Below are 57,671 nucleotides of genomic sequence, written 5' to 3' on the forward strand. Positions count from 1 at the left end.
GTGGCATTCGCCATGCGAGAGTAGGACACTGCCAGGCACCCAATACAAGAAACCCCGCTCGATGAGCGGGGTTTTTTATTGACTGCAATTTAGCAAGTAGTCTGATAATTGACCTGTTTTACCCCTGTTTTACCCCTGTTTTACCCCTGTTTTACCCCTGTTTCCCCTGAACTCTTTATCTTCCCTTCTGTTTTACTCATAAAAATCGGCGTTAACGGCGTAAAATGACGCTTTATTTCGTCGGAGATAACCCATGTTTTGCCCAAAATGCGGCGGTCAAACTCTGCTGAGCGTCAGTCAGAAAGAGTTTCGCTGTGGCTGCGGTTTTCATTTTTTCCAGAATGTGGCGACTGCTGTGATGGTGGCGCTTTGCTGGCAGGACGAGGTGCTGGTTGCGGTGCGTGACCGCAATCCGGGCAAGGGGTTGCTGGATCTGCCGGGGGGATTCGTCGATCCCTGCGAGTCGCTGGAGGGGGCATTGGTGCGCGAGTTGCAGGAGGAGCTGGGGCTCGATGTCAGCGGTCAACCTTGCACCTATCTTGGTTCATTCCCCAATATCTATCCCTACGATGGCATCACCTATCACACCTGTGACACCTTTTTCACAATTACGCTGACAGAGAAACCGGTTATCCAGCCCGCCGATGACGTGGCTGATTGTCACTGGATGAAGCTCGATTCGCTCTGCTTTTCCCGTTTCGCTTTCACCTCGACCCGCTCTGCCGTGGCGCTATTGCAGCAGTCTGCTCATTCCTGAACTTGAGGGCCTTCGGGGCCTCTGTTGAGCGCGGATGCCAGAGTTCGCGACTATCCCTGTCCGGTGCTCTCGCCCTTTTTGCCGCCATGCCCCCTCTGCATTGCCCCGGGTGATATAGTCACGGTCAGGATCCCTATTCAAGGAGTTCATCGTGAAGAAGATCATCTACATCTTGCTGGGTCTGGCCGTGGCGGCAGTGGTGGCCATTGTGGCGCTGGTCAGCCTTATCGACCCCAATCAATTCAAGCCCCAACTGGCTGAACAGGTGCGCAAGAGCACGGGCCGCGAACTGGTGATGGCGGGGGAGATTGACTGGCGTTTCTGGCCGAGTCTCGGTCTCTCGCTGGAGCAGGTCGCCCTGCGCAATCCGGACGGTTTTGCCGAGCCTGATCTTGTTCGTTTCGAGCAGGGGGAGGCCTCGGTAGCCCTGTTGCCGCTGTTCTCCCATCGTCTGGAGATCGGCAAGGTGACCCTGAGTGGTGCCCATCTCTTTATCCAGACCAAAGTGGATGGCAGCTCCAATCTGAGCGGCCTGATCAATGACTCAGCGGCTTCAACGGCGACAACAACGAGTGAGCCAGCTAAGCCTGCTGCCGAACCGGTGTCGGCTGGCGAGAGTCAGCCCTGGCAAATCAGCCTGCAGGGTGTCGCGCTCTCCCAAGCCAGTGCGCTGGTACAAGATGATCGCAGTGGTACCTCGTTGCGGCTGGATCGTCTCGATCTCGATATGGGGCAGCTGGCCACCGGCCAGTGGGTGCCCGTGACGTTGGCTGCCAAGGGGAGTGCAGACAAGCTCGCTTTCGATATCAAGGGACAGACCCAGATCAAGCTGGCGCAGGAGACCATGGCCAGCGAACTGAAAGATCTGAGCCTCAGTGGCAGCCTGAGTGACCCGTCCCTGCGACTCGACAGTTTCTCCATCAAGGGGGATCGACTTGCTCTGGGTGAGTGGAGCAATCTCACGCTGGCGCTGAAAGGAGCCAAGGGGGAGGGGCAACAAGCTTCACTGGCTGGCTCGCTGGAGGGTACGTTCAAGGGGCGGCTCGATAAAGAGATGAAGCTGGCCGAGCTCTCCGATGTGCTGCTGACAGCCGCGCTGGAAGGTGATGCGCTGCCGCGCCCGCAAATGAAGCTGAAACTGGCCGGTTTTGCCCGTGCCGAGCTCGACAAGCAGTTGATTACCCTGAGCAAGCTGGTGATGAGTGCTGATGAGGCGCTGCTGAGTGGTGATGGAACCGTGCAGCTTGGTGCTGTTCCCGCGCTCACTTTCGATCTCAAGGGGGAGAAGCTGGATCTCGACAGCTGGCTCGCCAAATCGGCACCTACCACGACAGCACAGGCGAAAGAGAGCAAACCGGTGGCCGGTGCCTCCAATGCCGCGGCAAGTGGCAATAAAGCAGTAAGCGGCAAGAGCGAAGCCCTCTCCGCGGTTGAACCGGAGCTGGGCGTGCTCAAGGGGGGGGATCTGGATGGTCGGCTGCAACTCGGCAGCTTGCGCCTGAAAGGGCTGGATCTCGGTGCTGTCGATCTGCAGGTGGCTCTGGCCAAGGGACTGCTGACGCTCAAACAGTTCAGCGCGACCGTGGCTGGCGGTCAGGTAAACGCGAACGGGGTTCTCGACGCGCGCCAGCAGCCTGCTACCTACAAGGTGCACAAGCAGGTGGCCGGAGTGAACATTCGTCCCTTGCTGCAGACTCTGGCCCAGAGTGATCTGCTGGAGGGCAAGGGCGATCTCGATGTGCAGGTGCAAGGCCGTGGTCTCTCCGCGCTGGCTCTGCGCAACGGGATGCAGGGCAAAGTCACATTGAAGCTGAGCGATGGCGCCCTGCACGGCATCAACCTGCCGGAGATGATCCGCGAGGCGCGGGCCACCCTCACCGGCAAGGGGGCCGAGCAGGTGAAGGAGGCACGCAAGACCGATTTCAGCGCCCTCACCGCCAGTTTCCAGATTGCCGACGGCATCGCCCGCAGCAACGACATCCAGCTCTTTGCCCCGGCCTTGCGGGTCAAGGGGGAGGGGCAGACTGCGCTGGTGCCGGAGAGCCTCGACTTCCTGTTCCTCACCTCCATCGTCGAGAGCAGCAAGGGGCAGGGGGGCAAGGATGTGGACGAGCTGAAGGAGATCACCATTCCGGTGCGGATCGGCGGCCACTGGCAAGCCCCCAGCTACCAGCTCGACGTGAAGGCGCTGCTCAGCAACAACAAGTTGCTGGAGGATAAGGCGCGCAAGGAGGCCGAACGCGGCCTCAAGAAGCTGCTGGGTGACAAGGCCGAAAACGATGCCGTCAAAGGGGTGGCTGACCAGCTGCTCAAGGGACTGTTCAAATAGGTGACGGTTCATATGGGCTGGCGCGAGCCGCGCCAATGCCGTTAGCGGTTGACCGGATGTCAGCGCCATTGAAAAATGGCGCTGACATTTTTTATGGCGCAGTAATCTGTTGCGCCTCCATTCGGAGTCATCTCGAGTTGAACTTATGCGCCTGATCCTGCTGCTCTGCTCACTGATCTGCTACGGCATGGCCTATCCCGTGCTGGCCGGGCCGCTGGCGGATCGTCTGGCTGGCGAGCTGGCCAAGCAGGCTCCCGAACAGGCGCTGCCTCTTGACGAGGTGCAGCGGCTCGACCGTCGCCTGATTGCTCCCGACTCCCTCTATCCCGCCTGGCAGCGTTATCCGCTGCGCCAGTTGCAGGCTATCTATCGCTATCAGCAGGAGTGCGGGACAGAGAATGACTTGCCTGCCGAGTGGCTGCCGCTGCTGCGGGCGCTTTGCGGCCAAGGGGCTGCGCCCTCGACCCGCTGGTTTGCCGCTAACCCCGTCTATCCGCTGGGGGGAAGTAGCGCTGCCCGCTGGTTGGCTCGCCATCCGTCGGCCGGGCTCGACGAGCTGCTCCATGTGCGGGAGCGGCGCGACCGGTTGGGGCAGCTTGGCGAGCTTGATGATGACAACCTCGACGCCCTGCTGCGGGGCGAGCGCTGGCTGCTGCAATCCGGCCAGCTCTGGCTGCTTGCCGATGGGCAGTGGCGTCGCTATGGCACCGGGCAGTGGCAACCGCTGGCCGAGTGGCTCGGGGTGACGCTGGATGGCCGAGTCGATGGCCCCTGTCAGGAGCGGGTCGGCACGCTTTGCATCAACGAGCGCCCAACGCTCCATTGGCAGTGGCTGGCGCTGGCCAGCTATCTTGGTTTCATCCTGCTGCTGGGGTGGGCCAGCTGGCAGCGCTGGCGCCTGCTGCGGGAGCGGCGTGTCGCATTGCAGATGCTGACCCACGAGCTGCGTACTCCCATCATGGCGCTCTCCGGCATCAGCGAGGAGCTGCGCCACGATTTCGACCGGCTGCCCCCTTCCGCCCAGCAGAGCGTGGGGCAACTGCTGGGCAGTGTCGCCCGCCTGCATCAGCTGGCGCAGGCGAGTCGCCACTATCTGGCGGCAGAGACCCTCAAAGATGAGCGGGTGGCAGTCAGTCTGGCCGAGTGGCTCACCCTGGCCTGCGAGCGGCATGGTGCCGCCTTCTGCCTTGAGCGGGAGATGACTCTGGCGCTCCCCTTCTACTGGCTCGACCTTGCCCTCGACAACCTGCTGCGCAACGCCAGCCAGCATGGCCGCGCGCCGGTTCGGATCTGTGTCAGCTGGCAGGCAGGGCGTCTGATCCTCGCGGTCAGCGATGGTGGCGAGTTGCCGGGTTACCGGCTCGCTACCCTGCTGCGCCGCGGTGCCCGTGCCGATGGTTTGGGACTGGGGCTTGCCATCGTGCGCCATCTGCTGCGCCGTCTTGGCGGGCGCCTCACCCTTTCCGGCCCGCCCACCACCTTCACCCTGACGCTGCCCTGCCAACTCTGGAGCGACCCCGAATCATGAAGACCATCCTGCTTGTCGAAGACGAGGCGCTGCTGGCGGAGAACCTGCAACGCTATCTGACCCGCGAGGGGTATCGTTGCCTCTGTTGCGACACCCTGACTGCGGCGGAGCAGCAGTGGCTGGCGGCGGATCTGGTGCTGCTGGATCGCACCATGCCAGAGGGGGATGCCCTCGACTGGCTGCCCCAGTGGCTGGCGCGCAAGGCACTGCCGGTGATCGTGCTGACCGCAAGGGTAGAGGTGAGCGATCGGGTGGCCGGGCTCGATGCGGGGGCGCGCGACTACCTGACCAAGCCCTTCTCCCACGACGAGCTGCTGGCGCGGATCCGTGCTCAGCTGCGCCAGTTGGGGGATGGCACTCAGGCGGTGGGCGGTTTGCAGCTTCATCCCGCCCGGATGCAGGCGAGCTGGCAGGATGCGGAGGTGAGCTTTACCCCTACCGAGTTTGCCCTGCTTACCCTGCTGGTGCGAATGGCGGGGCGGGTGCTCAGCCGGGAGGAGATCCTCAATCGGGTGTGGGGCTATCAGGCGTTCCCCTCCACCCGCACGGTTGATACCCATATTCTGCAACTGCGCCAGAAGCTGCCTGGGCTGGCCATCGAGACGGTGCGCGGCATCGGCTACCGGCTGGAGGTGACAGCGTGAAGCGCGCAACGCTGGCTGGGCTGCGGTTGGCTCTAAGCGTCGGCCTTCTGAACATTGCCCTTCTGAACGTAAGCGGCGTGATGGCAACCGAGCGCCTCTTGGAAACCGAACGCACTGACCCGCTGCAACCGGCTACCCTGGCGCTGTTGCAGGGGGATAACCGGCACGCCTGGCAATCACTGCAGCAGGCATGGTCTGCGCTTAACAGCGATGCCGAGCGCCGTAGCTTGCAGGGGATGCTGGCAGCGCTGAGTGCCCAGCACTGCGGCAAGGATTTCCCGCTGACCTTGCCTGATGGGGTGAGCGAGCTGCGCCTTGAGCTGATCCAGCGCGATGCGCCGCTGCTGCGGGACTATCGGGTGCAGCTGACCGGGGAGGGGCCCATCACAGCCGCTGAACTTATCGATCCCGCTGGCCGCAACCGTTTGGAAGGTGCCCAGTGGGAGGCGGAAGAGAATAAAGGGGTCAGGGTTGTCGGGGCCGATCTGCCGATGCCTTTGCCAGCTGGGCTCTATCAGCTGCGGCTGACGGTGGCGGGCCAGCGCTGGCAGGTGGCGCTGCCGCTGCCTGCGGTGCAGGATCTGGACTGGCTCTCTCGCTCGCCGCAAGCGGTGGCCAATCCCCCCGTCAATCCCGCTTCGTGCACTCCGATCTGGCTTGAGCAGACGGTGCTGGCCCGCCCGCAATACTCCCTGCTCTGGTGGCACCGGATTGCGACTGATGAGCCGGTGAACTGGCCAACCGCTACGCCCGACAGCTGGCGTACCCTCTCGCTGGTGCAGACCAGCCAGCGCGGCCAGCTGGTGTTGCAGCTGAGCCACAGTCAGGCGGGGCCGGTGGACTAATGGATGTCGTGATGGTCAGGTCACCGCAATCCTGACATTGGCCTGACAATCGCAGGCGGCCGATCTGCTGAAATGGCGATTCCCGAGTGTTATCAGGAATCACAAACCATGACCCTTCTTCCCGAATTAGCGAGCCGGATCCGCCCGCTGCTGCTGTTGGCGCCGCTGCTATCTTTGCTCTCACTGCCTGCCGAGGCGCTGACCCTGGCCAACGATCAGTGGCGCATCGAGCTGGATCCCGCCACCCTGGCAGCCGAGGCTGTGCTGCCATCGGGCAAGCACCTTGTCATCTCTGCCCCCGGCCCGCGTCAGCCGGTCACTGCATTGCAGCAGGAGGGGGAGCGTGCCAGCTGGCGCACCCGTGCCGATGGCGAGGTGCGAGCCTCGGCTCGCCTCGAGGGCAACCGGCTGATCCTCACCCTGAACCGCGCGACCTCCGGCGAGCTGGTATGGCCGCGGGTGCCGGCAGGGGCACAGGCGCTGATGCTGCCGATCCACGAGGGTTTTCGCATCCCGGCGACTCATCCCGTGTGGCGCAAGGCGCTGGCGCAGGAGTATCAGGGGATCAACACCACCGAGGATCTCACCCTGCCGCTGGTCGGGCTGGATCACGGCGATCAACAGCTGGCGATCCTCTTTGCCAACCCCTTCAACAACCGGCTCACCTTTGCGCCTAGGAAAGATGGCATTGCCCTGACGGCGACCCATAGCGTCAATCGCCTTAATCAGGCGGCCCCCTATGAGGTCGAGGTGTCGTTGCAGCCGGGCAGTGACTGGCTGGCGGCGGCCAAGGCCTATCGCAGCTGGTTGCAGGAGCGGGGCGAGCTGGTCTCGCTCGAGAGCAAGCTGGCGGCAGTAAAGGATGGCAAGCGGCTGATTGGCGCCTCTCACCTCTACCTCTGGGGCGAGCGACTGCTGGTGCCACAGGATGTGAAGAGCTGGCCCGCGCTGCGCCGCCTGATCCCCGCCGACTGGCTCAAGGGGGAGAGTAAGAGTGCGCTGCAAACGCCCGATCTGGCCCGCAACCGCTATCTGCAAAATCTGGTGCTGGCCGGGGTAGAGCAGGCGCTTGCGCTGCGCCATCCGGGTCAGCAACCGGCTGATTTTGCTGCCCGGCGCACGCTGGCTGCCACGCAACTGGGGGCTGCGCTCAACGAGCCGCAGAGTTGGGGTGATGGCAGCTCGGCCAAGATGATTGATGCTCTCAAGCAGGCTGGACTACCCAGACTCTGGCTGGGTCTGCCCCAGTGGACTGCCGGTTTTGCTGCGCCGCAGGGGATAGCGCTTGCCAAAGAGGCGGGCTATCTCATCGCTCCTTACGACTCTTACGATACCGCGCTGCCTGAGAGGAATAGCCAACAGAGCTGGCTCACCGCCCAGATGGGGCAGGATATCTATCTGCGCTGCGGCATCATGCAGGAGAACGGTCAGCGCAAGAGCGGCTTTCAAAACAGCGGCGTCTACACCAATCAGGCCTGTGCGCGCCCGGTGATGGAGCAGCGCGTGTCCTGGTTGCAGCAGGCGAGCCACTACAACAGCTGGTTCCTCGATGTGGCGGCGACCGGCATGGTGTTTGACGACTTCGACCCGGCCAAACCGACCACTCAGGCACAGGATGCGCAAAACCGCATGGCGGGGATGGCGTGGATTGTCAAGAGTCAGGGTGTGCTGGTGGGCTCTGAGGAGGGCGGCGCGGTAGCCAACCGCACCGCGGCCTTTGCCCACGGCCCCCAGACCAGCAGCTTTGGCTGGCAGGATCCCGATATGCGCCGTAACAAGCGCTCTCCCTACTATCTGGGAGCCTGGTATCCCGACTATCAGCCCGCGTTCTTCTTTCGCCAGAGCCACCTCAAGCCCGGGTATCAGGGGCTCTACTTCGATCCGGCGCTGCGGTTGCCGCTGTTCCAGAGCGTCTTTCACGACAGCATAGTGACCACCCACCACTGGACGATGGATAGCCTCAAGTTCAGGGAGCGCCGTCAGGTGACCGAACTGTTGCAGCAGCTCTACAACGTGCCGCCGCTGCTCAATCTCAGTCTGGATAGCGCCAGCGCGCGCATTCCCTATCTCAAGGGGCTCGATGCCTTCTTCCGCCCACTGCATGAGCGGCTCTACAACCAGCCCCTCACCGGTTTTCGCTGGCTCGACAAACGAGGAGTAGTGCAGCAGAGCGAGTTTGCCGATGGCACTCGACTGATAGCCAACTTCGGCCCGGCCACCGAGCTGGCAGGGATAAAACTGGCCGCTCAAAGCGTGCTGGCGCTGCTGCCCGATGGCAGCCAGCAGCAGTTTGTCTCGCAACCGGATGGGGTGCGTTGACACAGGTTTCGGTTAGTTTGCCGCTTACAGAAGTGAATGGGGGCAGAGTGATTCCGCCCCCCTTTAACCAGCCTTACTCGTAGACTGAATTGGCTGCCAGTAGCTGATCTGCAAAGGTGAAAATCTCATCTATCGAGGAGATAGGATGTCGGGTCTCTTTCTTGTCAGCGTCAAATAAACCGATATATTTCTGCTTTGCATTGAAATGCAAACGGCATAACGGCTTGCGATTATTATCGTCGAGGAGAATACCAAAATAGCTTTGGGTATCTCTTGCCGAGATTCTTGTTACATCAAATCGCTGTCTCAGAATTGCCTTGACGACATTAAAGCCTTCCATTTCTTCAATCGTTGTATCGACCTTTGATTTTTCCTCGCTACTGCCTTCGGTATTATTGTTGTCACTTGATGGATTACTATCAAATGCCGGTTGGATCGTTGAGGAGCTGACACTGCCACCAATCGCAGACTTCAATCTGGCATTGATGCTGTCATTCAGGAATTGGCTGAGTGCCTTCTTGGTGATGTCGGTAAAGGACTGTTTGACCTTTGCAGTCAGTACACCGTCATAGATTCTGGATGCAAAGAACTTAACAAAGTCTTCTTCCGGTGAGGCAAATTGTTCGGCTAGCAACTTTTTGATCTGGCTGAGGTACTTCAGTTCACCAGCCGCATCGACCACAGAATCAACATCGAAAGAGGTTTTGGTTAGTTTCAATACCTCAGGCACTATGTGTTCATCAATGTCTTCCAGATCGAGCGTCAAAAATGGTTTTTCGTCCATTTTGTTTGGTGCATCAAGATCTGTGTAGAACTCATATTGTGCCCCATTGGTCAGAATGCCGATTCGAGCGTTGGTAACTGAAAAATAGCGAAAGAGTTGACCAGAGTGCTTGGCCGAGAGTTTTTCACTGTATTTTTTGCACTCAACCAGAATTTGCACTTGGCCATCTTTGAGAATGGCGTAGTCAACCTTTTCCCCTTTTTTGATGCCTGTATCTGCGGTGAATTCCGGAATCACCTCCGTAGGATCAAACACATCATAACCAAGCACACGATTGAGAAATGGCATGACAAATGCGTTTTTGGTTGCTTCTTCAGTGGTGATCATCGATGACTGTTGAGCAATCTTTTTGGCGAGACTCTGTAGCTGCTCTGAAAAATCCATTGTTTCCTCTCTGCGCTGGGACTGGAATTGTTTGGTTGATATTCACCCGTCATATCTGGCCAAAATCAGGTGAAGTCATAGACACGGCTTATCTCTGCGTATATTCGGCAAAGTGCCATACGATTCCAAGGTTGGTATGCCTGAAACAGGATCCAGCTCACCGCTATTGAGTTTCATATGAAGAAAATATGAGCTTGTAGCTGATGTTTATATTAGAAAGGGGTGCCAAAGCGCCCCTTTCTCGTTGATCCTGCGGTATTTTATTTCACTCCCCCAGCAGGGTTTGCCAGACGGCGAGCACATGGCTGCGCTCAGTCTGCAGCTGATCGTCGCTCACCTTGCGGGAGATCTCCGAGAGGTTGAGGCGATGGCCGAGGTTGCGGATCTCCAGATAGGCGTGCTTCAGCCCCTCCGCCTGCTCCAGCGTCAGTACCCCTGCCATGACGCACTCATCGAAGATACGCACGTTATCGGACCAGCGGGTGAGGGCATCGGGTTCGCCACAGGCGTGGGCCAGCACCAGATACTGGGCGATAAACTCGATATCCACCATGCCGCCGGGTGACTGCTTGAGGTCGAACTCGCCAGCCCCCGCCTTGAGCAGGTGATCCCGCATCTTGTGGCGCATCTCGCGCACCTCGCGGGCCAGGGTCGGCAGATCCCGCTCCTTAGCCAGCACATCGCGGCGGATGCGGGCAAACTCGGCAACAATGGCATCATCGCCATAGATGGGGCGAGCCCGCACCAGCGCCTGATGCTCCCAGGTCCACGCCTCGTTTTGCTGATACTGCTCATAGGCCGACAGCGACGAGACCAGCAGGCCGGAGTCGCCGGAGGGGCGCAGCCGCATATCGATCTCGTAGAGGATGCCGGAGGGAGTGCGGGTGCTGAACAGGTGCAGGATCCGCTGGGCCAGACGCAGGTAGAACTGGCGGCTGTCGATGGGTTTGCGCCCGTCGGTATAGCTGTTGGGGTCGCCACCGTGCAGGAACACCAGATCGAGATCCGAGCCGTAACCGAGCTCGATGCCGCCCAGCTTGCCGTAGGCCACCACCGCAAAGCCGCGCTGGCCGCTCACCGCTACCTCGGGCGGTACCCCGTAGCGTTCACTCATCTGGGCCCAGGCTTGATTGACCACCTCTTCGGTGATCGCCTCCGCCAGCCAGGTGAGGTGGTCGCTCACCTTCATCAGCGGCAGGGCGCCGGCGATGTCGGCCGCCACGATGCGCAGCAGCTGCACCTGTTTGAATTGGCGCAGCGCCTCCATTTGCTGCTCCACGTCCTCTTCGGGGATGCGCAGCAGGAACTGGCGCAGCTGGGGTTTGTACTGATCGAGCGGGGTGGGGTGATAGAGGTGCTGGGGATCGAGCAGCTCGTCCAGCAGGATTGGGTAGCGAGCCAGCTGCTCGCTCACCAGATGGCTGGCGTCGCACAGCCGCACCAGCTGGCGCAGGGCGCCCGGGTTTTCCGCCAGCAGTTGCAGATAGGCGCTGCGGGTGAAGATGCGGGTCAGCAGCTCACAGACCCGCTCGAACAGGCGGGCGGGCGGCTCGCTGGCGATCACCAGTCGCAGCAGCTCCGGCATTAGCCAGTCCAGCGCGATGCGCCCCTGCGGCCCTACCTGACGGCGCTTGTACTCCTCCTTGAAACGCAGCAGGGCGGTGCAGAGCGGGGCGGGCTCGGCCACCCCCTGCGCGCTCAGCAGTTTTTCCAGCTCGGCGGCGTCGAGCTCGGTGCGCCAGAGATCGAGCCAGAGCTGTTCCAGATGGGCGGGTGCCTCTTTTTCTTCCCCCACCACGGCGGCGAACTCCTGATGGACGGCGGCCATCTCCTCATCGAGATGGGCCATGAAGGCGCCCCAGTCAGCAAAACCGAGGGCAGCGATCAGCCGCTGGCGATCCCGCTCCTCGGTGGGCAGGGTCTGGGTCTGCTGATCGCCGATCTCCTGCAAGATGTTTTCGACCCGGCGCAGGAAGCGATAGGCATTCAGCAAGCGGTCGCAATGGGCGGATTCGAGGGCGCCACATTGGGCGATGGCGGCCAGCGCCTCCGGCAGGTGACGCACCCGCAGCGCCGGTTCGCGCCCGCCGCGAATGAGTTGCAGCGCCTGGGCGATAAACTCCACCTCGCGAATACCGCCAGCCCCCAGCTTGATGTTGCCCTCCAGCCCCTTGCGGCGCACCTCGGCGGCGATCATCGCCTTCATCTGGCGCAGGCCGTCGATAACGCCAAAGTCGATATAGCGGCGAAACACGAAGGGGCGCAGCATCTCGGCCAGCTCGACCGCGTGCTCGCATTGGGGGCCCAGTACCCGTGCCTTGACCATGGCGTAGCGCTCCCAGTTGCGGCCGTGGTGCTGGTAGTAATCCTCCATGGCGGCAAAGGAGATGGCCAGCGGCCCCGCATCGCCAAAGGGGCGTAAGCGCATATCGACCCGGAATACCTGACCATCCTGAGTGGGTTGGTGGAGGGCGTTGATGATGCGTTGGCCCAGCTTGATGAAGAACTGCTGGTTGGCGAGTTCGCGCCGTCCGCCGACCGTGTAGCCGTTCTCGGGGAAGGTGAAGATAAGGTCGATATCCGAGGAGAAGTTGAGCTCGCCACCGCCAAGCTTGCCCATACCGAGGATCAGCAGCGGCTGCGGGTTGCCGTTGCCGTCCATCGGGGTGCCCAGCTCGCCGCACTGCTTGGCGTAGAGCCAGTCGCGGGCGGAGCAGATCAGCGTATCCGCCAGTTTGGTGAGGTGGATAAAGCTCTCTTCCACCTCGGCATGGCCCAGCAGCTCGCGCCAAGCGATCACCAGCATGCGGCTGCGGCGGAACTGGCGCAGGATACGCTTGAGCGCCTCTTCATCACTCACCTCGGCGAGCAGGGAGGTCAAATCCTGCTGGTAGGCGGGCCAGCGTTCGGTTCGTTCGAGATCCCCGGAGGCGAGCAGCTCGGTCAGCAACTCTGGCTGTTTGAAGAGAGAGTCGGCGACAAAATCGGAGAGGCCGAGCAGGGTCAGCAGGGTGTGGCGCACCGGCTCGGGAAGGTTGCCATAATCGGGGGCCAGCTCGGTCAGTCGCAGCCACTGACGTTCGGCCTGTTCTTGCAGCAAGGGTGGGAAAGAGGTGATTGATGCACAGAGAGAAGCTGAATGCTGGGCCACGGTTGCCGTCCTTGTGGTTCACGACAGCTGGTTAACGACACGGGGTTAACGGAAACTGCCGGTTCAAAATGGTGGCTGCCAATCTAGCACTGTCAGGCCCCCGCGTCACAGCACAGGGGCGAGAAGCATGATCCGGCGGGAATTATCGGCGGTCAGTTATTCAGGTGCGCTGGTAGATTGTGGGGTTGTAGATCTCCATCAGGCTGGTGGCACTGTATAAACCCACTAGGTTGTTCACAGATTGAATACTACTAATGGGGACTGGTAGCCCAGACTTGCATGAGGATGATTCAGCGTACCAGCACCGTTCTGACCAACACGCCCTTGGCCAGATTGCGTAAAGCACAGTGCTGGGAAGACTACGCGCAAGCCCTCATTGAAGGACTGACCGTCCGCCAGGCAGCGTTGTGTTGCGGGGTCAGCAAAAACACCGCTTTTCTCTGGCGTCACCGCTTCTTGCGCGCGATGGCTACCCATCAGGCTACCCGGGAAGAGGGCATCGTTGAGGTAGACGAGACCTTCTTCCTCGAATCGTTCAAGGGGCAACGGGGACTGCCACGTCCGCCAAGACATCGTGGTGGCAAGGGGCGAACCCGTGGAACCGGGCCGGATTACATTCCGGTGATGGTGGTGCAGGACCGTGCAGGCCACCATGCGGATTTTCAACTAGAGAAGATAAATGCCGAGGTGGTCATCGCGGCCTTGAAGCCGTTGGTGTCACCGGATGCAGTGCTGTGTAGCGATGGAGCGGGTGTGTATGCCTGTTTCAGCAAAGAGCCGGGCGTAACCCATCAGGTAGTGCACGATCGCCAAGGCGAACGGGTGGTTGGTGCGTATCACCATCGGTTGAAAGAGTGGATGGAGCGGTTCCATGGCGTGGCGACGCATTACCTGAAGAACTACCAGGGTTGGCGCAGGATGCTGGAGCGTTACGGGAGAGGTGTGAATATCAACGCGTGTTTGCGTGAGGCGCCCCATGCAACACGTAATTGGGACATAGCCATTTTCATGGTTGTTCACTGGGCACCTCGGTCCCCGAGTGAACAACCTACAGAGAGAGCATACCTAGCTCGCCTGCTCCAGCCTGCTGTCGCCGCTCGTAGCGTTGTCACTGATGGCGTTGCCGCTGATGGCGTGACCACCGACGGCGAGCGGGGTGTGACAGGCCACCTGATGATGGGCCTCATCACACGCCTCAAGTCTTGGCGCCTTGCTCTTGCACAGCTCGGTTGCATGGGGGCAGCGCTGGTGGAAGTGGCAGCCGCTTGGCGGCGAGATGGGGGAGGGCACATCGCCGGTCAGCAGAATGCGCTGGCTGCGCCGCCGCGGATCCGGCACCGGAATGGCGGAGATCAGCGCCTGGGTATAGGGGTGGCGCGGCGCCAGATAGAGCGACTGGGCATCCGCCAGCTCGACGATCCGTCCCAGATACATCACCGCGATGCGATCCGAGATGTGTTTGACCACCGACAGATCGTGGGCGATGAAGATGATGGAGAGGTTCATCTCCCGCTGCAGGCTGAGCAGCAGGTTGACGATCTGCGACTGCACCGAGACATCGAGGGCCGAGACCGCCTCGTCGCACACCAGCAGTTTGGGCTTGAGGGCGATGGCACGGGCGATGCCGATGCGCTGGCGCTGACCGCCGGAAAACTCGTGGGGGTAGCGATCGACTGCGCTGCCCGGCAGGCCAACTTTTTCCAGCAGCTCCTGTACCCAGCCGCGGCGCTGCTCAGTGTTGCCTTTTCCGTGGATGATAAAGGGCTCCTCCAAAATCTGGCCCACGGTGTGGCGGCTGTTGAGGGATTCTGCAGGGTCCTGAAATACCATCTGCATCTCCTGACGCAGGGAGCGCATCTCCTTCGGGCTGAGGGCGGTGATATCGCGCCCCTCGAAGGTGATGGTGCCCGCGGTCGGCTCGAACAGCTTGAGCAGGCTGCGCCCGAGGGTGGACTTGCCGCAGCCCGACTCACCCACCAGCCCCAGCGTCTCCCCCTGTTTCAGGTCGAAGCTGATGCCATCCACCGCGTGAACCGTATATTGCTTGCGCAGGAACCCGCCCCCCAGCCGGAAGTGCTGTTTCAGATCCCTGACCGATAACAGAGTGCTCATACGGTCAACTCCTTCCAGTAGTGACAGGCGACATGGTGACGCAGATTTAACTGCTCCACCGCCGGAATGGCGCTGATACAGAGATCGGTCGCGTGGGGGCAGCGGTTGGAGAAGCGGCAGCCTGCGGGCATCTCGTGCAGAGCTGGCACCTGTCCCTTGATGGTCTTGAGCAGGCTCTTGGGCTCATCCTCAAGGCGCGGGATCGAGCTCATCAAGCCGTGGGTATAGGGGTGACGGGGGTGGTCAAACAGCTCGAACACATCGGCCTGCTCTACCGCCCGCCCGGCGTACATCACCACCACTTCGTCGCACAGCTCCGCCACCACCCCCAGATCGTGGGTGATAAAGATGATGGCCATCCCGGTCTGGGCTTGCAGCTCTTTCATCAGTTCGAGGATCTGGGCCTGAATGGTGACATCCAGCGCCGTGGTCGGCTCGTCGCAGATGAGCAGGTCTGGCTCGCAGGAGAGCGCCATGGCGATCATCACCCGCTGGCGCATACCGCCGGAGAGGTTGTGGGGGTAGACCGCAAAGCGCTGGGCCGGTTCCGGGATACCCACCTTCTGCAGCATGGCGATGGCCGCGGCTTTGCGCTGGACCTTGTCATACTCGGGGCGATGGAGGCGAAACACCTCCATCAGCTGTTCCCCCACCGTCTGCACCGGGTTGAGGGCCGTCATCGGTTCCTGAAAGATCATCGAGATGCGGTTGCCGCGCACCTTGTACATCTGATCCGGCGCAAGGGACAGCAGCTCCTCCCCCTGAAAGCAGATGGCACCGGCCACCACCTGACCGTGGGGTTTGGGCAAGAGCCCCATGATGGCGAGCGAGGTGACACTCTTGCCACAGCCGGACTCGCCGACGATCCCCAGCGTCTGACCCGGGGCCACCTTGAAGCTGACCCCGTCTAGCACCTTGATCTTGCCGTCATCGACGGCGAACTCCACCTCGAGATCGCTTACCTCAAGGATGGGGGCCCGGTGCTGGCCGTTATCAACGACGAACACCTCCCCGTTATCCGGTACGTCGAGGATCGAGGCCTGGTGCTGGCCGCTATCAGCGGCGAACTCCCCCCCGTTATCCGGTACGTCAAGGTCGAGGATCGAGGCTGGGTGCTGGCCGTTATCAGCGGCGAACTCCACCCCGTTATCCGGTACGTCAAGAATGGGGGCCTGGGTGTTGGGCATAACTGCTGCTCCCTTCGCAATGGCCTGAATATCAATGACGTGCATAGGTCTTGTCGAGCAGGTTGATGGGCGCCAGCGCCTCCCCTGCCTCCTTGGCGTTGCGGGTCTCTTCCTTCACCTTGGGATCGAGCCAGAGCAGACCGCCGCTACTGTGAGGATAACCGTCCATCGGCCAGTAGAGCAGATCCGGCGTGTTCTTGGTAGCGGGTACCTCCGGCAGCATCACATAACGCCAGCTGCTGGCCCGCACATAGTTGAGCTGCACGCCGGGCACGAAGATGGCGAGATCATAGATGCGCTGCTGGATCTGCTGGGAGAGTTTGGCCCGTTTGGCCATGTCGAATTCGACGTTGTAGGCGTCGATCAGCGCGTCCAGCTCCTTGTCCGCTACGTTGAATAGGTTATTGGTCTGCGGTTTATTGGCGTTGGCGGAGTGGAAAAACTCCCAATATTGCGGATAGAGACCGCCGCCGCCCCAGCCGAGCCAGGCTGCTTCGTGTTTTTTCTCCAGCATTACCTTGAAGCCGGTGGCGCCATCCACCAGATTGAGCTCCAGATCCAGACCCGCTTTCTTGGCCTCTTCTTTCAGCACGGTCAGTCGCTTGGAGTGCTCCTGACTGGTGTAGGTGAGCGCCAGCGTCAGCCGTTCCCCTTTCTCATTTTGCAGGATGCCGTCCGGCCCAGGCTTGTTGTAGCCGCCCTTGGCAAAGTATTCGCGCGCCTTGCCTATGTCATAGGCCCGCTCCGGCAGCTTGATGTCGGTGAACTCGCCAAAGCCCGAGTCGAAGGTGGTGGCTCTGTCGTAGTCGCCGCGCAGCACGGTCTCGATCATCTTGTCGATATTGAAGGCGTGCTGGATGCCGAGGCGCACGTTCACGTCCGCCAGTTTGGGGTTGGCCACATTGAGGTGCACACCCTGACCGCCCTGTTTGGTGTCGGTCATGGCCATCACTTTCTGCACGTACCCCTTCTTGTACTCCGGGGTGACCGCTTTTTCATGCCACCAGTTGGGCAGGATCATCTCGAAGGTATCGAGCTCCCCTTTCAGGAAGTGACGGAAGGCGATGTTGTGGTCGCGGATCACCTGCACCTTGATGGTATCGATATTGAATCTGTGCTGGTTATAGCGATCACTCTTTGCCCACCAATCCTGCTGCTTGCTGAAGGTGACCGACTTGCCCTTCTTGACGTCGCTGATCACGTAGGGGCCAGTGGTGGGCACTACGGCCCAGTTGTACTGCTTCACCCAGTTGGGGGTCAGCTTGTAGTAGTGCCTGGGCTGGGGCCACAGCTCGGTGGTGTTGAGCAGATCCAGCTTGGCCTTGCGGTTGCCCGCTTTGACCAGAATGGTGTGGTCGTCGATCTTCTCTACCGCCACCACTTCAGTGGTGTAGTAGTTGTTGAACCAAGGGGCGCGGATTTCTTTTGAGCGCATCATCTCGTAGCCGAAGGTGTAGTCGTCGGCATTGACCGGCTTGCCATCCGACCATTTGGCGCGGGGATCCAGCTTGAAGTAGACGGTCTGGCTGTCTGGCGCGATGGCCCAATGGGTCGCGAGCGACGGAATGGGGTTGCCGGTATTGGGGTGAAAGCTGATGAGCCGCAACTGGTTATCGAGAATAAAGGAACGAAACGAACCGTTGGAGTCGGGCCCCACGGTGCGAAACGTCAGCGGGAAGCTGTCGACAAACATATTGAGGCTGCCGCCCGGCAGCGCCTTGGGGGAGGCGAACACCGGATCCGTGTCGTTGGTCTCCCATTTGAGATCCGCGGGCAGGCTGGCCGCCCAGACCCAGGATCCGTTTACCAGCACAAAGAGAGCACCTATCCATTTGATTTTATTTTTCATGTTTGACTTCCAGGTCTGGCCCCTGCACTGGGGGTCTTGATTGATAACGGGATTATCCCTTGCTCCCGGGACCGCCGATTGGGGCGGCCCGTCCTTCATTAATCACTGTTCGTTACCCGGCGCCTGCTGATGCGCACAGGCTCCGGCTGGCTTATTGGTAACGGGTAAATTTGCGCGGATCGAACGCCTCGCGGATCGCCTCACCGATAAAGGAGACCATGATCAGCACCAGACTCACCGCTGCCACCACGGAGCTGACGATCCAGATGGCATCCAGATTGTTGATGCCCTGGGAGAGCAGCTCCCCCCAGCTCGGGGTCGGCGGAGCCAGCCCGAAGCCCAGATAGTCGAGTGCCGTCAGGGTGGAGATATTGCCCACCACGGCGAATGGCGCCAGAGTGACGATCATCATCAGGGTATTGGGCAGGATGTGGTTGAAGATGATTCGCCCGGTGGTGGCCCCTTGCGCCCGCGCCGCCATCACATAGTCCCGCGCCCGCTCCTTGTAGGTGAGGGTGCGCATATACCAGGTGATCCCCATCCAGCCGAACAGCACGTTGATGCCGACAAACAGGCCGAAGTTGGGCTTGGCCAGCGATACCAGGATCATGATGACGTAGAGAAACGGCACCTGGGACCAGATCTCGATAAAGCGTTGCAGGATGAGGTCAAAGCGGCCGCCGAGAAAGCCCATCAGGCAGCCGATGGTGACCCCGATGGCGTAACTGGCCGCCAGCGCAATAAAGGCAAAGCCGATGGCAATGCGAAAGCCGTAGACCAGCCGTGCCAGCACGTCGCGGCCGCTGGTGTCGGTGCCGAGGAAGTGGCGCTCAGCCATGCTCGGAGCATAGGGCGGGTAGGCATCCTCTTTGAAATCCTGCTCGTAGGGGTTCCAGGGCACCGGCGGCAACAGCACCCAGTCACCCTGACCCTCTGCCGCAAACTTGGCCTTGAGCTGGCGGTAGTTGGTTTCGTACTCGTAGTCGAGCCCGAACTGCTGACCGGGGATCACATCGCCATAGGTGGGGAAGTGCAGCTGGCCCTGATAGCTGACCATCAGCGCTCGGCTGTTGACCAGCAGCTCCGCCAGCAGGGAGAGCAGCACCAGGGTGGTGAAGATGATAAAGGAGTAGTAACCGCGCTTGATCGACTTGAAGCGCTTGAGTTTTTTCAAGGTAACCGGATTGAGCTTCATGGTCAGTCTCCAAACCGCACGCGAGGGTCAACAGGAGGTGCAACGCAGATATCGGAGACGATATGGCGTGATATCAGCATCGGCATGGCAAGAGGTGGCTGGTTCATGGTTACTCTCCAAACCGAACGCGCGGATCAACGAGGGCAACGCAGATATCGGAGACGATATTGCCGATCAGCATCAGCATCGAGGTGATGGCCAGAATGCCCATGACGGTGGGGTAATCCCGCTCGACGATCGCCTCGTAACCGAGCAGGCCGATACCGTCGATGTTGAAGATGGTCTCAATGAGGAAGGAGCCGCCAAAGAAAACGGTGAGCACAGACCCCAGGTGACTGGCGATGGGGATCAGGCTGTTGCGCATAGCGTGGTCGGTGACAGCCTTGCGAAACGGCAGCCCCTTGGCCACGGCGGTGCGCACATAATCTGCCGACAGGTTCTCCATCAGGCTGTTTTTCATGGTCATGGTGAGGATGGCGAAATCACCGATGGCGTAGGCGATGAGCGGCAGCAGGGCGTGGGCAAAGACGGTGCGGATCTGATCCCAGCTGCTCTCCATGTACTCAAAATCGTCCCCCGGAAAACCGCCCATCGGCAGCCACTCCAGATGGAAGGCGAAGACGGTGATGAGGAAGATCCCCACCACGTAGGCGGGCAGGGCATAGGCCATGTAGATGAGCATGGAGCTTAACGAGTCGAAGCGGCTGTTGTGCCTGAGCGCCTTGGCCACCCCGAGCGGAATGGAAACGGCATAACTGAGCAGAAAGGTCGCCAGCCCGAAGAAGGCGGTCACCGGCAACCTGTCCTTGATGAGGCCCCACACCGGCTCGTAATAGCGGGTCGATTCGCCAAGATCCAGCACCGCCAGCTTCTGCAGCCACTCCCAGTAGGCGACCAGCATCGGCTTGTCGAGTCCATAGAAGGCCTTGAGCTCCTCGATCTGTTCATCGGAGAGGGCCTGCGCCCCCTTGCTGCCGCTGGAGCGGCCAGATTCATTCTGGGAAACCTGGGCTTGCAGCAGCATGCGTTCGACCGGTCCGCCCGGCACGAAACGGGTGATGGTGAAGACGAGCAGGGTGATACCGAGAAACGTCGGGATGATCAAAAGCATCCGACGTAGGAAATACGACAGCATGGTGGAACCTCGTCCTTGTTGTTCTTTTTTGCGGCCAGTCAAATCCGGTGACGGGCCTGTCCTTCCTGGCATTACGCGCTGGATTGGTTGCCAAACAGCAGACAATCCGCTTGGCCACTGTAAAAGCTCTGCAACAAAAATCAAGTACAAGGAAATGGAAAACTGGGACAAATGACCCGCTGAGACCAAAAGCACCGAAAAATGACGTTTTTTATCTGGAAAGTGAAAATCAAAACAAAACGCTACTGCTCAACATTATTTTAAAAAATATAAACAGCTGTTTGTTTAAGTTTTAAATACTTTTAAATTGTTGATTTTTAATGTTTTTGTTTGAGTTGTGAAATTGAAGGAAAACGATATCATCTCGACAATTTTATCTGTTACCCCCATGAGAACGGTCAGGTTAAACCCTCATGAAGTTAGTGTTTTATTCTTATTAAGGCCGATAAATCAAAATAAGATATAAACAGACAGCACGTTAACTAATAAGTTCATCAAATTTTAATTCAGCGCCATTTACGTCATTTAACAATGTTTTTACATTGCATGGGTTGTTTTTTGCAGAATTATTCACTAATTATGCCGGTCAAAATTAATACACTCCGCTTATTCTACGCCCAACCTTGCCACTCTCCTGCTCCATTGACGCCGCTAGTCAAAGATTGATAAGCCTTACACATCGCTCCAAAGAGGGCGGTATCAGGAAGCAAACAATAAACAACCAGGAAGGATATAAGCGATGCTTAGGAAGAGCAGAATCTCTGCTGCGGTTGCGTTCGCCTTGGCGAGCCTTGCGGCGGCCCCATCCGTATCTGCCGAAGAAGGGCAGAACGTCGAAAAACTGCAGAAAATCAAAGTCACTGGCTCCCGTATCTCCCGTGTTGATGTTGAGGGGGCGACTCCGGTTGTCTCTGTCAGCAAGGCCCAAATTGAACAGTCTGGTCAGCAGACTGTGGCCGATTATCTGAAACAGGCCTCCTACAACTCCTTTGGTGGTTACTCCCCTTCCTCTGGCGACTCCTATCAATCTCAGGGAACCGTTGGTCTGCGTGGTTTGGGCTCTACCCGTACTCTGGTACTGCTCAATGGCAAACGGATCGCCGGTTCACCGACCATGGGTGGTACTTCTATCAACCTGAACACCATCCCCATGGCGGCGGTTGAGCGGGTGGAAGTGAACCTTGATGGTGGCTCCGCCCTGTATGGTTCTGATGCCATCGGTGGCGTTATCAACGTGATCCTCAAAGAGGGTTTCGAAGGGCTGACTTTCCAGGGGCGTATCGGTTCGCCGACCGAAGAGGGTGGTGACGAGCAGAGTGGTTCCATTGTCAGTGGCATCACAGGGGACAAGGGTTCTCTGATGATGGTTTACGAGCACGATGTGAAAGACGTGATCTACTCCAAGGATCGTGACTATCTGGCCAAGCAGGGTGCCGAGGCCCCCAGTATTTATGGTCGCAATATCAAGGGGGTTGATGCTACTACCGGCAAGACGGTTACCCGCACCCTGGACGGCATCGACTGTGCCAATACAGGCGCAGGTTTCGTGCCCGTCGGGACAGCCTGCCGCTTCGACTTTGCCCAGGTTGCCGCCAAAACCGCTTCCCGGACGCGTGATACCGTCTATGTGAACGGCCGCTATCACATTAACGATAACGTGGACTTCGTACCGCAGTTGATTGGCTCCCGTGTCACCAGTTTTGGTCGCTTCGCGCCAGCTGCCGGTGCCTTCACCGTGGATGGTTCCACCCCTGAAAGCGCAGCAGTCTTGTCTGCCAACAACTTCAGTACCGCCAAGGCTGCGACCGTTTACTACCGCTTCAACAACGTCGGCCCCCGTGACAACGATGTGACTGACTTGACCGGTAACATGAACCTGGGTTTTGAAGGGACTGTGCCGACCGAAGCGGTAGGCGATCTGGAGTGGAACGCCGGTTACATGTATTCCAAAACAGATAACCGCAGCAATGGTTCCGGCTACGTTCTGGAGCCTGCAGTACAGACTCAGGTCAATAGCGGTAAATTTGTCAATGGCAGCTTCTCTGATGCGGCCACCAATGACCTTTCGTACGATACCAGCCGTACCTCCAAAATGGACTTCTTCCAGTGGTACGGTGGTTTGGGTTGGGAGATGGGTGAACTGCCCGCTGGCCCGGTCAGCTGGTATCTGGGGGCCGAGTATAACGATTGGGTTTACTCCGACACCTACGACAGCCAGTCTGAAGCGGGTAACGTACTGGGTTCATCCGGCAACTCCGGTAGCGGTGTGCGCGATGTGTTTGCCACCTATATCGAGAGCCTGATCCCCATCACCGAGCAGATCGAGCTGAACCTGGCGGGCCGTTACGACAAGTACAGCGACTTTGGCAGCGCCTTCTCGCCCAAAGCGAGTCTGCGTTATCAGCCGCTCGACCAGCTGATGTTCCGTACCTCCTGGTCCCAGTCGTTCCGCGCGCCGGGTCTGGATGATCTCTATGCCGCAGACTCGTTCTCTGCCGACTTTGCCAAGGACTATGTAGGTTGCCAGGCCAATGGCGTTACCAACTGTTCCGAGGCGCAGTACGACACAACGCGTCAAGCCAACAAGAACCTGAAGGAAGAGACTGCCAATACCTTCACCATCGGGGCTGCTTACAACCCGTTGGACAACCTGAACCTGTCGCTCGATTACTACTACATCAAGATTGATGACGTGATCCAGCTGGCTACCACCCAGACCCAGTTCTATCAGGAGCTCAACACCGGCAGCAACCCGAACGTCATTCGTGACGCCAACGGCGATGTCGAAATGGTCTACGCCGGCATGGTTAACCTGGGGCAACTCAAGACCAGCGGTATCGACTTCAAGGCTGACTACAAGTACGACTTCAACTTCTTCACGATGCGCTATGACTTCGGTGGCACTTACATCCTGAAGTATGAGGAAGGTCTGTTTGCCGGTGGCCCAATGATCGACAAGAAGGGTTGGAATGCGTTGCCAGACCTTCGCTTCAACTCCGGGGTCGGTGCCAATTTCCCGCAGTGGTGGAATCTGGATGCTTATCTGAGCGCCAACTATATCGACTCCCAGAGTCAGGATTACGTGAATGGACAGGAAGAGGGTCATATCGCTTCCAACACCATCTGGAACCTGAACGTAGCAGTCGATACCAGCTGGAATGGCAAGATCCAGACCGGCGTGAAGAACATGTTCAACCGCGGACCTTCCCTGTCGAGCGATGGCTTCACCTATGAAGAAGACCTCTACGGCATCGACGGTCGCGTCTACTACATCGACTACACCCAGAAGTTCTAATCAACCCCGTTGATATACAACCTCAGCCGGCCCGGTCGGGCCGGCTGTGCCCAACGTCCAAGGAAGTTACGGAGATAGGGTAATCCTATGAAGACAAGGACCATTACAATGAAGAAAGCGCTCCTTGGCAGCCTGGTTTCGGCCGCCTTGTTGACCAGCTTCAATCTGAGTGCCGCTACTGCCGGTCAGGCTGTGGACGCTCAAGCCGCCACCAATAATGCATCCAAAGTTTCCCAGCAGAAGATCGACAGCTATGCCGAATCTGCCGAATCTGCACTGGCCCAGTACAAGGCCGCCCTGCGGCAGGTCGACAGTCTGCGCACCTACAACGAGCAGGTGAGCAAGATGGTCGAGTCCCAGAGCGCCGAGCTGGCGTCGATGCAAAAGCAGATCGCCCAGATCGATCAGACCAGCACCGAAGTGGTGCCCCTGATGCTCAAGATGATCGACTCCCTCGAACAGTTTGTGTCACTGGATCTGCCGTTCCAGAAGGTCGAGCGGGAGGACCGCGTAGCGGCCCTGACCGACCTGATGAACCGGGCCGATGTCACCATCTCCGAGAAGTACCGCAAGATCCTGGAGGCCTACCAGATCGAGGAGGGCTTCAGCCGCACCCTCGAGTCCTACAAGGCGAGCCTGGACAAGGATGGCAGCGAGAAGACCTACGAGTTCCTGCGCGTCGGCCGTATCGCCCTACTCTACCAGTCCCCGGATGGCAATGAGACCGGCATGTGGAACAAGAAGACTCGCCAGTGGGAAGAGTTGCCCCAGGAGTATCGCAGTGCGGTTGAACAGGGCCTTCGCATCGCCAAGAAGCAGGCGCCGCCCGCGCTGATCAAGCTGCCGGTTCAAACTGCGGAGAAAGCATCATGAAAGGAATCAAACTTGCTATTGCCTCCCTGATTGCGGGAGCAACCCTGGTCACCCTGCCGGTGACCGCCGCCGAAAAACCGGTGGATCTCAATGCACTGCTGAACCAGGTCAAGGCCTCCAGCCTGAGCGAATCCCAACTCAACAAGGAGCGGGAGGCCCGCTTCCTGGCAGACAAGAACGAGCAAGGGGCGCTGCTGGCCAAGGCCAAGGCCGAGCTGGCTGCCGAAACCGCCAAGGGCGAGCAGCTCAAGGCGACTTTCGATGCCAACGACAAGCAGCTGACCGAGCTGACCGAAACCCTGCGCCAGCGTTCCGGCAACATGGGCGAGATGTTTGGTGTGCTGCGTCAGTTTGCCGGTGAGTTCAAGGGGATCTTCAACGCCTCCGCTCGTCGGGTCGAGCATCCGGAGCAATCCGCCCTGCTGACCCGTCTGGCCGAGAGTAAAGAGCTCCCCTCCAGCGACGATCTGGAAGCGTTCTGGACCACCACCCTCAGCCGCATGGTGGATGGTGGCAAGGTGAGCCAGATCCCGGCGACCGTGGTCTACGGCGAGGGCAACCAGGCAGAGAAGACCGTCACCCAGATCGGTGAGTTCAATACCGTCTCCGAAGGCAAGTACCTCACCTTCGTGCCGGAAACCGGCAAGTTCGAGCAGCTCTCCCGTCAACCGGAGAAGAGCGTGCTGGAGCCCATTGCCGAGTTTGAAGCGGGTGGTGACGGGGTCAAACCCATCTTTATCGACCCGTCTCGCGGTGTGATCCTCTCTCTGCTGGTGCAGTCGCCGACCCTCAAAGAGCGGATCGATCAGGGTGGTTCCGTGGGTTATGTGATCCTGGCATTGGGGGTCATCGGTACCCTGCTAGCCATCTTCTGTGGCGTACGCCTGTCGCTGATCGGTTCGTCCATGCGCAAGCAGCTGAAATCCGATCAGATCATCAAGGGCAACCCCATTGGTGACATGCTGGGGGCTTACCAGAACCATCGCGGTGACAACATCGAGGATCTGGAATCCAAGCTCGACGAGATCATCCTGCGCAACGTGCCCAAGTTCGAGAAAGGCATCAGCCTCATCAAGCTGATCGCCTCGGTCGCGCCGCTGCTAGGTCTGCTCGGTACCGTGGTGGGGATGATTGCTACCTTCCAGGCCATCACCCTGTTTGGTACCGGCGATCCCAAGCTGATGGCGGGCGGTATCTCCGAGGCGCTGGTGACCACCATGCAGGGTCTGGTCGTCGCGGTGCCCATGCTGTTCCTCTACACCATTGTGCAGACCCAGAGCCGTCGTCTGATCCAGGTGCTGGAAGAGCAGAGCGCCGGTTTCGTCGCCCGTTATCAGGAACGTCTGCACGCCTCCAAAGCCGCAGCGTAAGGAGTCACCCATGTGGTTCTGGTTGATTGAAGAAGTCGAGTCGGTCCGCCGGTTTTTGGGATTGGGGGGCGATGTACTGGTCGCCCTGTTCTTCCTGACCCTGATGATGTGGGCCCTATTGCTGGAGCGCTGGTTCTACTTCATGGCGGTTTACCCCAAGCAGGTGAAGCAGACCAAGGCCACCTGGCTGGCCCGCACCGATCATCTCTCCTGGTCTGCCAGGCAGATCCGGCGCGAGCTGGTCTCACGGGTCGCCATGGCGGTGGACAAGGGGATGCCGGTCATCAAGGTGCTGATTGCTCTTTGCCCGTTGATGGGGCTGCTCGGCACCGTGGTGGGGATGGTGCAGGTGTTTGACACCCTGGCCATCACCGGCACCGGTTCGCCGCGAGCGATGGCATCCGGGATCTCCAAGGCAACGGTACCGACCATGGCGGGCATGATTGCCGCCCTTTCCGGCCTGTTTTTTGTCAACCAGCTCGATCACAAGGCCAAACTGGCGGTGCAAAAGCTGGAAGACAACCTGAAACACGGTTGATGCAGGATGCATACCCCCGGCGAGGCATGGCCTGCCGGGGGCACAGAACAAGCAAGGAGTTTCTGCTATGAGAAAACGTTACAGCGACAGCGGTGCTGACGAGGCGGCTATCGATTTGACCCCCATGCTGGACATAGTGTTCATCATGCTGATCTTCTTCATCGTTACCACCTCCTTCGTCAAGGAGTCCGGTGTCGAGATCAACCGTCCCAGTGCCAGCACGGCCGAGACGGTGAAGAAGGGCAATATCATGGTCGCGGTGCGCGAAAACGGTCAGGTTTGGGTCGACAAGCGGGTGGTCGAGGTGGGGGCGGTACGCGCCAACATCGAGCGGCTGCGGGCCGAAAACCCGGAGAGCGCCGTGGTGATCCAGGCCGATAACGAATCCCGTTCCGGTCTGGTGGTGCAGGTCATGGATCAGATCCGCATGGCCGGTGTCCAGAACATCTCCATCGCGGCAGACAAGAGCAGCTGATGCCGGAGAGAGACCTATGAGATACCTGATATCGTTGGCGGTCTCCTGTGTGGTGGTGTTCTTTCTGTTTCTGGGAATGAACAAGCTGATCACACCGGATCACCGGGAGCTGGTGGAGAAGGATGACGTCACCATGACCGATTTCATCCGCCTCAAGCCCCAGGAGACCCTGCAAGAGAAACAGCGGGAGCTGCCCAAACCGCCGCCGCCCAAGCGTCCGCCGCCTCCTCCCGAGATGGAAGTGGCCAGCACAGATCGGCCGAAGATGGATAGCGCGCCGATGGACATGCCCAAGCTCGACATCCCGGTCAACATCGGTGGTGGCAACGCACTGGGTGCCTACAGCACCGGCGGCGGCGGTGGCGGCGTCGGTGGCAACAATGGTGCCATTCCGCTGGCGACCTTCGAGCCCATGATGCCCCGCAAGGCGGCACTGGCGGGTCTGGCCTCCGGCAAGGTGCTGGTGGAGTTCACCGTCACCGAGCGCGGTACTGTCAGCAACGTGCGGATCGTCAAGGAAGAGCCGCGCAGCTATGACCTCGGCAAAGAGGCGCGCAAAACCATCGCCAAATGGACGTTCAAACCGGCCATGGTGGATGGCAAGCCGCAGGCGAGCCGGATGCAGCAAGAAATCGAGTTTGCGGTCAACTAAGGAAGGTGGCGATGAACAAGTTACACAAGATGATCCTCGCCCCGGTCGCCATGGCGGTGCTGCTCAGCACCGCCAGTTGGGCCGCCGAGCAGCCGACCCTGTCGGATCGGGCCTATCGGGCGGTCAACAAGGCGCAGGAGCTGATCACCGAGAAGAAATACGGCGAGGCAAATGCCAAGTTGCAAGATGCGCTCTCTGGTGCGGGCGAACGGGTCTACGACAAGGGAGTCATATTGCAAACCCTCGGTTTCGTGGCCGCCCAGCAGGAGAAATACGGTCAGGCGACCAAGTACTTTGCCGATGCCATCGCGACAGGCGGCCTGCCGCCACCGGTGGCCCAGCAGGTGCGCTACAACCTGGCCCAGCTCTATATGGCTGAGGGCAACTTCCAGGGGTCGATCAAGACCATGAAGGAGTGGTTTGCCAACCAGGGCAAGGATGACAAGCCCAACTCCCATGCCTATATCACCCTGGCCAACGCCCACGTGCAGCTCAAACAGTACCGTGACGCGATCCCGGCGGTGGATCAGGCGATCAAGCTGTCGGCAGGTAAAGCGCCGGAGTCCTGGTATCTGCTGAAAATGGGCGCTCACTACGAGCTGAAACAGTACAAACCGGCGACCGAGGTACTGACCTCTCTGGTCAACATGTTCCCGGAGAAGAAGAAGTACTGGACCCAGCTCTCGGCCATGCATATGCAGGCGGGGAATGATGGCAAGGCACTGGCGGCGCTGGAGTCGGCCTACAACCTCGGCATGCTGACCGAGGCCGCCGAGCTGCAGCGGCTGGCCAACTACCTCGCCTTCAGCGGCATTCCCCATCGCGCTGCTCGGGTGATGGAGAAGGGGATGAAGGACGGGGTGATTGAGCAGAGCGCCAGCAACTACAAAACCCTGGCCAACTACTGGCATCAGGCCAAGGAGCTGGATCCGGCCATCGACACCCTGGCCAAGTCCTATCAGCTGGCCCCGAGCGCCGAATTGCAGTTGAAAATGGCGCGCATGATGATCCAGAGCAAGCGCTATCAGGATCTGGTGGCGCTGGCCGCCAAACCGGCAGCTAATGCCAATGGTGAGCAGCGTGCGGATCTCAAGTTCCTGACCGGGGTCGCCTATTTTGAGCAACAAAAGCCGAAGGAAGCGCTCAACGCCTTCACCCAGGCGGCTCAGAATGGGAACGTCAGCGGTCGGGCATCCCCCTGGATCAGCTTCCTCAAGGAGCAGGGTGGCGCGGGGGAGGCAGCCGTCCAGTAATGCCAATGACAACTACCTGTAGTCCCTTTTATGGTTGCCTGGTGGCTCCATTAACCGCTCTTCGGAGCGGTTTTTTTATGGCGGCAGCCAGCACCTGCTGGTGGCCGAGGCGCTGTTTTATCCCTTTTCATGCCAATAAAGAGCTTTTGTCGACATTGGTCTATCTCCCCCGATGTGACAAACGTTTCAGCCACCGCGGCAACCGTGACACCAGTTGGCGCAGCGCCGTGGTTAATGGGAGCTCGGGGGGCCTGCTCGCTGGGCACCAGTACCGTTCATCTTTCTCTCAGCTGCGACTTGTTAGGGTGGCTTTTGCCTTGTTGATAAGCGTCACACCGAAAACGGCCACTTTTAACAAGAAAAGCAACATATCGAAGTTGAAATTTTGGCCGACTCAGGAAAGAATGCGCGCTCGGTTATTGGCGCCGTGGTGCAGGTTGACCCGCCATCGGCAGACCGAGGATAAGACGGCCTCCGGCCCATTTGGTACAGGAAACCACACAGGAATTTTATGAATCCCCTTCGCACTGCCGCTTCGGCCCTTTTATGCACATTTGCGCTGGTCAGCCAGCAGGCTGCCGCCGTCGAGTACCGTCTGCCTGCGGCCAACAGCCGCCTGATCGGTGAAAACCAGCAATACGTGGTGCCTGCGGACAACCGTCCGCTGGAGCAGATCGCCTCCGACTTCCAGCTGGGTCTGACCAACATCATGGAAGCCAACCCGGGCGTTGATCCCTATCTGCCGAAGGCGGGTAGCACCCTGATCATCCCCCACCAGCTGATCCTGCCCAACGCGCCGCGCGAAGGGATCGTTATCAACGTTGCCGAGATGCGTCTCTACTACTATCCGAAAGGGAAGAACGTGGTAGAAGTGCTGCCTATCGGGATCGGCCAGCTGGGGGTCAACACCCCGGAAAACTGGATCACCAAGGTAGAGCGCAAGCGCGCCAACCCGACCTGGACCCCGACCGAGAACATCCGTCGCCGCTATGCCGCCCAGGGCAAGACCCTGCCGGCAGTATGGCCAGCCGGCCCGGATAACCCCATGGGTCTGCACGCCCTCTACATCGGCAACCTCTATGCCATCCACGGCACCAACGCCACCTTCGGTATCGGTCTGCGGGTGAGCAGCGGTTGTGTGCGTCTGCGCGCTGACGACATCAAGTATCTGTTCGACAACGTGCCGGTCGGCACCCGCGTCCAGTTCGTCAACCAGCCGGTCAAGACCACGGTCGAGCCGGATGGCGGTCGCTACATGGAAGTACACGAGCCGCTGTCGCGCAACGAAGAGGAGTTCAACTCCACCGCTTCCGTGCCGCTTCCGATGACCCCGGCCATTACCCGCTTCATCGCTCACGCCGAGTCTGACTCCAACGTGGTCAAGCAGGTACTGGAACAGCGTACCGGTATGCCGACCCGCCTCAATCCCTGATTGAGCAAGTTGGCGGTGCTACGCGCACCGGCTGGATAAAGAAAACGGCGACCAGATGGTCGCCGTTTTTTATGAGGCATTCGCCGCCTGGTTACTGCACGCAGACCGGGCAGAAGGCGTAGGTGCCTTGCGGGTCGTTGAAGCGGGTGAGCGGGTCGAGGCTGCGGTTTACTTCAACCAGCGCCTTGCCAAATCCCGCTGGCAACCAGCTTTGTAACTGCGGAGCCAGCACGCCGGCACTGCTGTCAAACAGCTGGCGCAGGAACTTGTCTTTGGCAGACTCCTCCTGCTCGATGGGGGTCACCTGCCACTCCTTGAGGTTGGCCAGCTCGGCGGCGGCCTTGATGGCGTCATCCAGATTGCCGAACTCGTCCACCAGACCCAGGGTCTTGGCATCTTCACCGGTCCAGACGCGACCTTCGGCCGCTTTCTCGGCCTCTTCCGGGCTCAGGCCTCGGCCCTTGCTGACCAGACCGATGAAGCGCTGATAGGTATCCTCCACGCTCAGCTGGATCGCCTGACCGACGTGATCCGGCAGGGCGCGGGTCGGGCCGACGCCGACGTAATCTGTGGTGCCGACCCCGTCGGTATGGACACCGAACTGGGCCAACGCCTTGTCGATGGTGGCGAACATGCCGAACACCCCGATGGAACCGGTGAGGGTGGTGGGGGAGGCGAAAATCTTGTCCGCATCGGCGGAGATCCAGTAACCACCGGAGGCGGCATAGCTGCCCATGGAGACCACCACCGGTTTGCCTGCCTGTTTCAGGGCCAGCAGCTCGGCGCGGATCTGCTCGGCGGCGAAGGCGCTGCCGCCGGGGCTGTCGACCCGCAAGACCACGGCTTTAACCTTGTCATCGCGGCGGGCATCGGCCAGCAGATCGGAGAGGGTATCGCCACCGATGGTACCGGCAGGCTGCACGCCATCCATGATGGCGCCGCTGGCGACCACCAGACCCACCTCATCCTTGCCGCTCTGGGGATACTGTTCGGGCGCGGCAGCCAGATACTCTTTCAGGCCGACCCCTTTCCAGCCGTGATCGTCCGCTTCACCAACCTCTTTAATGACCGCCTGGGTCATCTCGTCGCGGGTAGCCAGCTGATCCACCAGACCGTTGTCGAGGGCGTAGTTGGCGGCATTGCCACCGGCTTTGCGCAGCAACTCGAGGAAGCGCTCCTTGCCCGGCGCGACCGCATCGGGTTCGATTTCGCGCTGTTCGGCGACATCGGCCACATAGGATTGCCACAGCTGATCCAGCCAGCGCTGGTTCGCTTCTTTGCTCTCGGGGGACATCTCGTCGCGGGTATAGGGTTCGACGAAGGATTTGTAGGTGCCGACCTTGAACACGTGCGGGGTGATGTTGAGCTTCTCCAGCGCCGACTTGAAGTAGGTCTGGTAGACGCCAAGCCCCTCGATCACTACAGCGCCGCTCTGGTTGAGCAGCACGTGATCGGCGTGGGCCGCCAGCAGGTACTGGCACTGGCTATAGAAGTCGGCCATGGCGATCACCGGTTTGCCGCTCTCCTTGAACTCATCGATGGCGCTAGCCACCTCCTGCAGTTTGCTGAAGTTGGCCCCCTGCAGCCCTTGCGGTTTGATCACCAGCGCCTTGATGCGCTCGTCATCCTTGGCACTCTTGATGGCCCACAGCAGGTCGGAGAGAACGATCTCGCTCGGCTGTTCGTCGCTGCTGTCCATCTGGCGCAGCAGTTGTACTGTGGGATCGGTCTGGGAGCGTTGCTCCACCAGCACGCCGTTGAGATTGAGGGTCAGCGCCCCTTCGATGGGAGCCTGAGGGGCCTCTTTCTGGCTGACGCTGAAGACGATGACCAGCACTACGATGAGAAACAGCAGATTGACCAGCATCAGCCGGGTGAAATTGAGCAGGCGCCACAGGCTGCGGAACAACCAACCCAGACCTTTGAAAATAGACATAGTCGCGTTATCGCCCTGTTAATGGGTAGAGAAGGGTCATTATTAACCAGTTGCGGGCGAAATTGCCATTTCCCACTGGTGGATCCCGCCTATCTTCGTTCAGGGCACGGCTGTTCGCTGAAAGTTTGTCCAAACATTTGTTTGAAAAAGGATTTTCGATTCTTTACTCTAGCCTCAGTTTGATAACAAAAAATTAACTGGAGGCATCGTGAGCCGCTATCCGACCTTGCTGACCCCGCTCGACCTTGGTTTTACCCAACTGCGCAACCGGGTGTTGGGCGTTGTTCCATGCACCCTGGCTTTAAAGAGGAAGGCATCATGAGTCGCTATCCCCATCTGCTGACGCCCCTTGACCTCGGTTTTACCCAGCTGCGCAACCGTGTGTTGATGGGCTCCATGCATACCGGCCTCGAAGAGGAGAAGGGCGGTTTTGACAAGCTGGCCGCCTTTTATGCCGAGCGAGCCCGCGGTGGCGTTGGCCTCATCGTCACCGGCGGTATCGCCCCCAATCTGCGCGGTCGGCTGGTGCCTCACGGTTCGCAGTTGAGCTTCCCCTGGCAGGTGAGCAAGCACAAGAAGGTGACCAGCGCCGTGCATCAGGAGGGGGGCAAGATCGCGCTGCAGATCCTCCATGCCGGTCGCTACGCCTACCATCCGTTCAGTCTGGCGCCGAGCGCCCTCAAGGCCCCCATCTCCCCGTTCAAGCCGCGCGCCATGAGCGAGCGGCAGATCCGTGGCACCATCCGCGACTTCGCGGCTACAGCTGCGCTGGCCAAGGCGGCCGGTTATGACGGCGTCGAGGTGATGGGCTCGGAAGGTTATCTCATCAACCAGTTCATCTGCGAGCGTACCAACAAGCGCACCGATGGCTGGGGCGGTAGCAGCGAAAACCGTATGCGCTTCCCGGTGGAGATTGTCCGCGCCATCCGCGAGCGGGTTGGCACCGACTTCATCATCATCTTCCGCCTCTCCATGCTGGATCTGGTGGAGCAGGGCTCGACCCTGGAAGAGGTGATCGCCCTTGGCAAAGCGCTGGAAGCGGTGGGGGTTACTCTGATCAACACCGGCATCGGCTGGCACGAAGCGCGCATTCCCACCATCGCTACCAGCGTGCCGCGCGGCGCCTTCAGCTGGGTCACAGCCGAGCTGAAAAAGCACCTCAAGGTGCCGCTCATCACCACCAACCGGATCAACACTCCGGAGGTGGCCGAGCGCATTCTGGCGGGCGGCGAGGCGGATATGGTCTCCATGGCGCGCCCCTTCCTGGCGGATCCCGAATTTGTCATCAAGGCGGCCGAGAACCGTGCAGACGAGATCAACACCTGCATCGCCTGCAATCAAGCTTGCCTCGACCATGTGTTCAAGCAGAAGCGCGCCTCCTGTCTGGTCAATCCCCGCGCCTGTTTCGAGACCGAGCTGACGTTCGGTCGGGTGCCCCAGCCCAAAAAGCTGGCAGTGGTGGGAGCAGGCCCGGCCGGACTGGCGTTTGCCTGCTACGCCGCCGAGCGCGGCCATCAGGTGAGCCTGTTCGATCAGGCGAGCGAGATTGGCGGCCAGTTCAACTTCGCCAAGCAGATCCCGGGCAAGGAGGAGTTTCACGAAACCCTGCGCTATTTCGCCAAACGGCTGGAGAAGTGTGGCGTCGAGCTTTACCTTGGTCAGCGCCAGAGTGCCGAGAGCTTGCTCGGCGGCGGCTTTGACGAGGTGATCCTCGCCACCGGTATCCGCCCGCGTACCCCCAACATCCCGGGGATCGAGCATCCCAAGGTATTGAACTACCTCGATGTATTGCGGGATCACAAGCCGGTCGGCGAGAAGGTGGCGGTGATCGGCGCTGGCGGCATCGGCTTCGATGTGGCCGAATTCCTTGTGGAGAAAAGGGTTGAGACAGATGCCGGGAGCCACCGTGATCACTGGCTCAAGGAGTGGGGCATCGACAAGCAGCTTGGCGAGCGCGGTGGCCTCACCACTCCTGAAGTCGATGCACCCGAGCGCCAGATCTGGCTGCTCCAGCGCAAGGAGAGCAAGGTGGGTGACGGCCTTGGCAAGACCACCGGCTGGATCCACCGTACCGTGCTCAAGAACCGCAAGGTGGAGATGCTCTCCGGCGTGCAATATCTGCGCATCGATGACGACGGGCTCCATATCCAGGTGGGCGACAAGCAGCAGTGCCTGCCGGTGGATCAGGTGATCATCTGCGCCGGGCAGGAGCCCCTCAAAGAGCTGCAGGCTGGGTTGCAGGCGGCAGGCAAGCCGGTGCATATCATCGGCGGTGCCGACGTGGCTGCCGAGCTGGATGCCAAGCGGGCCATCCGGCAGGGGGCCGAGCTGGCTGCGGTCATCTAGCCAGCTGTGCCATCCTACCCTTTATAGTGCGATAAACCCCTGAGCCTCAGGGGTTTTCTTCATTCGGTGCTGTGCTAAGGTAGCGCCATCATTGCCCCAGAGAAGGAATTGCCCATGGATGCCCTCACCCTGTTGCTCAACCGCCACTCCTGTGGCCGTCTCGCCGATCCCGCTCCTGCCGGAGAGGTGCTCGACAATATCCTCAAGGCGGGCCTGCGCGCGCCGGATCACGGCACCCTGACTCCCTGGCAATTCATTCTGTTTGAAGGGGAGGGGCGCGAGCGGTTGGGCAAGCTGTTGGCCGAGGCTGCCCGTGCTCGTGGCGAGGATGACGATAGCGTCAAGAAGTGCAGCGAAGCGCCGCTGCGGGCGCCCTTGGTCGTGGCGGTGGCAACCCGTTATCAGGAGCACCCCAAGGTGCCGAAACTGGAGCAGGAGCTCTCCGCCGGTTGCGCCCTGATGGCGATGCAGATGGCGGCGCAGGCGCAGGGCTTCAACGGCATCTGGCGCTCCGGCTGGTTTATCTTCGATGCTCAGATCAACAAGGGATTGGGGTTGGCGGCGGAAGATCAGCTGGTGGGCTTCCTCTACCTCGGCACCCCCATGCTGGAAGCGCGCAAACTACGCGAACTGCCGCGTGATGAGTTTGCCCGCCGTTTCTGACACCTCGGTCACGTTGCGCTAGAAAAAGTAAAGCCTCGAGAAATCGGGGCTTTTTTGTTTAACCGTGAATAGTAACCAGAGTGGTTGGGGAAAATAAATGGGTCAAAGAGGCTTCGCGCGCCATAGCAGGTAATTATTTAAATAGTGCGATGTACCTCGCAATCCTGTTGTATTTCACTATGTAAAACGTTTGCGCATTCGATAATATCTCCCTGCCAGTTTAGAAGGGCACTCCTTCTAATTTTTCTGCGATGAGAGTCGCAATTCCGTAGCACCTTTTAACAGCCCAACGTCTTCGTGACATTGGGCTTTATTTTTTATGGGGTGTCGGGGCGGCGGTGAGCTGATGGCGGCATCGGCTCACCGCCCGGTTGGCTACCTTATGCCCTGTTTTTGGCTGGCAGGATCCGGGCAGGGTTGCCGACTACCCGAGCTCCGGCCGGTACATCTTTGGTGACTACGGCACCCGCGCCGACGATCGCCTCCCGCCCTATGGTGACGCCGGGCAGCAAGATGGCGCCACCCCCAATCCAGACCTTGTCTTCAATGGTGACCGGCAGTGCCGTCTCTGTTCCCTGAATCCGTTCGTCGGCCTCCAGCGCATGGGCTGCGGTATAGATCTGCACATTTGGCCCAATCATCACGTTGGCACCGATGCGGATGGGGGCATTATCCAGCAGGGTCGCCCCCATATTGATGTAGGAGTCCTTGCCAAGCTGGATATGGCGGCCATAGGTGCAGTAGAGGGGCGGGCAGATAGAGGCGTTCTCTGCCAGTTCGCCAATCAGATCCGCCAACAGCGCCCGCTGCTCTGCTTCCTCTTCCGCCTGATTGAAACGGCGGTAGCGCCGTGCCGCCTCCCGGCGCAACTGGGCTAATTCCGGAGCCATGCAGTTGTAAGGTTGGCTGCTGATCATCTTCTGGTATTCGCTCATGGAGGTTCCTTTCCTTCATCTGTCATGGGATTGGATATTGGCGCCAATACGGCAGGAGGAACGTGATCATCCACCCGATACGGGCAGAACCAGATTGGCAGGTCTGCCTTCGGCAAAGGCCAGTACATTCTCGAACGCCACGCGAAAGTAGAGTTCGTAGCTGTTTTGCTCCACATAGCCGAGATGAGGTGTCGCCAATACGTTGGGCAGGCGCAGCAGGGGCTCGTTTTGTGGCGTTGCCGGTTCGATGTCAAACACATCGATCGCGGCCCGTTTCCCAGGATGGTTGCATAGCTCTGCATAGAGGGCGCCCGGCTCGATAAGCTCGGCCCGGCTGATGTTGACCAGCAGGGAGTCCGCTTTCATCAGGGCGAGATCGGCCCGGTTAACACAGCCGCAGGTTGCTTCGTTCAGACGCAGATGCAGTGAGAGGATATCGGCCTGACTGAAGAATGTCTCCTTGCTGGAGGCGCTGGTATAGCCATCCAGCTCGGCCTGCCTGCGAGAAGCCTCACTGCCCCATATCAGTACCGACATGCCAAATGCCTTGCCATAGCGGGCGATCCGTTGGCCTATCTTGCCGTAGCCCCAGATGCCGAGCGTCAGCCCATGCAGCGTGCGTCCCAAACCAAGGTCGCCAGATTGCTGCCATTGGCCTTGGCTCAAAGCCTGGCTGTAAGCAGGTATATGGCGGGAGGCGGCCATGATGAGCGCCCAGCAGAGCTCGGCGGGAGCAATAGGGCTGCCGCTCCCTTCTGCCACTGCAACGCCGTACCGCAGGCACAGTATCGGGTCGATATGCTGGCTGACTTTGCCGGTCTGGCTGATGAATTTAAGGGTGGGAAGCTGTATCAGCAGTTGTTCGTCGATGCGGGTACGCTCGCGGATCAGCACCAGTGCTTCCACATCTGCCAGCTTGGCGGCAAGTTGTGCCAGATCGGGTTCGCTCTGGTTGAGGACGGTAACGTCATGACCCGCCAGCAGGGCAAAGCAGGGGAGGTGGCGCACCTGATCCTGATAGTCATCCAGAATAGCAATTCGCATAAGAAGTCCCTCTCGGCTGCGTTGGCTCGGACCGCTATCTTACCGGAATAAAGGTGTCTGTTGTATTCAAATGAACACAGTTAGAAGGGCGGGTGATCAAGCCTATGTCCACGGACTGGGAAGAGCTCGGCAGGCCAAAACAATCAGGGCCCCCGAACGGGAGCCCTGATTGTATGAGGTCGGCGTTAATGCTGCCCGCACTTAGCCGTGCTTGCGGCCAGAGAGGCGGCACCACTCTTCTTTGACGGCGGTCGGGTCCATCTCGAACCACTGACCATAGATGGCTTCCAGCTCCGGCGCCTGGCTCTCCAGCACGCCGGAGAGGGCCATCAGGCTGCCCGCTTTGCCGTGGCCGGCAATAAGCGGCGCCAGTTCGCGCAGCGGGCCGGCCAGGATGTTGGCGACCACCACGTCCGCTTCGACGTCTTGCGGCTGGTCGGCCGGCAGGTAGAGTTCAATCTGGCCGGCGACGCCGTTACGCTCGGCGTTGTCGTGGCTGGCCTGGATGGCTTGCGGGTCGATGTCGATGCCGATGACGCGGGCGGCACCCAGTTTCAGGGCGGCGATGCCGAGAATGCCTGAGCCACAGCCAAAGTCGACCACGGTTTTACCGGTCAGATCCAGCCCGTCCAGCCACTGCAGGCAGAGGGCTGTGGTGGGGTGGGTACCGGTACCGAAGGCCAGGCCCGGGTCCAGCATGACGTTGACCGCATCAGGATTTGGCACATCGCGCCAGCTAGGGCAGATCCAGAGGCGCTCGCCAAACTGCATTGGGTGGAAGTGATCCATCCACTCGCGTACCCAGTCCTTGTCTTCCAGCTGTTCGACCTTGTAGCCGACGTTTTCGCCGAAGATCTGCTGGAAGAAGGCGATGGTGGGGGCCGGATCGGTTTCGGCATCGAACAGACCCATCACTTCGGTCTCGCCCCAGAGCGGGGTTTCACCGGGCATGGGTTCATAGACGGGCACATCCTTGGCATCCATAAAGGTCACAGCCTGGGCTCCACGCCCCAGCAGCATGTTGCTCACCTTGTCTGCGGTCTTGGCAGTGGCGTTGATTCGAATTTGTATCCAGGGCATGGCGTCGACTCTTCATAAATGTGAAACCGCGAGATTCTATCATCATGGGGCTGTGCTGTCGTGGTTTGCCCATGATGTGGGGGGATATGGGGGGGCTTTTGCCGGATTGGCACGGTTCCTGTATTGCTCTATGCAGGCGAAGACGATCGGTTTTCGCTGAACGCTTTGCTCAAGTTCCGTCATCTTTCACTGCCACCCTTGGGTGGCATTTTTTTTTCAGCCCTTGTTTGCCTGGTAAGAAATCTGCCAGACAAAAAAAAAAGAGCAAGGTCGACACCTTGCTCAAGGACGGGCTGGCGCCGCTTTGGCGCATTCATGCTGCTGTTGGCACGGCAGATGCAAAGAAAAATGTGTCCTGCATAAGGATATGTGTGTGATTGTTACCCCAATGTTCAGGTATTCAGGCCATTTCTCGCGAANAGATGCAAAGAAAAATGTGTCCTGCATAAGGATATGTGTGTGATTGTTACCCCAATGTTCAGGTATTCAGGCCATTTCTCGCGAAATGGCCTCTTTTTTGGCTGATTGCCGGACGTTGGCCTGCTGCTGGCTGGCATGAGTGCCGCTGGTTGTGCCCGTTTGGGGCATCTCCTTGGTGAACTTATCCCATCATGGTGCGTTTGAGGGCTTAGTTGGCGAAGTCGCTCATGTCGATCACCAGCTTGCCTACCATACGGCCCGCCTCCACCTCGGCATGGGCCTGAGCCAGCGTGACCGGGGTCAGTGACGGGATGGTTCTGGTCAGGGTGGTCTGCAATACCCCTTCATCGACCAGTGCTGCCACCCGGCCGAGCAGGCGGTGCTGCTCGATCATGTCCGGCGTCTGGAACAGGGAGCGGGTGAACATGAACTCCTGGCTGAAGGTGACACTCTTGCTCTTGAGCAGGGAGAGATCCCACGGCTCGCTCGATTCGGCGATGGTACAGATATGGCCAAACGGGCGGATCAGCCCGGCCATGGTGGCCCAGTGCTCGGCAGTAGCGTTGGTGCAGAAGATGGCATCGACCTGAGTGATGCCAAGGGCGGTCAGCTCCTCCTGCAACTTGTGGTGGTTCACAACCTGATGGGCGCCCATTTCGAGGCACCACTCACGGCTCTCTGGGCGGGATGCGGTCGCAATCACCTCCATGCCGGTGAGCTGGCGAGCCAGCTGGATGGCGATGGAACCCACGCCACCAGCGCCGCCGATGATCAGCAGTTTGCCACGGCTCTCGCGGGTGAGGGCGAAGCGCTCGAACAGCGTCTCCCAAGCGGTGATGGCGGTGAGCGGCAGGGCGGCGGCTTCCACATCGCTCAAGCTGGTGGGGGCGATGGCGGCGATGCGCTCATCCACCAGTTGCAAGGCGCTGTTGCTGCCCGGGCGACTGATGTCGCCGGCATACCAGACCCGGTCACCCGCTTTGAACAGGGTGACTTCGCTGCCGATGGCGATCACTTCCCCCACCGCATCCCAGCCCAGCACTCGGGGCGCGCTTTCAATTTTGGCCTTGGGGGAGCGCACCTTGGTATCCACCGGATTGACGGAGGTAGCGGTGACGCGCACCAGCAGATCCCGCGGACCCGGAACGGGATCGGGCAGGTTGGCGGCGATAAAGCAGTCGGGGTGGTCGCTTGGCAGATAGTGAGTCAGGGCAATGGCTTTCATGGCTTTTCCTTTCAAATCGCTGTGTTCGGGATTGCCACTCACTCTAGTCTGGTTGATTATCAAGATTAAGATGGGTAATCGGTAAAGACTGTTTGAATATATGAACAATGTCGATCTGGAGTTGATGGGACTGTTCGCCACTGTGGTGGAGCAGGGGAGCTTTACCCGAGCCGCCGAGCTGCTCGGTATGCCCAAATCGTCGGTGAGCCAGAAGATCTCGCGGCTCGAATCCCAGCTCGGGGTGCGGCTGTTGCAGCGCACCACCCGCAGGTTGAGCCTGACGCCGCAGGGGGAGCTCTATGTGGAGCACTGCCAGGGACTGCTGGCACTGGCCCGCAGCGCCAATCTGGCGATGGCGCGGCTGCGCTCGGCCCCGGCGGGGCGGGTGCGGATCACCGCCCCCGAGGCGACCGGCACCCTGCTGCTTGGTCGGATCCTCGCCGAGTTTCGCGCTCTATATCCCGAGGTAGTGCTGGAGCTGACCCTGAGCGATGAACAGCTCGATCTGGTGGGGGAGGGGTACGATCTGGCGCTTCGGGCGGCGCCGCTGAAAGACTCCAGCCTCATCTGTCGGCGCATCGGTCAGGTGGCACGCCATCTGGTGGCCGCACCTGCCTATCTGGCGGCCCACGGCATGCCGCAACAGCTGAGCGAGCTGGGCCGTTATGCCTGTCTGGTGCACTCGGCCATGCCGGTGTGGCCATTGCAGGAGGGGGGCTGGCGGCCGCAGGGGGCCTGTGTCAGCAACAGCTTGCTGGCGCTGCGGGAGATGGCGCTGCATGACGGGGGGGTTGCCTTGTTGCCCCACCATGTCTGTGAAGGGGATTTGGCGGCGGGGCGGTTGCAGAAGGTGTTGCCGGATCAGCCCATTCCGGCCAACCCGTTTTACCTTATCTATCCGAGTCGGGAGCATCTGGCCCCCGCTCTGCGTACCCTGATGGATTTCGTGGCCGAGCGGTTGCCGTTCGCCTGAGTTACCAGCTGCTCTGGCTGGCCGACTCCTGATTGGGTTTGAGGCCGAGGGGCACCGACTGGCGCTCCGCCAGCATGCGGATCTGCCCTTCGATCAGGCTGGCACTGGGGCCCAGCACCAGCACCAGCTGGTGGTCGTTGAGCTGGATCCAGGAGAGGCAGCCCAGCCCCAGCAGGCGGGATTGATCCACCAGCGAAATATCGCGCACCCGCAGGCTGAGGCGGGTGAGACAGACGCTCATCGCCACCAGATTGTCCATCCCGCCCAGCACCTTGAGGTACTGGATCGCCAGCATCTGCGGGTCGGAGGGGGCAACACTGGCGAGGCGCGGATGCTCCACTGCGATGGGCTTGCTCGGCATGCTGAGGGGGGCGCGCTCCAGCAGCTGATAGAACAGCAGGGTGTAGGCGACGAAGAACAGGATACCGACCGGAATGAGCCAGAAGCTGTGCTCACCGGATTGATAGCTCAGCACCAGATCCAGCAGTCCGGCGGAGAAGTAACTGCCCACCTTGATCCCCAGCCCGCTGCAGACCGCCAACGATAGCCCGGTCAGCAGGGCGTGGGCCAGAAACAGCCAAGGGGCGGTAAAGGCGAACAGAAACTCGATGGGCTCGGTGATACCCACCAGTGCCGAAGTGAGCGCCAAGGTGAGCAGCAGCCCGCCCTGTGGCAACCGCTGCATCCGCTGGCGGTGCAGCCAGATGGCAAAACAGGCGCCCGGCAGGCCGAACATGATGATGGGGTAGAGACCGGCCACATACCCTTCATGAAGGGGTTGGGCGGCGGCCAGCGCCTGCAGGTTGCTCTCGCCAAGGCCGATGACGCTGCCCAATACCTGATGCAGCCCGAGCGGGATCAACAAGCGGTTGAGGGTGCCGTAGCAGAAGGCGCCAAACGGCGTGGTGAGCAGCTCGGAGGTGAGCAGGGTCAGCCCGCGCTCCAGCGGCGGCCACAGCAGCGAGAGGGGGATGGCGATCAGCAGGCAGGCCAAGGCCGAAACCAGCAGGCTGGGAAACTCCCCCTTGGCGATTTGCAGCCAGCGAGGCAGTGTTTGCTGGTGAACCCAGGGATAGATGATGGCGGTGGTGAGCCCCGCCAGCAGGCCGCAGATCATGTCGGCGTGCAGGTTGGGGGCCAGCGTGTTGAAAGCGGTGCTGAGCAGCAGGAAGTTGACCGCCCCCGCCAGCGTCTGTCCGCCCAGCTCCTGCCGACTCAGGCCAAAGGCGATCGCCACCGCATAGATGAGCGGCATCTGGCTGAAGATCGCCTGACCGGTGAGGGAGAGCACCGCCAAATCGAGTACGTCGGGTTGCCCAAGCCGGTAGATCAACGCCGCCATCGGCAGGATGGAGACGGGCAGCAGCAGGGCATAACCGAGCCGCTGCAGGGCTTGAGTGACGACTTGTCGAGTGGCTTTTACGGGCATACAGCGGCTACTTTTTGTGACTTGGCGCACAGTTTAACCGGAAACCACCCATTTGGGGATAGTTTTGGAACCCCTAATTTATCTTTTTATTATTTCTGCTCGAAAAGCTCGCGCACTTCCCGCGAGGGTGGCGCCGTTAGCAGGCTCACCGTGATAAAGATCACCAGTGCCAGCGTGAGGCTCGGCACGATGGCGTGCAGGCCAGCCAGCTTGATCCCCCACTGACTCAGTACCCCATAGCTGACGATGCCGCTGACCATGCTGGCCAGCGCGCCCGGGCCGTTGGCCCGCGACCAGTAGAGGCCGAGCACCAGCGGCCAGAGGAACACTGCCTGCAGACCGCCAAAGGCGAGCAGGTTGAGCCAGATGATCATCTCGGGCGGTTGCAACGCCGCCAGCAGCACCAGAGTGCCGAGGATCAGGGTACAGAGCAGGGAGAGGCGCGGAATGCGCACCTCGAGCTTCTCCTGTTTCGGGCTGAGGTAGTTGAGGTAGAGATCTTTCACCAGAGTGGCGGAGGCCTGGATCAGCTGGGAGTCGATGGTGGACATGATGGCCGCCATCGGTGCAGCCAGAAAGACCCCGGCCAGCCAGGGGGGCAGCACTTCCATCATCAGGGAGGGCATGATCTTGTCCGGACTGTCCATGCCGGGCAGGATGGCGCGGCCGAGGGCGCCAGCCAGATGCATGCCGAACATCAACAGGGCGCTGACCACGGTGCCGATCAGAATGCCACGATGGAGCGCCTTGCTGTCGCGATAGCCAAAGCAGCGCAGCGCCGAGTGGGGCAACCCCACCACCCCGACACAGACCAGGATCCAGAAGCTCAGCATAAAGGGCTGGGTCAGCATGTCATCGGCCCCTTGCGGGCTCACCAGCTTGGGATCGATCTCCCTGAGCTGGTGGATAAGGTTCGGCAGACCGTCACCGGCAATCAGGATCCCCGCCAGCAGGGCGCCGGTGCCGATCAGCATGATGATCCCCTGCAGGGCATCGGTCATCACCACCGCACGGAAGCCGCCGATGATGGTGTAGAGCAGCACGCAGCTGGCAAAAAGCATCAACCCCTGCTGGTAGGAGAGGCCGGTGGCGGTCTCCAGCAGGCGGGCACCGCCGATAAACTGCACCACCATGGTCGCGATAAAGGCGAGGATGATGGTGACGGAGCCGAGGATCACCACCGCCTTGCTCTGATAGCGGGCCCACAGCATGTCGTTGATGGTCACCGCATTGACCCGGCGGGCGATGATGGCGAATTTCTTGCCAAGTACACCCAGGGTGAGCCAGACGGTGGGCAGCTGGATCATCGCCAGCAATACCCAGCCCAGACCAATCTTGTAGGCGGCACCCGGCCCGCCGATAAAGGAGGAGGCCGAGGTGTAGGTGGCAACCAGCGTCATCGCCAGCACCAGCCCGCCCATGCTGCGGTTGCCGATGAAATACTCCTGCACGAAGTTGCCTTCGGCGCGATGGCGGCTGGCCCAAAAACCGACCCCCAGCACCAGCACCAGATAGATGACGAGCGGCAGCATCAGCTCAAGATTCATGGGATGACTCCTTGCCGGAAGGGGAGTGGGTATCGAGGGGGATCTCCACAAACAGCCGGTTCACCATCAGGGCGCAGAGCAGAATGAACAGCAGTGGCATCACCATGCAGCTGAGCAGGAACCATAGCGGCAGCCCCCACCACTCCAGCTGGAGCGGGATAAAGTAGGCGGTGCCATACCAGGCAAAGAAGTAGAACAGGGTCAGCAGCAGGCAGAAAGCTGCTTCCCGGCGGGCGAGAGCAAAACGGTTCACCTTGGCCTCCGACAAATTTGAGGGGCGCAAGGATAACAAAAAAGGGCCATGTCGCCATGGCCCTTTTTCAGCAGAGGCCCCTTGCGGAGCCAACTTCCGGCTGGATTGCAGATAAACAGCTGGCTGCTATCTGGCCGGAAGTGATTGTTCTGCCTGCGAGATCTTACAGACCCAACTTCTTGTGCAGGTAGTGGATATTGGTGCCACCGTGCTGGAAGTTTTCGTCTTTCATGATCTCTTTTTGCAACGGTACGTTGGTCTTGATCCCTTCCACCACCAGCTCGTCCAGCGCATGGCGCATGCGGGCGATGGCAATGTCACGATTCTCGCCGTAGCAGATCAGCTTGCCGATCATCGAATCGTAGTGGGGCGGTACCTTGTAACCGGCATAGATGTGGGAGTCCCAACGCACACCCAGACCACCCGGCGCGTGGAAGCGCTGCACCAGACCCGGAGAGGGCATGAAGGTGGCCGGATCTTCGGCGTTGATCCGGCACTCGATGGCATGGCCACGGATGCGGATATCCTGCTGGGTGATCGACAGGGGCTGACCGGCGGCAATGCGCAGCTGCTCCTTGATCAGATCGATACCGGTGACCATCTCGGTGACCGGATGCTCAACCTGGATACGGGTGTTCATCTCGATGAAATAGAACTCGCCGTTCTCGTACAGGAACTCGAAAGTACCCGCACCGCGGTAGCCGATCTCGATACAGGCGCGCACGCAGCGCTCGCCGATGAACTTGCGCATTTCGGCGGTGATGCCCGGTGCCGGTGCCTCTTCCACCACTTTCTGGTGGCGACGCTGCATGGAGCAGTCACGCTCGCCCAGATAGAGGGCGTTGCCCTGGCCGTCTGCCAACACCTGAATTTCGATGTGGCGCGGGTTTTCCAGGTACTTCTCCATGTAGACCATGTCGTTCTTGAAGAACTGGCCTGCTTCGGATTTGGTCAGGGCGATAGCGCCCGCCAGTTCCGCTTCATTGCGCACCACGCGCATGCCGCGACCACCACCGCCACCGGCGGCCTTGATGATCACCGGATAGCCGATGCGCTTGGCGATGGCGGCGTTGTGCTTGGCGTCGTTGTCGACGGGGCCGTCAGAGCCCGGTACGCACGGTACGCCAGCCTTCTTCATCGCTTCGATGGCGGAGACCTTGTCACCCATCAGGCGAATGGTCTCAGGCCTAGGGCCGATGAAGATGAAGCCGGATTTTTCGACCACTTCGGCGAAATCGGCGTTCTCGGAGAGGAAGCCGTAACCCGGGTGGATGGCCACGGCACCGGTTACCTCGGCGGCGGCGATGATCGCCGGGACGTTGAGGTAGGAGTCGGTACTGGCCGGTTTGCCGATACAGATGGATTCGTCGGCCAGCAGCACATGTTTGAGCTCCCGGTCGGCGGTGGAGTGAACGGCCACTGTCTTGATCCCGAGCTCTTTACAAGCGCGCAGGATCCGCAGGGCAATTTCACCGCGGTTGGCGATGACTACTTTGTCCAACATGGGTGGCGATTTCCCTTATTCGATGATGAACAGCGGCTCGTCAAATTCGACGGCCTGACCATTTTCAACCAGGATCGCTTTGATCACACCGGCCTTGTCAGACTCGATTTGGTTCATCATTTTCATGGCTTCGACGATGCACAGGGTGTCGCCGACATTGACGTGCTGACCCACTTCCGCGAACGGTTTGGCATCCGGGCTGGAGGAGCGGTAGAAGGAACCAACCATCGGGGAGCGCATCAGGTGACCGCTCGGCGCGGCATCAGCGGCAGGTGCGGCAACCGGGGCGGCAGCGGCAGGAGCTGCAACCGGAGCGGCTTGCTGCATCATCATCTGCGGCATGGCGGTGGTCACCTGACCGGAGAAGTTGCGGCTGATGCGAACGGACTCTTCACCTTCGGAGATCTCCAGTTCGGCGATGCCGGACTCTTCAACCAGTTCAATCAGCTTCTTGATTTTGCGGATATCCATTAGCATTCTCTTTCTTCTTTATCTGATCAGTGATTATCAAGCCGCGCGCAGATGGTGCACGGCCGCGGTTAAAGCGAATTGGTAGCCATCGGCCCCCAGACCACAAATGACCCCTTTGGCGACATCAGACAGATAGGAGTGATGACGGAACGGCTCCCTGGCATGGACGTTTGACAGGTGAACCTCGATAAAAGGGATGGCAACGCCCAGCAGCGCATCGCGGATGGCGACACTGGTGTGGGTGAAGGCGGCTGGATTGATGATGATAAAATCCACCTGGCCCATGGCCTGATGGATGCGGCTGACCAACTCATGTTCGGCGTTGGATTGCAGATGTTCCAGAGTGACACCGAGTTCGCTGGCGTTAAGCTTCAGATCGGCGACGATCTCATCGAGCGTCTTGCTGCCGTAGATACCCGGTTCCCGTTTGCCCAGCAGATTCAGGTTTGGTCCGTTGAGCAGGAGAATTCGGTGATTTTGCGACATATTGAGTGCATCCTCGATGATAATGCTGCTATCTATCAGCTATCTTGTGGACTACCAGAAATCTAGCCATTTTCTGCGCAAATCGGTGTGCCCTGGCACACAGATTTCGCAATTATATTGATTTCGTGAAAATTAGCAGCATTTTACTGGTCTAATCTCTACATCTGGCTATTTATTGCGCGTTTCGGTCGACAAGGCAGTCCATGACTGCCGCCCTGCTGTTTGCTGGCGGATGAGAAACGACAAAGCCGGCGCAGGGCCGGCTTTGTTGAGCAACAAACGAAGCGGGATCAGGCAGCTTCCGACTTCTCGCGAATGAGTTTGTCTACTACGCCCGGATCCGCCAGGGTGGAGATATCCCCCAGACTGTCGGTCTCGCCGGTGGCGATTTTGCGCAAGATGCGGCGCATGATCTTGCCGGAACGGGTCTTCGGCAGCCCCTCCGCCCAGTGGATCACATCCGGCGTGGCGATAGCGCCAATCTCCTTGCGCACCCACTCTTTCACCTCTTTGTGCAGCTCGCGGCTCGGCTCTTCCCCGGCGATCAGGGTGACATAGGCGTAGATGCCCTGACCCTTGATCTCGTGAGGAACCCCCACCACCGCCGCTTCGGCGATCTTGGGATGGGCCACCAGCGCCGATTCAATTTCGGCGGTACCCATGCGGTGGCCGGAGACGTTCAGTACATCATCCACCCGACCGGTGATCCAGTAGTAGCCATCGGCATCGCGACGGGCACCGTCGCCAGTGAAGTAGCGGCCGGGGAAGGTGGAGAAGTAGGTCTGCTCGAAGCGTTCGTGATCGCCGAACACGGTGCGCATCTGACCCGGCCAGGAGTCGGTGATCACCAGATTGCCCTCGGTGGCCCCCTCCAGCGGTTCGCCCACGTTGTCCACCAGCGCCGGTTGTACCCCGAAGAAGGGGCGGGTGGCCGAACCCGGTTTCAGGTCGGTGACGCCGGGCAGCGGCGTAATCAGGATGCCGCCGGTCTCGGTCTGCCACCAGGTATCGACGATGGGGCAGCGCTCGTCGCCAATGGTGCGGTAGTACCACTCCCAGGCTTCCGGGTTGATGGGTTCACCCACCGAGCCCATGATGCGCAGGCTCTGGCGCGAGGTGCCGGTGACCGCTTCGTTGCCCTTGGCCATCAGGGCGCGGATAGCGGTGGGGGCGGTATAGAGAATGGTGACCTGGTGCTTGTCCACTACCTGGCTCATGCGGTTGGTGGCCGGGTAGTTGGGCACCCCTTCGAACATGATGGTGGTGGCGCCGTTGGCGAGCGGTCCGTAGACCAGATAGGAGTGACCGGTGACCCAGCCCACGTCGGCGGTACACCAGTAGATGTCCTGTTCATGGTAGTCGAACACATATTTGAAGGTGAGGGTGGCATAAACCAGATAGCCGCCGGTGGTGTGCAACACGCCCTTGGGTTTGCCGGTGGAGCCGGAGGTATAGAGGATAAAGAGCGGATCTTCGGCGTTCATCGCCTCGGGCGGGCAGTCGCTGCTGACGGCGGCGGTCGCCTCGTGCCACCAGATGTCGCGGTGGTTGTGCCAGGCGACATTGCCGCCGGTGCGCTTGAGTACGATCACCTTGTTGACCTGGGTATCCGGGTTGGTGAGCGCTTCATCCACATTCTTCTTGAGCGGCACCGGACGGCCGCCACGCAGTCCCTCGTCGGCGGTGATCACGATGCGCGAGCCCGAGTCGATGATGCGACCGGCCAGTGCTTCCGGTGAGAAGCCGCCGAAGACGATGCTGTGTACCGCGCCGATGCGGGTACAAGCCAGCATGGCGATGGCGGCTTCGGGCACCATGGGCATGTAGAGGCAGACCACGTCACCGCGGTGAACCCCTTGTGCTTTCAATACGTTGGCAAACTTGCACACTTCGCTGTGCAGCTCACGGTAGGTGAGTTTGCGATCTTCGGCGGGGTTGTCCCCTTCCCAGATGATGGCGACCTTGTCACCCCGTTCGGCGAGATGGCGATCGAGGCAGTTGGCGGAGACGTTGAGCTGGCCATCTTCAAACCACTTGATGGAGACATGGCCCGGATCGTAGGAGGTGTTCTTGACCTTGCTATAGGGTGTCATCCAGTCGAGGATTTTCCCCTGCTCTCCCCAGAAGGCGTCCGGATTGTCGATGGAGGCCTGATACATGGCCTCGTACCCGGCCTTGTCCAGCAGGGCGCTGTCGCTGATATGGGATTTGACCGGGTAGACCTTGCTCTCGCTCATCTGTCACTCCTTTGAATAGATCTTTTAATGGTTTCTTAACAACTTATACCTTTGGTGGCGGGGGGCAATTAGACTTTTGGATAGGCGGCAACAGTTGGTTACAGGGCAAAGAGTGACAATTAATCGGTGTGCGGGTAAAAAGGGGCGTGTTGATTAATTGGAGGTGATTATGTTTTCCCTGTTGCTCTGTGCATCCCTCTGGCAGTTTGATGCGCCAGTGCCTGCTGACGAACCGCTGAAAGAGTTTGCAATCACCCATCAGGAGGCCTCACCCGCACTGCGGGATTGAGTGGCCGATCAGCTTGGTCATGCATGGCAGGCCAAAGAGCCCGGCACTAGACTCACCTTCAGGGAGCCTGCCCCCCGCTATGCTGGCGAATCACCGCTAACGCGGATGCTCAATGACCGTGATGATGGTTGGGAATCCCGCTTGCAGATTGAGTGGTAATCCGGTTGGCAGCCAGGAGGCGGATGCCTCCCGGCTGGTGATGAGCATTGCCTGCCGCTATGAGGCATAGCGCTGATGCAGGCGATCCCCCATATGCTCGACATGCAGTGGTTTGCTGAACAGATAGCCCTGTCCTTCGCCGCAGTTGAGTGACTGCAAGAAGGCGTGTTGTGCCTTGGTTTCAATTCCCTCGGCGGTGACCTCCATATCCAGACTGTCGGCCAGATTGATGATGGTACGGCAGAGCTCCCGACTGTTCTTGTCTTCCGGTAATGCCTGCACAAACGCCCGGTCGATCTTGATGCGATCGATCGGCAGAGTCTTGAGCAGACTCAGTGATGAGAAGCCGGTGCCAAAGTCATCGATGGCAATCTGCACGCCGAGATTTTTCAGGCGGGTAAAGAGAGCCAGACTCTGTTCGACCCGCTGGATGATGCTCTCCGTCACCTCAATTTCCAGTCGTTCTGGCGGAAATCCGGTCTCGGCCAGAATGGCGGCGACCCGTTCAACGTAGCCGGGGGAGCGCATCTCCCGCACCGACACATTAACCGACAAGCGGGGCACCGGCAGCCCGGCGGCCAGCCAGTTTTGTCCCTGCTCGCAGGCGTTGCGCATCACCCACTCGCCAATCTTCTCGATCAGTCCGCACTCCTCCGCCACCGGAATAAAACGGGTCGGCGCTATCATCCCCTCATTGGGGTGTTGCCAGCGCAGCAGGGCTTCCAGCCCGCTCAGGTGGCCGTTGGCCAGATTGGTCATGGGTTGATAGAAGATGCAGAGCTGTTCGAGCTCAAGGGCCTTGAGCAGACCCTGCTCAATCTGCATCCGCTCGCGGGCCCGAGCCGCCATGCAGGGGGTATAGAACTGGAAGCCGTTGCGCCCCTGACTCTTCGCCTCATACATGGCGCTGTCGGCGGCGCTGACCAGGGTTTCCGGGCTGTCGGCATGATCCGGATAGATGGCGATACCGATACTCGCCGAGATAGCCACCAGTTCATGGGCCAGCTCAACCGGTTCGCGCAAGACTCTCAGCAGGGTATTGGCGAGGGTCGCCAGCTCGTCAGGTTGCTCCAGATAGGGGATCAGCACCAGAAACTCATCGCCACCGAGGCGGGTTGCCAGATCGTTGTGCTGCAGGCAGCCGCGGATCCGCTCAGCAAGCCGCTTGAGCAGCTCATCGCCAACCCCGTGTCCCAGGCTGTCGTTGATCAGCTTGAAGCCATCCAGATCGATAAAGAGCAGCCCCAACCGTTTGCGATTGAGCTGTGCGGTTTTCAGCTCAAGGGCCAACCGCTCCTGCAACAGATGGCGATTGCCCAGCTCGGTCAGGGGATCGTGATAGGCAAGGTGATTCAGCTCGGCCTCCACCTTGCGAATGGCGCTGATGTCGGAGAGGGCGATCACATAGTGAGTGGTGTTGTTGAAGTTGTCATAAACCGCGCTGATCTGCTGCCAGGAGGAGAAGTAGCTGCCATCCTTGCGCAGGCAGACCATCTCGCCATGCCAGGCGTTGTTGCCGGGACGCAGGTGATACCAGGGATAGTCGAGGTCGGTGTAGCGTCTGGGGTGCATGATGATATCCGGGGTGCGCCCTATCACCTCCTCGGCATTGTATTGGGTCAGCATGGTGAAGGCCGGGTTAACCGACAGGATATGGTGCTCGCTGTCGAGGATGATGATCCCCTCGGCCGTGGTATCGAAGACCACGTTGGCCTGATGAAGCCGCTCCTCCTGACGGCGGCGGGCGGTGGCATTGTGAATGACCCCCATGACCCGGTGGCCGACCGACTCGGTGGCGGGCACATGGTCGGCATGAATATCAACCCAGTGCCGCTCTTTGAGGGCGGTGAGGTAGCTCAGGGTGAGATGGATGGGGTCATGGCTTTGCAGGGCCGCCTTGAGCTGGCTGCCTGATCCCGGTTCAAAGCAGTCGACGAACGCTTGCAGCCCGCCGTGGAACTGGTTGGCCTCGATGCCCAGCAGCGGCTCAATCTGGCCGTCGAACAGCAATCTGTCCTCCGCCACGTGCCACTCCCACACCCCGATTTGAGCTGCGCGCATCGCCAATTGCAGCCGTTGTTCGGTTTCATACTGCTCGGTGATGTCCCGCACGATAGCGAGGATGCCGCTCAGCTCGCCCTGTTCATTGCGCATCGGGCTGTAGGTGGCTTGCCAGCGTCGGGAGCTGCTGTCGTACGCTGCCGTTTGACCCGTGATGGCGATATCCACGTAGGGAATGCCGCTGCGCATGATCTGCTGAAACATGGGTTCCAGCGTCGGTGCCAGTTTGGGCACCACCTCTCTGAGGTGCTTGCCCTGATGTTCCTCGATGCTCTTGCCATTGATGTCGGCCAGCACCTGATTGACTTTGCGGTAGCGAAATTCGCGGTCAAAGACGCCGATGCCCAGAGGGGCGTTATCTATCAGCTGTGCTAGGACGGTGTGATCTGACAGCTGGGCCAAGATTGCCTCGGTGGCGGCGTTGAAAGGCTTCCCATCCATTATGACCTCGGCATTGATTGATTTGTCACTTGTGTCGGTTTTCAGTATGGCACGAACGGTTTCAGGGGGTGCCCAGCAGAGTTATCTTGCTGTTTGTTGAGGAAAAGTTGTGCCGTGTATCGACCATTTGCGGTGTGCGGTCACTGGGTAGCCGTACCCATATGAGGGCAATGGTGGGACTTTTTTGAGTTCATCCCACCTATTGCAAACTGAATTGGTAGCGCAGTGTCAGGCTGACGGTGGGTTGCCAGTCACGTTCCTTCATCAGCCATTGTTTCGCACCCACTTCGGTGTCCAGCGTCCATTGATCCCTGCTCCAGCTTCGCTCCAGCGTCATTCCCCATTCACGCCACCCCTCTTCGGCATCATATGCAGACATGTGTGCCTGGTTACCTCTCGTCAGCCAGAGATTAAGTGAGACGTTGGCAGGCAACGGGAGTGAATGCTCCATATACCAGATCTGGCCATAACGACCGGTCACATCATAAAGCTGGCCAATGCTCAGCTGATGTTCGTCATCCAGTTGCCAGCCAAGGCGCCATAGCGTGCCGAAACGGGTGTGATCCGCCACCTGCATCGGGCTGACCCCTACCGCGATAAAACTCTGTTGATAAAGGGGCAGCGCGACGCCCGCACTTTGGCCATCGATAAAGATAAGGCCCATCTGTGTTTCGCGTTCATAGCCGAGCCAGAGTTGCACGCTGGAGTCGGCGCTCTCTCCCGCCCGGCTGCTATCGAGTTGCCATTGGCTGCCCATGACCAGCGCCCTGGCCGGGATGGGTGAGAGCAAGGCGATGAGCAGCAGTAACCCGCGCTTAGTTGCCATACAGTCGTTGCCAGTCCCGATCCTGATGCATCCCCATCAGGTGACAGATGATGCCGGAGCGCTGGAAAGCATGGATAAGCAGTACGCTGGCGCAACAGAGCAGCATGATCAGGCCAAAACTGTTGGGCAAGATGGTGCCCTGACGAGCCGTCCACCACAGCAGCAAGGGGCCCCACAGGTGGACGAAGATGCTCTTGTGGAAGATGAAGACGGTCAGGGAGTACATGCCGATCCAGTTGAGCGGTCGCCAGCAGAGACGAATATTGCGCTGATGCAGCCACAGGATGATGCCGATCACCAGAAACTCCATGCCCCAGATCCCGGCACGGCCAGTCATGTCCAGTGCCAGCTCATGTTCGTTGGCGTAAATGTCGTTGAGTTCGACCGAGCTGGTCTCGCCAAGGCGCAGATAGATGGCGAGCGCCACCACGGAAAGGGTGAGCACCAGGCGATTGAGGCGGTCCCGCCACTGGGGACGCTGATGCCAGCACCAGCCATAGAGAAAGCCGAAACAGCCGCTGGCCATGAAGAGATCGAGGCGGGCATCCAGCTCATAGTCGGGGTGAACGTGCAGCTTCATCCAGCTGTCGATATGGCCAAGCAAGGTCTGTACACCGAACTGATCCAGCAACAGGCTGAGCACGGTCAGTACCAGCATGCCGCGAATGCCAAACCAGCCATACACCAGCGAGAAGAGCGCCAGCAGACACATCCAGAGCATCACCGGATAGAAGGAGATGGCCTCGCCGAAGTTGGGGGCGATGACTAGCCCCTCCACATAAAGCACGGCGATGATGCTGACAAACAGCATCAGCTTGCTTTTTAGCTGCGGTCTGAAGCTGGTCTGGTCACGACGACTCAGGTTGAAGGCGGCCAGGGCCAGGTAGATCTGGCTGACCCAGGGGATCAGCCAGGCCGAGACCTGAGCCGTGGTGTGATCCATGGGCAGCAGGTGGCCAGCCATGGCTTTGTGGGAGAGGTAGAAGCTGTCCCACAAGGCGTGTTCGCGAGTGAAAAAGTCGATATACCAGTAGTTGAGGTAGCCGGTGTAGTGCTCGAAGACGGCCATAAAGATGACGAGCCCTCGCAACAGGTCGAGACCCGTGATGCGTGCGTCCTGTAGAGGCATGGGGTTGCTCCTGAATCGGTTGAAAAGGAGCCGCACTATAACGGTTGCAACAAAACTGAACGGGGGCTGAATGTAAGCGAATATTACCCGACTTCCACCCCTTACCCTTGCCATGACTGGGGTGAGAGGAATTTGGCTGTCATGATTTGTAATGGTTTGGCCGGTTTTTTAGCCTTTTTGACGACCAAATGCCTGAATGCCGCGCACCAGTACCAGCCAGCCGAGCAGGTGGAATGGCAGAGCCAGCAGATAGAGCAGCAGAAAGTGTGACTCGTTGCCGCTGCAGTTGATGAAATCAATCCAGGCGGCCAGCAGCGCCAGCATGCCGGCGATCTGGAAGCGGCGGCGCAGCACCACCTCGACCCCGAGATTGGCGAGGTAGAGGGTGAGCAGGATACCGCCAAAGCCGGTGAGCTGGGCAGTGCCGTAGAGCTCGCGATCCGGGTGGAACAGCAGGGTGACGAGAGGGGTCATGCCCTGATCCAGCGGGATCAGGGCCAGCAGCCAGCATGCAATCAGAAGCAGGGCTGTTTTCATCGCGGCCTCAGTCGGCAGACGGTGCCGGTTTGACCAGAGAGAGGTAGTTGGCATCCATCTTGAGGAATACCCCCAGCAGACGGGCACTGGCGCCGTAGAAGCCAAACCGGTCGGCGGTGCGACAGGCGCTCTCGAACTTGTCAAACCAGCCCAGCAGGTGGCCGTGCAGCAGCGCTTCCTGCTCGTCGAGCCAGCGTTCCCGCTCGGCCGCGCTCTTTGCTTCCGCCGCGCGGATGATGAGATTGCCCATCAGATCCAGCTCGATGGCCAAGTGGTCGGCAGGCTCTTTGTATTTGTCGCTGACATTGATGCCGAGGCGATCGAGGCGGGCCTGCATCTCGGCCATCGGGGCTTGCATCAGCAACTTGGCATCGCCGCGGTAGAGCGATTCGTAGGGCAGGGCGCCCTGCTTGGGATCCACCAGAAACAGACCGGCGAAGTCGGCGGCCAGTTCCAGCTGGCGATCCGGGCGCACCAGCAGGCGAGCGATGGCCTCGTTGAGTTCGGCCACGGCCTCGCGCATCGGATCCAGGGTCGAGAGGCTTTTCAGGAAGCTTCGCACATCATAGGTGTCATATTCGGCGATCTGCTCATCACTGAGTTCGGCGGCGAACAGGGTGGAGAACCACCAGTAGAGTTCGGCCCGGCGTTCGCTGGTAGCCATAAATTCCTGCATTTTTCCTCCGTGGATGGCAATCGGGAGCCTTGATGGCTCCCGATTCTAACGACTTTAAAAATAAAGGAAACTCAAGGGGGCGCTTTCGTCCCCTTGGGGTCAGAGTGCCGGGAACATGGGGTCGATGCCCTTGGCTGATTCCGGCGCGCCGAAGGCAGTGACGGCAGGTACCTGCCCGCGGAACTTCTCGATCTCCACCAGTGCGGTATGGGCCGTGGTGGCCTGCGCCAGGCTGGAGGAGCCGATGTCGGCGGTCAGCACGTTGGGGTCACCATAGGTACAGAGCGTCCCCACCTTGCCACCCTCTTGCGGCCCATACCAGGCTCCTTCCTGAATGCGCACCACGCCGCGGGCGTAATCATCGCTCACCACCAGACCGGCCAATACCTGACCGCGTCCGTTGAACACCCGCACCAGATCGCCGTCCTTGAGGCCACGGGATTTGGCATCCTGCGGATTCATATAGACAGGCTCGCGACCCTGTACCGTGTAAGTGGCGCGGTAGTTGTCGGAGGAGCAGAGCTGGCTGTGCAGCCGCTTGTCCGGGTGGCAGGATTGCAGGTGAAGCGGGTACTGTTTGCTGCCCGGCCCGCCGTGGGAGCGCTCGTAGGGCTCGATCCAGACCGGATGGCCCGGGCAATCCCCATAGCCGTAGTCGGCGATGGTCTTGGAGTAGATCTCGATAAGGCCAGATGGGGTACCCAGTGGCTCCAGATCCGGCTCCTGACGGAACGACTCGTGGCGCACCCAGGGTTGGCCCGCCGGGAAGGTGACGAAGCCTTCGCCGTGCCAGAACTGGCTGAAACGGGGCAGTCGAATGCCGATGCCGCGACCCTGCAGGCGGGCGTCGTCATAGATGCTCTGGATCCACTCCAGCTTGCTCTTGCCGCCGGTGAATTCGGCCTCGCGACCGAAGCGACGGCAGAGATCGGCAAAGATGTCGTAGTCATCGCGCGCCTCGAACAGCGGCTCCACCACCTTGTACATGGCCAGAATGCCGGCGTTGGAGTGGGAGCCCCACTGCTCGATGTCATCGCGCTCATAGGTGGTGGTGGCGGGCAGCACGATGTCGGCGAAGCGGCAGCTGGCAGTCCACTGGTGATCGATGCTGACCACGGTTTCCAGCTTGCGCCAGGCGGCGACCATCTTGTTGCGATCCTGCTGGTGGTGGAACGGGTTGTTGCCACAGAACACCGCCATCTTCATGTGGGGGTAGGTAATAGTCTGGCCGTTGAAGGCGATCTGCTTGCCCGGATTGAGGATGCAGTCGACGAAACGGGCCACCGGAATGAATTTGGAGTAGCCCTTCCAGTCGCCGTCATGGTGCGGTTTGACCCCGGGAATGACCGAGCTGAAACCGGACATGATGGGGCCGCTGGAGGTGATGGTGCCCGCTCCGTTGTAGTGCCAGCCAAAGCCGTAACCGCCCCCCGGCAGGCCGATCTGGCCAATCATCGAGGCCAGTACCACCAGCATCCAGGCGTACTGCTCGCCGTGGTGCATGCGCTGGACACACCAGCCGCCGATAAGCTGGGTACGGCCGCTGCTCATGGCGCGGGCCAGCTCGCGGATGGTCTCGGCTGGTACGCCACAGATGGCGGCGGCCCACTCGGCATCCTTCACCTGACCATCGCTGGTGCCCAGCAGGTAGGGCAGGAACTTGTCAAAGCCGGTGGTGTAGTTCTTCAGGAACGCCTCATCGTGGCGCTTCTCGCTGTAGAGGGTGTGGGCGATGCCCAGCATCAGCGGCACGTCGGTCTGCGGATTCAGGGTCACCTGATCGCAATTGAGGTACTTCTGGGTCTTGGATTTGACCGGATCGACACTGATCACTCGGATCTCGCCCTTGGCCACCTTCTCTTTCAGCTGCGCCCAGTAGTCGTAGACGCTGTGATCCGGCACCAGCCAGCCCACCTGCAAGTTCTTGATGGGATCGGAGCCCCAGATAACGATGGTCTTGCTGTGCTCCAGCACCAGCTGCCAGGAGGTCTGCTGCTCGTACACCTCCATGGCCCCTGCCACGTGGGGCAGGATCACCTGGGCGGCACCGGTGGAGTAGTCACCGGCCTTGGCCAGATAGGTGCCGTGCAGGTTCATGGCACGCCCCAGCATGGCGCCAGCGGAGTGCAGCTTGCCCACCGACTGCCAGCCGGAGTGACCGGCATAGAGGGCGCTCGGGCCATAGGTCTTCTGCACCCGTTCCAGCTCGTGATAGAAAAAATCGAGCGCCTGTGACCAGGTCACCCGCACAAAGCGGTTCTGGCCGCGTTCGCTGGTGTCGGACTGGTGGCCCTTGCGCAGCCAGTCCAGTCGCACCATGGGGTAGCGGATGCGGGAGGGGTTGTAGACCACTTCACTCAAGGCCTTGAGCATGTCTGTGGGGTGCTTGTCGTGCTCGAACGGCAGGGTCTCGACCCAGCGGCCATCGACCACCCGGGCACGGAAGGCGCCCCAGTGGGAGCCGGACTGCACTAGCTTGTCGCCGGACTCGGCGGCCATCACGGCGCGACCGAGCAGGGAGGGGCCGATCAGGGCAGAGGCACCGCTGGCCAGCAAGCCACCCAGAAAACCACGACGGGAAATATTGATCATCTTGTTATTCCTCTCTCGGATCCGGAACTCGAATCCGGAATTAGTGGCTGCCCTGACCACCGGTGTCGGCGGCATGGTTTTGCAGGTATTTGAGTAGGGTGCGTTCCTCTTCCTTGCTCAGGCGATAGTAGGCAGACATCGCCTTGAGTCCCGAAATCCAGCCGTTGGCAGTGAAGTGAGCGGGATCCGGCGCGCCGTGGCAGGAGTTGCAGGTGGATTTGTACATCTCGCCGGCGTAATCCCAGATCGGCTTGAGTGAGGACTCAAAGCCCTTGCCATCGACCCAGGCCTGTACCTGAACCTGT

43 protein-coding genes and 1 pseudogene (1 of these 44 running past the window's edge) are annotated in these 57,671 nt (G+C 60.0%); 18 read left to right on the plus strand and 26 right to left on the minus strand.

Annotated elements, in window-relative coordinates:
• Positions 1-253 precede the first annotated feature (253 nt).
• The 6 genes from BSP75_RS19740 (at position 254) to BSP75_RS19765 (ending at position 8,422) form a co-directional block, all read left to right on the plus strand.
• A complete protein-coding gene (locus BSP75_RS19740) occupies positions 254-757 on the plus strand; it encodes an NUDIX domain-containing protein (RefSeq protein WP_075114338.1) in 504 nt (167 codons plus the stop codon).
• Between the two features lie 151 nt (positions 758-908).
• Entirely contained in the window at positions 909-3,086 is a 2,178-nt protein-coding gene (locus tag BSP75_RS19745; protein WP_075114339.1) for an AsmA family protein, read from the plus strand.
• Between the two features lie 145 nt (positions 3,087-3,231).
• Complete coding sequence (locus BSP75_RS19750; protein WP_075114340.1) at positions 3,232-4,614, plus strand: DUF3404 domain-containing protein; 1,383 nt, start codon at positions 3,232-3,234, stop codon at positions 4,612-4,614.
• Positions 4,611-5,258, plus strand: a complete 648-nt coding sequence (locus BSP75_RS19755; RefSeq protein WP_075114341.1) for a response regulator transcription factor — start codon at positions 4,611-4,613, stop codon at positions 5,256-5,258. Before BSP75_RS19750 ends, BSP75_RS19755 begins: the two co-directional genes overlap by 4 nt.
• The gene (locus tag BSP75_RS19760) at positions 5,255-6,103 is read left to right on the plus strand and encodes a DUF2861 family protein (RefSeq protein WP_075114342.1); all 849 of its coding nucleotides are present in this window, start codon (positions 5,255-5,257) and stop codon (positions 6,101-6,103) included. The genes BSP75_RS19755 and BSP75_RS19760 overlap by 4 nt, the downstream gene beginning before the upstream one ends.
• A 108-nt stretch (positions 6,104-6,211) precedes the next feature.
• The gene (locus BSP75_RS19765; protein WP_075114343.1) at positions 6,212-8,422 is read left to right on the plus strand and encodes a glycoside hydrolase; all 2,211 of its coding nucleotides are present in this window, start codon (positions 6,212-6,214) and stop codon (positions 8,420-8,422) included.
• A 73-nt stretch (positions 8,423-8,495) separates the two neighbouring features.
• On the opposite strand, the gene BSP75_RS19770 is transcribed toward BSP75_RS19765, so the two are convergent.
• Both BSP75_RS19770 and glnE read right to left on the minus strand, forming a co-directional pair.
• Positions 8,496-9,590 carry a type I restriction endonuclease gene (locus tag BSP75_RS19770; protein ID WP_075114344.1) on the minus strand — a complete coding sequence of 365 codons (1,095 nt, stop codon included), beginning with the start codon at positions 9,588-9,590 and terminating at the stop codon, positions 8,496-8,498.
• 265 nt (positions 9,591-9,855) lie between these two features.
• Positions 9,856-12,741, minus strand: coding sequence for a bifunctional [glutamate--ammonia ligase]-adenylyl-L-tyrosine phosphorylase/[glutamate--ammonia-ligase] adenylyltransferase (gene glnE, locus BSP75_RS19775; RefSeq protein ID WP_075114345.1), 2,886 nt, complete (start codon positions 12,739-12,741; stop codon positions 9,856-9,858).
• A 294-nt stretch (positions 12,742-13,035) separates the two neighbouring features.
• Between glnE and BSP75_RS19780 the strand changes: the two are divergent.
• Positions 13,036-13,741, plus strand: a pseudogene (locus tag BSP75_RS19780) (IS1595 family transposase); the annotation flags it as partial.
• A 65-nt stretch (positions 13,742-13,806) separates the two neighbouring features.
• On the opposite strand, the gene BSP75_RS19785 reads toward BSP75_RS19780, so the two are convergent.
• The 5 genes from BSP75_RS19785 to BSP75_RS19805 all read right to left on the minus strand — a co-directional run bounded on the left by BSP75_RS19785 (position 13,807) and on the right by BSP75_RS19805 (position 20,219).
• Positions 13,807-14,853 (minus strand): dipeptide ABC transporter ATP-binding protein, encoded by a 1,047-nt coding sequence (locus tag BSP75_RS19785; protein WP_075114346.1) that lies wholly within the window; start codon positions 14,851-14,853, stop codon positions 13,807-13,809.
• Positions 14,850-16,040: an ABC transporter ATP-binding protein gene (locus BSP75_RS19790; RefSeq protein ID WP_253186656.1), complete on the minus strand. Its 1,191-nt coding sequence runs from the start codon at positions 16,038-16,040 to the stop codon at positions 14,850-14,852. The genes BSP75_RS19785 and BSP75_RS19790 overlap by 4 nt, the downstream gene beginning before the upstream one ends.
• Before the next feature lie 31 nt (positions 16,041-16,071).
• A complete protein-coding gene (locus BSP75_RS19795) occupies positions 16,072-17,889 on the minus strand; it encodes an extracellular solute-binding protein (protein WP_075114347.1) in 1,818 nt (605 codons plus the stop codon).
• 151 nt (positions 17,890-18,040) lie between these two features.
• On the minus strand, positions 18,041-19,084 hold the full coding sequence (locus BSP75_RS19800) for an ABC transporter permease subunit (RefSeq protein WP_075114348.1): 1,044 nt from the start codon (positions 19,082-19,084) through the stop codon (positions 18,041-18,043).
• Between the two features lie 109 nt (positions 19,085-19,193).
• The gene (locus tag BSP75_RS19805; protein WP_075114349.1) at positions 19,194-20,219 is read right to left on the minus strand and encodes an ABC transporter permease subunit; all 1,026 of its coding nucleotides are present in this window, start codon (positions 20,217-20,219) and stop codon (positions 19,194-19,196) included.
• Positions 20,220-20,958: 739 nt separating this feature from the next.
• Here BSP75_RS19805 and BSP75_RS19810 point away from each other — a divergent pair.
• From BSP75_RS19810 to BSP75_RS19845, 8 genes are all read left to right on the plus strand, one after another.
• The gene (locus BSP75_RS19810) at positions 20,959-23,514 is read left to right on the plus strand and encodes a TonB-dependent receptor (RefSeq protein WP_075114350.1); all 2,556 of its coding nucleotides are present in this window, start codon (positions 20,959-20,961) and stop codon (positions 23,512-23,514) included.
• 108 nt (positions 23,515-23,622) lie between these two features.
• Complete coding sequence (locus tag BSP75_RS19815) at positions 23,623-24,387, plus strand: DUF3450 domain-containing protein (protein WP_075114351.1); 765 nt, start codon at positions 23,623-23,625, stop codon at positions 24,385-24,387.
• Positions 24,384-25,757, plus strand: a complete 1,374-nt coding sequence (locus BSP75_RS19820) for a MotA/TolQ/ExbB proton channel family protein (protein WP_075114352.1) — start codon at positions 24,384-24,386, stop codon at positions 25,755-25,757. Before BSP75_RS19815 ends, BSP75_RS19820 begins: the two co-directional genes overlap by 4 nt.
• A 10-nt stretch (positions 25,758-25,767) precedes the next feature.
• Positions 25,768-26,295: a MotA/TolQ/ExbB proton channel family protein gene (locus BSP75_RS19825; protein WP_041212455.1), complete on the plus strand. Its 528-nt coding sequence runs from the start codon at positions 25,768-25,770 to the stop codon at positions 26,293-26,295.
• A 67-nt stretch (positions 26,296-26,362) separates the two neighbouring features.
• A complete protein-coding gene (locus BSP75_RS19830; RefSeq protein ID WP_005338933.1) occupies positions 26,363-26,770 on the plus strand; it encodes a biopolymer transporter ExbD in 408 nt (135 codons plus the stop codon).
• Positions 26,771-26,786: 16 nt separating this feature from the next.
• The gene (locus BSP75_RS19835; protein WP_042656692.1) at positions 26,787-27,422 is read left to right on the plus strand and encodes an energy transducer TonB; all 636 of its coding nucleotides are present in this window, start codon (positions 26,787-26,789) and stop codon (positions 27,420-27,422) included.
• An 11-nt stretch (positions 27,423-27,433) separates the two neighbouring features.
• Positions 27,434-28,675: a tetratricopeptide repeat protein gene (locus tag BSP75_RS19840; protein ID WP_075114353.1), complete on the plus strand. Its 1,242-nt coding sequence runs from the start codon at positions 27,434-27,436 to the stop codon at positions 28,673-28,675.
• 511 nt (positions 28,676-29,186) lie between these two features.
• The gene (locus BSP75_RS19845; protein ID WP_042656694.1) at positions 29,187-30,107 is read left to right on the plus strand and encodes a L,D-transpeptidase family protein; all 921 of its coding nucleotides are present in this window, start codon (positions 29,187-29,189) and stop codon (positions 30,105-30,107) included.
• Between the two features lie 91 nt (positions 30,108-30,198).
• Here the strand turns inward: BSP75_RS19845 and sppA are convergent, their stop codons facing one another.
• Positions 30,199-32,043 (minus strand): signal peptide peptidase SppA, encoded by a 1,845-nt coding sequence (gene sppA, locus BSP75_RS19850; protein ID WP_075114354.1) that lies wholly within the window; start codon positions 32,041-32,043, stop codon positions 30,199-30,201.
• Between the two features lie 318 nt (positions 32,044-32,361).
• Between sppA and BSP75_RS19855 the strand changes: the two genes are divergently transcribed.
• Both BSP75_RS19855 and BSP75_RS19860 read left to right on the plus strand, forming a co-directional pair.
• Complete coding sequence (locus tag BSP75_RS19855) at positions 32,362-34,389, plus strand: NADPH-dependent 2,4-dienoyl-CoA reductase (protein ID WP_075114355.1); 2,028 nt, start codon at positions 32,362-32,364, stop codon at positions 34,387-34,389.
• Between the two features lie 114 nt (positions 34,390-34,503).
• Positions 34,504-35,052, plus strand: a complete 549-nt coding sequence (locus BSP75_RS19860; protein ID WP_075114356.1) for an NAD(P)H nitroreductase — start codon at positions 34,504-34,506, stop codon at positions 35,050-35,052.
• Positions 35,053-35,432: 380 nt separating this feature from the next.
• Here the strand turns inward: BSP75_RS19860 and BSP75_RS19865 are convergent, their stop codons facing one another.
• The 4 genes from BSP75_RS19865 to BSP75_RS19880 all read right to left on the minus strand — a co-directional run bounded on the left by BSP75_RS19865 (position 35,433) and on the right by BSP75_RS19880 (position 39,756).
• Positions 35,433-35,987: a sugar O-acetyltransferase gene (locus BSP75_RS19865; protein ID WP_075114357.1), complete on the minus strand. Its 555-nt coding sequence runs from the start codon at positions 35,985-35,987 to the stop codon at positions 35,433-35,435.
• 66 nt (positions 35,988-36,053) lie between these two features.
• Positions 36,054-37,031: a D-2-hydroxyacid dehydrogenase family protein gene (locus tag BSP75_RS19870; RefSeq protein ID WP_075114358.1), complete on the minus strand. Its 978-nt coding sequence runs from the start codon at positions 37,029-37,031 to the stop codon at positions 36,054-36,056.
• 201 nt (positions 37,032-37,232) lie between these two features.
• Positions 37,233-38,111 carry a 50S ribosomal protein L11 methyltransferase gene (gene prmA / locus BSP75_RS19875; RefSeq protein ID WP_075114359.1) on the minus strand — a complete coding sequence of 293 codons (879 nt, stop codon included), beginning with the start codon at positions 38,109-38,111 and terminating at the stop codon, positions 37,233-37,235.
• A gap of 628 nt (positions 38,112-38,739) precedes the next feature.
• A complete protein-coding gene (locus BSP75_RS19880) occupies positions 38,740-39,756 on the minus strand; it encodes a zinc-binding alcohol dehydrogenase family protein (RefSeq protein WP_075114360.1) in 1,017 nt (338 codons plus the stop codon).
• A gap of 100 nt (positions 39,757-39,856) precedes the next feature.
• Between BSP75_RS19880 and BSP75_RS19885 the strand changes: the two genes are divergently transcribed.
• Positions 39,857-40,729, plus strand: a complete 873-nt coding sequence (locus BSP75_RS19885; RefSeq protein ID WP_075114361.1) for a LysR family transcriptional regulator — start codon at positions 39,857-39,859, stop codon at positions 40,727-40,729.
• A gap of 1 nt (position 40,730) precedes the next feature.
• Here BSP75_RS19885 and BSP75_RS19890 read toward each other — a convergent pair whose 3' ends face one another.
• The 14 genes from BSP75_RS19890 to torC all read right to left on the minus strand — a co-directional run.
• Positions 40,731-42,158 carry a PTS transporter subunit EIIC gene (locus BSP75_RS19890; protein WP_058052415.1) on the minus strand — a complete coding sequence of 476 codons (1,428 nt, stop codon included), beginning with the start codon at positions 42,156-42,158 and terminating at the stop codon, positions 40,731-40,733.
• A gap of 89 nt (positions 42,159-42,247) precedes the next feature.
• Entirely contained in the window at positions 42,248-43,705 is a 1,458-nt protein-coding gene (gene panF / locus BSP75_RS19895) for a sodium/pantothenate symporter (protein ID WP_075114362.1), read from the minus strand.
• Positions 43,695-43,958 (minus strand): DUF997 family protein, encoded by a 264-nt coding sequence (locus BSP75_RS19900; RefSeq protein WP_075114363.1) that lies wholly within the window; start codon positions 43,956-43,958, stop codon positions 43,695-43,697. Before BSP75_RS19900 ends, panF begins: the two co-directional genes overlap by 11 nt.
• Positions 43,959-44,121: 163 nt before the next feature.
• Positions 44,122-45,462 carry an acetyl-CoA carboxylase biotin carboxylase subunit gene (gene accC, locus BSP75_RS19905; protein WP_042060046.1) on the minus strand — a complete coding sequence of 447 codons (1,341 nt, stop codon included), beginning with the start codon at positions 45,460-45,462 and terminating at the stop codon, positions 44,122-44,124.
• 15 nt (positions 45,463-45,477) lie between these two features.
• Positions 45,478-45,933, minus strand: coding sequence for an acetyl-CoA carboxylase biotin carboxyl carrier protein (gene accB / locus BSP75_RS19910; RefSeq protein ID WP_042658503.1), 456 nt, complete (start codon positions 45,931-45,933; stop codon positions 45,478-45,480).
• Between the two features lie 36 nt (positions 45,934-45,969).
• Positions 45,970-46,419 carry a type II 3-dehydroquinate dehydratase gene (gene aroQ / locus BSP75_RS19915; RefSeq protein ID WP_042060050.1) on the minus strand — a complete coding sequence of 150 codons (450 nt, stop codon included), beginning with the start codon at positions 46,417-46,419 and terminating at the stop codon, positions 45,970-45,972.
• Positions 46,420-46,709: 290 nt separating this feature from the next.
• Positions 46,710-48,656 (minus strand): acetate--CoA ligase, encoded by a 1,947-nt coding sequence (acs, locus tag BSP75_RS19920; RefSeq protein WP_075114364.1) that lies wholly within the window; start codon positions 48,654-48,656, stop codon positions 46,710-46,712.
• A 505-nt stretch (positions 48,657-49,161) separates the two neighbouring features.
• Positions 49,162-51,606, minus strand: coding sequence for an EAL domain-containing protein (locus BSP75_RS19930; protein ID WP_083617263.1), 2,445 nt, complete (start codon positions 51,604-51,606; stop codon positions 49,162-49,164).
• A gap of 199 nt (positions 51,607-51,805) precedes the next feature.
• On the minus strand, positions 51,806-52,432 hold the full coding sequence (locus BSP75_RS19935; RefSeq protein WP_075114365.1) for a hypothetical protein: 627 nt from the start codon (positions 52,430-52,432) through the stop codon (positions 51,806-51,808).
• Entirely contained in the window at positions 52,422-53,561 is a 1,140-nt protein-coding gene (locus BSP75_RS19940; RefSeq protein WP_075114366.1) for a hypothetical protein, read from the minus strand. Before BSP75_RS19940 ends, BSP75_RS19935 begins: the two co-directional genes overlap by 11 nt.
• A gap of 168 nt (positions 53,562-53,729) precedes the next feature.
• Positions 53,730-54,098 carry a hypothetical protein gene (locus BSP75_RS19945; protein WP_042658507.1) on the minus strand — a complete coding sequence of 123 codons (369 nt, stop codon included), beginning with the start codon at positions 54,096-54,098 and terminating at the stop codon, positions 53,730-53,732.
• A 7-nt stretch (positions 54,099-54,105) separates the two neighbouring features.
• Positions 54,106-54,774, minus strand: a complete 669-nt coding sequence (torD, locus tag BSP75_RS19950) for a molecular chaperone TorD (RefSeq protein WP_075114367.1) — start codon at positions 54,772-54,774, stop codon at positions 54,106-54,108.
• Positions 54,775-54,873: 99 nt separating this feature from the next.
• Entirely contained in the window at positions 54,874-57,366 is a 2,493-nt protein-coding gene (gene torA, locus BSP75_RS19955; protein WP_075114368.1) for a trimethylamine-N-oxide reductase TorA, read from the minus strand.
• A gap of 40 nt (positions 57,367-57,406) precedes the next feature.
• Positions 57,407-57,671 carry the 3' portion of a pentaheme c-type cytochrome TorC gene (gene torC, locus BSP75_RS19960; RefSeq protein WP_083617266.1) on the minus strand. Its footprint extends 902 nt past the window's final position, so only the last 265 of its 1,167 coding nucleotides appear in the window; the start codon falls outside the window, past its right edge — the gene reads right to left on this strand; the stop codon is at positions 57,407-57,409.

This window comes from Aeromonas sp. YN13HZO-058 (assembly GCF_001921245.1).
GTDB lineage: Bacteria > Pseudomonadota > Gammaproteobacteria > Enterobacterales > Aeromonadaceae > Aeromonas > Aeromonas allosaccharophila.

Coding starts and splice junctions, on each gene's coding strand:
- BSP75_RS19790 (WP_253186656.1), bottom strand. CDS start 16,040: ATGCCCAACACCCAGGCCCCCATTCTTGACGTACCGGATAACGGGGTG.
- BSP75_RS19770 (WP_075114344.1), bottom strand. CDS start 9,590: ATGGATTTTTCAGAGCAGCTACAGAGTCTCGCCAAAAAGATTGCTCAA.
- BSP75_RS19930 (WP_083617263.1), bottom strand. CDS start 51,606: ATGGATGGGAAGCCTTTCAACGCCGCCACCGAGGCAATCTTGGCCCAG.
- accB (WP_042658503.1), bottom strand. CDS start 45,933: ATGGATATCCGCAAAATCAAGAAGCTGATTGAACTGGTTGAAGAGTCC.
- BSP75_RS19805 (WP_075114349.1), bottom strand. CDS start 20,219: ATGCTGTCGTATTTCCTACGTCGGATGCTTTTGATCATCCCGACGTTT.
- panF (WP_075114362.1), bottom strand. CDS start 43,705: ATGAATCTTGAGCTGATGCTGCCGCTCGTCATCTATCTGGTGCTGGTG.
- BSP75_RS19860 (WP_075114356.1), top strand. CDS start 34,504: ATGGATGCCCTCACCCTGTTGCTCAACCGCCACTCCTGTGGCCGTCTC.
- BSP75_RS19830 (WP_005338933.1), top strand. CDS start 26,363: ATGAGAAAACGTTACAGCGACAGCGGTGCTGACGAGGCGGCTATCGAT.
- BSP75_RS19825 (WP_041212455.1), top strand. CDS start 25,768: ATGTGGTTCTGGTTGATTGAAGAAGTCGAGTCGGTCCGCCGGTTTTTG.
- BSP75_RS19765 (WP_075114343.1), top strand. CDS start 6,212: ATGACCCTTCTTCCCGAATTAGCGAGCCGGATCCGCCCGCTGCTGCTG.
- aroQ (WP_042060050.1), bottom strand. CDS start 46,419: ATGTCGCAAAATCACCGAATTCTCCTGCTCAACGGACCAAACCTGAAT.
- BSP75_RS19815 (WP_075114351.1), top strand. CDS start 23,623: ATGAAGAAAGCGCTCCTTGGCAGCCTGGTTTCGGCCGCCTTGTTGACC.
- BSP75_RS19750 (WP_075114340.1), top strand. CDS start 3,232: ATGCGCCTGATCCTGCTGCTCTGCTCACTGATCTGCTACGGCATGGCC.
- BSP75_RS19940 (WP_075114366.1), bottom strand. CDS start 53,561: ATGCCTCTACAGGACGCACGCATCACGGGTCTCGACCTGTTGCGAGGG.
- BSP75_RS19810 (WP_075114350.1), top strand. CDS start 20,959: ATGCTTAGGAAGAGCAGAATCTCTGCTGCGGTTGCGTTCGCCTTGGCG.
- prmA (WP_075114359.1), bottom strand. CDS start 38,111: ATGCCCTGGATACAAATTCGAATCAACGCCACTGCCAAGACCGCAGAC.
- accC (WP_042060046.1), bottom strand. CDS start 45,462: ATGTTGGACAAAGTAGTCATCGCCAACCGCGGTGAAATTGCCCTGCGG.
- BSP75_RS19890 (WP_058052415.1), bottom strand. CDS start 42,158: ATGCCCGTAAAAGCCACTCGACAAGTCGTCACTCAAGCCCTGCAGCGG.
- BSP75_RS19870 (WP_075114358.1), bottom strand. CDS start 37,031: ATGCGAATTGCTATTCTGGATGACTATCAGGATCAGGTGCGCCACCTC.
- BSP75_RS19855 (WP_075114355.1), top strand. CDS start 32,362: ATGAGTCGCTATCCCCATCTGCTGACGCCCCTTGACCTCGGTTTTACC.
- BSP75_RS19785 (WP_075114346.1), bottom strand. CDS start 14,853: ATGAGCACTCTGTTATCGGTCAGGGATCTGAAACAGCACTTCCGGCTG.
- torD (WP_075114367.1), bottom strand. CDS start 54,774: ATGCAGGAATTTATGGCTACCAGCGAACGCCGGGCCGAACTCTACTGG.
- BSP75_RS19865 (WP_075114357.1), bottom strand. CDS start 35,987: ATGAGCGAATACCAGAAGATGATCAGCAGCCAACCTTACAACTGCATG.
- BSP75_RS19935 (WP_075114365.1), bottom strand. CDS start 52,432: ATGGCAACTAAGCGCGGGTTACTGCTGCTCATCGCCTTGCTCTCACCC.
- BSP75_RS19840 (WP_075114353.1), top strand. CDS start 27,434: ATGAACAAGTTACACAAGATGATCCTCGCCCCGGTCGCCATGGCGGTG.
- sppA (WP_075114354.1), bottom strand. CDS start 32,043: ATGTCTATTTTCAAAGGTCTGGGTTGGTTGTTCCGCAGCCTGTGGCGC.
- BSP75_RS19880 (WP_075114360.1), bottom strand. CDS start 39,756: ATGAAAGCCATTGCCCTGACTCACTATCTGCCAAGCGACCACCCCGAC.
- BSP75_RS19755 (WP_075114341.1), top strand. CDS start 4,611: ATGAAGACCATCCTGCTTGTCGAAGACGAGGCGCTGCTGGCGGAGAAC.
- BSP75_RS19820 (WP_075114352.1), top strand. CDS start 24,384: ATGAAAGGAATCAAACTTGCTATTGCCTCCCTGATTGCGGGAGCAACC.
- torA (WP_075114368.1), bottom strand. CDS start 57,366: ATGATCAATATTTCCCGTCGTGGTTTTCTGGGTGGCTTGCTGGCCAGC.
- BSP75_RS19740 (WP_075114338.1), top strand. CDS start 254: ATGTTTTGCCCAAAATGCGGCGGTCAAACTCTGCTGAGCGTCAGTCAG.
- BSP75_RS19800 (WP_075114348.1), bottom strand. CDS start 19,084: ATGAAGCTCAATCCGGTTACCTTGAAAAAACTCAAGCGCTTCAAGTCG.
- BSP75_RS19885 (WP_075114361.1), top strand. CDS start 39,857: ATGAACAATGTCGATCTGGAGTTGATGGGACTGTTCGCCACTGTGGTG.
- BSP75_RS19795 (WP_075114347.1), bottom strand. CDS start 17,889: ATGAAAAATAAAATCAAATGGATAGGTGCTCTCTTTGTGCTGGTAAAC.
- BSP75_RS19835 (WP_042656692.1), top strand. CDS start 26,787: ATGAGATACCTGATATCGTTGGCGGTCTCCTGTGTGGTGGTGTTCTTT.
- BSP75_RS19945 (WP_042658507.1), bottom strand. CDS start 54,098: ATGAAAACAGCCCTGCTTCTGATTGCATGCTGGCTGCTGGCCCTGATC.
- acs (WP_075114364.1), bottom strand. CDS start 48,656: ATGAGCGAGAGCAAGGTCTACCCGGTCAAATCCCATATCAGCGACAGC.
- BSP75_RS19845 (WP_042656694.1), top strand. CDS start 29,187: ATGAATCCCCTTCGCACTGCCGCTTCGGCCCTTTTATGCACATTTGCG.